The organism is Serratia sp. HNCC26DJ244, from assembly GCF_057180565.1.
This window is the reverse complement of record NZ_JBXUGO010000012.1, coordinates 57,672-115,342: the sequence shown is the minus strand read 5'-3', so window position 1 is coordinate 115,342 and position 57,671 is coordinate 57,672. Positions and strand designations below refer to the sequence as shown.

Genomic DNA, 57,671 nt, shown 5'->3' with positions numbered 1-57,671 from the left:
AAATAAGCGTTAATCTCATGCTTCGCCTAGGAGGCTCCATTCTACGGCTATATCCTGCACCACATATTTGGGGTTCAGCGGCCAAATGCGTGGTCGATAACTTTCTACTCGTGCAATGGGCATCAGCATACCCTGCTTAAAATAGCGATTTTGTTGATTGATCCTGCCATAGGCCGACCAAGCCACCCAGTAACCACTTTTCGGGCAAACGTCACCACTATGGCACAACAACTGCGCACCGGTGTTGTTATCAAAATCCGGGGAGTCTGGCAGGGGGCGACCGGTAAGCGGGTTAAGCTTTTTCGCTCGTGCCAATTCTGCGATCAGTGATTCGGCTGGTTTTGGGGGCGGAATATTGGCTTCGCGCGCTTCTAGCCATTTCAACTTACCGTCCCAGGCAGGCAATGGTGCCGGGGGTAGCGGCACAATCTCGTTAATTTCCGGCACAGTGGGGTGAGCGTAGGAATAGTTACCCAGTATATTACTTATTTGTTCATAACGCTGGGCACGTTCGGGATCTGCTTGTTGGGCAAGATAGTTCCCACTATCGCTAGCGGGAACTCCAGAAAATGTGTTTGCTAATGTATAGGCGGAGGTTTCATCACCAGCAGCTACTCCTAATTGGTAGGCCTCCAGTGCTGCCTGGTATTGTTTGTTGATTTTAAGATCGCTAGCGAGCATTGCGGCCGCATCGATGTTGCCCTGCTCAGCAGCACAACGACGCATTTGCCGCGCAATCTCTGGAGCGATATCAATGGGGGCCAGTTTTCTGCCAACGTAAGCCTGCGCCTGCGGATTGCCCTCATCCGCCGCTTTACGGTAATAGCGCAACGCCATCTCCCGGTCTTGCTTTAAGCCCGCAGCACCTTGTTCCAGATAGACCGCGATAAAATAGTAACCAGAGGCAACCTTGGCATCAATCAACTGCTGGCTAATGCGTAAATACTCGGCACTACGCAGATGAAACTGACCACGCATGCCGCCATTTTGTAGATTAATGCTGGCTTTAACGTGGCCATTGGCAGCCGCAATACGATACAACCGCTCCACCTCTTGATCTACCTTGGGGTCCTGCTTAAGCTGGTTATTCACTTGCAGCCAACGGGCATATTTAAACAGCACATCGACCTCTGCCGTTGGTTCGGGGATCACCTCATGTTTGCAGGTAAACGCCAGCTTGGCTTTAATATCACTAAGTGGGTCTAGCGAGACACCCTTTTTCACCGAGCTAGATGCGCTGCCCGGGTCACAGGCGCCCAACAGAAAACAAACAAGCAATAACAAGCAGCGCATCAGTCCTGTTCCTTCAACATAATCAGTCGATAAAAATAAGCGTTAATCTCATGCTTCGCCTAGGAGGCTCCATTCTACGGCTATATCCTGCACCACATATTTGGGGTTCAGCGGCCAAATACGTGGTCGATAACTTTCTACTCGTGCAATGGGCATCAGCATACCCTGCTTAAAATAGCGATTTTGTTGATTGATCCTGCCATAGGCCGACCAAGCCACCCAGTAACCACTTTTCGGGCAAACGTCACCACTATGGCACAACAACTGCGCACCGGTGTTGTTATCAAAATCCGGTGAATCTGGCAGAGGGCGACCGGTAAGCGGGTTAAGCTTTTTCGCTTGTGCCAATTCTGCGATCAGTGATTCGGCTGGTTTTGGGGGTGGAATATTGGCCTCACGCGCTTCTAGCCATTTCAACTTACCGTCCCAGGCAGGCAATGGTGCCGGGGGTAGCGGTACAATCTCATTGATTTCTGGTACTGAGGGGTTGGCATAAGAGTAGTCACTTAACACCTTCCAGATTTTTTCATAACGCTGGGCTCTCTCGGGATCTTTTTGTAAGGCAAGATAATACATGTTACTGGGGGAAGTAGGCCCATGAAATCCGCTCTCTAAAGCAGAGGCTGCCGTTTCATTCCCCGCAGCCACCCCTAATTGAAATATCTTCAATGCATCTTGATAGTGTCCATCAATTTTAAGATCGATCGCTAAAGCCAAAGCTGCATCTCCATTGCCTTGTTCCGCAGCACAACGACGCATTTGGCGCGCGATATCAGGGGCGATATCAATGGGCTCCAGCTTATCAGCAACATAGGTCTGTGCCAGCGCACTGCCCTCATCCGCCGCCTTGCGGTAATAACGCAACGCCATCTCCGGGTCTTGCTTTAAGCCTGCTGCACCTTGTTCCAGATAGACCGCAATAAAGTAGTATCCCGAGGCAACCTTGGCATCAATCAACTGCTGGCTAATGCGTAAATATTCTGCACTACGTAGATGGAACTGGCCGCGCATGCCGCCATTTTGCAGGTTAATACTGGCTTTAACGTGGCCGTTGGCGGCAGCAATGCGATACAACCGATCCACCTCCTGGTCCACCTTGGGGTCCGGTTTTAGTTGATTATTCACTTGCAGCCAACGGGCGTATTTAAACAACATATCGGCCTCTGCTTTCGGTTCAGGGATCACTTCATGTTTGCAGGTAAACGCCAGCTTGGCTTTAATATCACTAAGTGGGTCCATCGGGGCCTCTTTTTTAATCGAATTGGTTGTGCTACCGGGATCACAAGCGATCAGCAGCAGGCAGGAAAATAGCAGTAATAGGGTGCGCATTAGTCTAGGTCCGCCCAGGTTGCAGAGGGATAAAGAAACTCAATTATTGAAGCTATCGGGGGGAGTTTTTTACTCTGGCGTCGCTTGTTTTCTTTGAGCAAAAAATCCCAAACCCCAAACGCTTTTGCCGGATCATTCCCCCAAGCCTTAGTGATATCCTTCTGCTCACCTTCCCCATCAGAATCATCAGTATTTACAGTGGACTGAGTATGCAATTTCCATAACCGTTGCCTCATGGCTTTAGTCACGAGGTGCGAATCGTGGGCGATATTCATTTCGCTATCCACCTGCATACTGCGGGTGTTGATATTCGCCGAGCCATGGGTGGTAAAGACATCATCAATAATCATCAGTTTGGAGTGGATATAAACCGGCATCCAACTGTTTCCTGGTGAATCTGGCGCCACCAACGAGCAGATATGCATTTTCAGGCCTGGGGGAGTGGGGCCTTGCATAATAGGGGTACTTTTAATCTCCTCAATTTTCGCTTCATACTCTTTTACTTCCTGCTGATATTTATCCATGGCTGCCTTATCAGGGGGATTACTCAAGTCTATATCTATATCAGGTACAGGAATTTTCTTTATCTTACCCAATTTAGTCACTTCGGGGATCATATCCGCACGCCCTAGGCTTGCCATCATACGTTGGGTATTCACCGTTCCAGCACCTATTCCGCCGTCGGTCACATTGGTGGTTACAAACAGATGTATCGCCCCCTGTTTACCCCCGGCTGTCTGAGCCGCCGCTGTTGTTTTGATCGCCTCTGCCAAGGCGGGCCAGCGAAAATACTGGTTTTCAATATAGATAAACTGAGTAGCATTATTCACCGCATTAAGATAAAGCGCTTCTATCTCACGCATTCCTTCCTGCGGTTGGGTGCGCACCAGTTGTGCCGGCAGTTCCGTACCATATTCCGGCCGAGGTTCTAGCCGTTTGGCCACCTCATCAGCCTTGCGGGCAGTAAGCAAATCCTCTCCGGTTTCCCTCTGCCAGGCGGTGGCAAAGTTTTTATGCAGGCCAGCCAGAATCGGGCCAGTTACCTGGCTAGAGATATCTTGGCGCGGCAAGAAACCGGTTGGCCCCTTATTGGGCTCCCGGAGAAAACCGAATACGTTCTCACGATATTCTAATGAATCTGCACCAGGGCGACGCTCTGCGGTGTGGGCATCAGTATCCCAATATTCGTCCAGCATATTATGCCCCATAACAAATCCCACCGCCGATTCGGGTAATTCAAAATCTACCAGCACAGTTTTTTGATGGTGAGAGGGAGCTCCAGCTAGACCACCAATTGTTGATAGACTGAGATCTTTGTCAAAGGCTTTAAAAGAGGCACGATAGGCAATTTCTGCTCGATTGAGTGTACCAAATCCACGGCCGACAAAAAGGGGCCAACGTTCACCCATTATACCTTTCAAATTATCTTCTTTTGGCGCTGGATTAGGCCAAAACTGGGTATTAGGTGACATCCCGCTAGCTTGTGGGTTCGGCCAAGCTTGGGTTGTTTTTGACATTGTATTGGCTGCCGTATTAGGCCAAACTGCGGAATTGCCTGGTAACACTTTCAGATCGTACCATGTATGTTCTAAAAACCATCTTTTATCATATTCATGTTGCTCGTCAGTGGCACTTTGCCCAGCGCGAGGCTTTATACCAGGTTTACCCGGCAAGTTAGCCTCGCCTCCGGCTCCTGCAGCATTGAGTGGCATTTCCCACCCCAAAATACGCACCTGTACTTGCTTTTCCCGCACGAGAGTTCTGAGTAACTCTCCAATACAAGGTGCTTGACCATCACGAAGAAAAAACATAGACGGCTGAAAGCCCCAGCAAATAATATCGACCGTTTTTTGTGCATTGGCAATTGCGTGGTACACCGCTGCAAATGCTTCTTCGCCATTCACCAACGGTTTATACGTCGCCTTGGTAAGACTGCACTCATCCTCTTTGACGACAAACCAGGGAGGAGTAATAGTGGCCTGATTGGTTTCACAAGTCGCGATAGGTACAGTAATCTCTGGCTTACTCATACGCTTTCTTCCTTATTGTTGCGTCCTTCTAACACTTCTGCATACAGGTTACGAGACTTTGTGTTTTCCCCTACATCGCTCGCCTGCCCCGAATAGTTATGCAGCCCCCTGTTAGCCAGCACCCCTTGCTCTGGGTTGCTATATGCACTCACTACCGGGATGTTGTAGCTAACGCCGTTGGCCATTTCCAGTGTGTAATTTTTCGTCACCACTTGGTGTTCAATCTCCACTTGTCCAGTGGCGTCCAACACCCCTTTACTGACGGGGGCCCCATCCGCATACAGGGTGTAAGGCATCCCCACCCAACTCGAACCCGCCGCGTTAGGGGCGAGCAATGAACTGAGCCGTAACGTTTGCTTGATATTGGCCTGCAGTGGCGGATATTCAGGATGGTTGGCTTGCATACTCGCCGGACCATTGTAAGAAAAGTCAGCGGATTTCACGATGAAATCACCGTTGGTACCCAGTTCGATTTTATAAGGATCCAGCGTGAGGTAACTGCCGCCTGCATTGAGTATGATTTTCTTCTTGGCGACAATGTGTATTTCATCTTCGGTACTGACGATCTCCAAGCCAAGACGTGCCAACAATTGCAATTGGTCGTTTTGCGCCTGGATGGTCACAGGCCCTTGATTGGCAATCAGTTTCATCCCCAGCTTACGTACAAACAGGCTAAGGCCCTCACCCACGCCAATAAACAGACGCTTGATGACCCCCATATCCGCATCAGCCCCGGCATTCAACATCAGGTTTTGACTTGCGGTAAGTTGTAAATGCTTACCACTGCTCAGGGCGATCCCTTTCGGGGCGCTGAGTACCGCTACCGCTTCCTTGAGTTGCTCAATTTGCTCACGCATAAAAGCAAGCTGTGCCTCTAGCTGAGCGGGCTCCCCTTGGGCGGTTTTGGCATCATCAGACAGCGATTTCATCTGCTCACTGGCATCTTTCAGCCGATCCAGCGTTGGTTGCATCTCCAGCATGTTACCTTTCGCTGTAGCTTGCATATCTGCGGTGATAAGAATACCTTTACCACCCCGTACCGCTACCCACTTATCGGTACGTAATTCGGCACCTTCACCGCGCAGTTTACGTTCCTGATCAACGTTATGCCCCAGGTTCAGTTGGCTCTTGCCAGCATATTCGGTACTGAGCTTGATATGCTCAGCCCCGCGTTTGTCCTCCATGCGCAGTTTATTGAGGCCTGCGGTACGAATGATATTGCGGGTATTATTCAGTTCGGTGACATGGTCCGGGTGACGTGAGTCATGCAAGGCGTGCGAGATGTAAGGCCTGTCAGGGTCCCCCTCATGGAACGCAATTGCTACTTCCGTGCCCTGGATCAACGGGAAGTGAAAGCCGTAGGTGTCCCCCCCATAAGGCTTGGCCAAACGCACCGGCATGCTTTCATAACCGGGTTTTTTAGCGTCCCGGTCGGCATCAAACTTCACCCAGTACAAGCCGTCTTGATCCTGATGCGCATAGATGTCATTGGCTTTCGGGCTGGTGACGCGTGCCGTCAACGAACCGCTGATCACCGGGCGGTGTTTTAACGGCGGTCGCCAGCACAGGGTTTCACTGAAAGGCACGGCGGCAAAGGTCACCCGCAAGGCATTTTTGCGGCTGGCGGTAAAACCAGTCTGAACCATCAGAATCGGTGCTTGTAGCAATTCCGGCAAGGTTGAGGGTAGCGTGCTGTCCGTAATGGTCAGCAATTGCCCCGGTCTCAGGGTGGGGTCGGTACTGCTACCACTGATTTGTATTTGGCGTGACAGAAAACGCTCATGATCCAACCGGGCATGGAAGTTACCGGTTTCCGCCTCCGGGGTATATTTGTCCCCATCCTCCAGATGGCGGGCCTGATAGTGATAGACATCACCATAAGTGACCCCTTCGCCATCACCCCGCGTCATATCGGCAGTGGTTGATTGCAGACCTTTTTGTGCCTGATGGTGATTGTAATCCTTGGTGGTCACACTGGCTTCCACCACATTTTGTTGGTAGCTCAGCCCCCATACCGACACCGCCCCCGAGTCACTCATCCCTGATGGGCTGTTTAGCGGCAGTTTTTTACCAAACTGGTAAGCGGTTTGCCGGTCAGCAAAGTGGATAACTTCAGTCTGGGTGTCCGGTTGCAGGGTGAAGAAATAGAAGATCCCTACCTCCGCCAGCAAGCGCTCAATAAACTGCAGGTCGCTTTCCTGATACTGGTTGATCTGCGCCCGCCGGGGATAAGTTTGCTTCAGCTTGAATTCGTACTCCCAATCCTTGAACTTGTGTTCTGCCAATATCTCCGCCACCACTTCTGGTACGGTTTTATTGATAAAGAAACGGTGGGTACGGAACTGTTTATCCAGCAACGCGATATAGGGCTCAATGGTGATGCGATACAGCGCCTGGTCGGCTGACCCAGAAATACGGCTGAAATCGGTGATCACCCCGTGTACCACCTTCTGTTGCAGCAAGGTCTGCAGGGGGCCGGTGCCCATGCTTAGTGTGGCGGGCTTGCGCAGTAACTGCTCGGCATCAATCGTCTTGTCAGTACTGGTGAACTGGATGCTGTAGTGGTAAGTCTGGCTTAGCGCCTCCGACCCACTGAAATCCTCAACGTCCAGTGGCGACGAACAGGAAGGAATATTCAGGTGGTAGCGGTTCAGGGTGGTGATTGCCGACAAGGTATTTTGCAGTGTATCAATCAGGCTCATGTTCTTGACTCCGTGATCATATCCGATGTTTTCTAATTATCAGGCTCCCAGTTCCTGCGGGAGAGCTTGAATGAACCTATGTATTTACCCAACAGCGATTGATGCCAAATGTGAAGTAATGGTGGTTTGCCATATCACGGCAACTATGGAAAGAGCAGTAACGCATACCGCTATTGTTTTTCGTATCGATGCTCTCTACCAGGATAATAGCCTGTCGATATAGCGTTTCACTGGCAAATTCTGTGAGGATTAACTTTACTGCTAACACAAGCAGCCAAATATCCGCTAATAGTCCATTAATAGCATCAGCAGTATCGATGTATAGTCCTTTACAGCAGAGTATCACGACTACTTATCTTGAACATTAATATGGTTAATGAGTATATTTCGAACAGCTTACATTATTCAAGTCAAACAGTTAGCAGACTGGGCTTGGGTCACAGTAGTAAACTCTGTACCGCCGCTTCAGCGCTAAATCCCATGATTCGAGTAAGTTGTACGGCTATGAGAGTCTTTGATCTTTTTGCTGCGCTGTCTTCAATACGCTTTGATAGTGTAAGGATACCGAGAGAGGGATTGTGCTGGATGCGGGTGGCCGTTAATTATTTTTGCGGTTGTATGTTGGAACCACTGATCGACGCAGTCCAAGTAAGTTAAATAATGGATTCCTGTTTGCCTATTGCGATTAATTTAGGCCGAACTCCGCCAAAGCGAATGATATAAAACTACGCAAACGCAATGTCATAAGCTGGTCACGGTAATAAAGCAACCACATTGGACGTTCACTCAACCGCCACTCAGGAAAAAGTTGAACAAGTAATCCGTCTCGAACATCAGCAGCAAGAAGTATTTCAGGCTGCATAACTATCCCAAGGCCATTGCGAGCAGCCACTCGAATAGCCTGGCCGCCGTTGACGATAAGCTGGCATGCTGGTGCGATTTCGACGACCTCTTCACCCTTTGATAAGCGCCATAACGACTTTGCGGCAGATGTAAAAAGGATAGCCTCATGAGAAGAAAGCTCTTCAGGATGACGAGGCCAACCATGACGCGCAAGATAATCAGGCGCAGCGCAAATCATCATCCTATAAGGTACTAACGCGCGTGCAATCATACTGCTATCTGAAAGCGAGCCGATGCGAAAAGCTACATCAATACCTTCTCCTACAAGATCGACATTACGATCCGTCAGAACTATATCGAGTCTGACCTCGGGAGCCAGTTCACGATAACGCTTCAGAGCAGGAATCAATGCTTCTGCACCAAATGTCGTCGGTGCGGTTATGCGTAATTTTCCACTGGGTGACTGTTGTAGTGTTTCTGCTTCCATTTCAGCCAGAGCCAGACGCTCCAGAATATCGCGACACTGCTCGAAATAGCTTGATCCGAAATTTGTCAGGTTCTGACGCCGAGTCGTGCGGTTGATAAGGCGGGTATTTAATCGTTCCTCCAGTGCAGCAACATGCTGACCAATCATCGCAGGGGAAAGATCAAGTTGTTTAGCGGCAGCACTCATTGAGCCAGTTTGTACTACCGCCACGAAAGCTTGCATGGCACGAAAGAGATCCATTCGATAGTTTTACTTTAAAGTAATCACACAATTACGCTAATTATCATTTAAACATTAATTAATTACTATCCAGTTGTTGATATTTAACTGGAGAAAAACATGAGACAACAACGATTTACTAAAAAAACCGTTCTGGTCACAGGTGCAGGAACAGGCATGGGGCAGGCTTCAGCATTGCGTTTGGCAAAAGAAGGTGCACAGCTTGCGCTCATTGGACGACGGATTGAACCACTTAAAAAACTGGTATCAGAAATCGAACGTGAGGGAGGGATGGCTATTGCTATCGCCTGTGATATTACTCAGGAAGAACAGATTCAAAGCGCCGCTCGAAAAACCTTTGAACACTTTGGCACAATCGATGCAATCTTTGCCAATGCGGGAGTTTTAGGGGAGTTCAAAGCATTAGCCGATACGGATATTGCAGATTTTAACCTACCGATTGCCACGAATTTACAGGGTACTTTTCTGACGATCAAACATTGTCTGCCATTTATGGCAAGCGGTTCTGTCCTGATTAATGCATCATGGACAATTAATAGTGTTATGCCCGGTGCAGGAGCCTATGCTTCAAGCAAAGGGGCGTTATTGGCAATGATGCGAACTTTTGCAATAGAACTTGGTTCGCGTGCAATTCGGGTGAATGCTATCAGCCCGGGTATCATAATCAGTCCAATGGCTGAAGAAGCACTTTCACCCGATATGGCAGCCCGACTCGCCTCCCATGCTGCGTTGGGTCGAAACGGGACACCGGATGATGTGGTAGGATCCGTTGCCTGGCTTTTATCTGACGATTCATTATTTGTAACCGGTCAGGAAATTGCCGTGGACGGAGGCTTTACCATTGGTGGAGTCAGATTGTGAGTGATTTTACTGCGGCAGCTTGCAAAAGCTAAATGCGGGTCAGTGGAGTTTAACAGGTCTGGTTTTGAGTAGGTTTGCGCTACCACACAGAAGTTATTTAGAAAATTTATATTTTGATTTCAGTGTGTTATGGAACTAACAAAGCAACTACTGGAAGGAGATTTGGAGCGGGAAACGAGACTCGAACTCGCGACCCCGACCTTGGCAAGGTCGTGCTCTACCAACTGAGCTATTCCCGCATTAATCAGAACTAACTGATAGTTTTCAATCTTTCAGCAATTCATCACTGCCGTCCGATGCGATGCATTCTACTTACCTGACGTGATGAGTCAATACAATTATTGAATCATCACGTTCGTTTGCCGATTTTTGCAGCGCTTCTATCATGGAGCGCGCAAATCTTTACGCGCTGCATTCAAATACTGGAACATCGACCAGAATGTCAGCACCGTAGCGATATAGAACAACAACACAAACGACCAATGCAGCATGACGGAACTGGGTCGCCATAATAGCCCCACCAACGCCATCATCTGTGCTGTCGTTTTCACTTTGCCAATCCAGGAAACCGCCACACTACTGCGCTTGCCAATTTCAGCCATCCATTCACGTAGTGAAGAGATAATAATCTCACGCGCGATCATGGTGGCCGCCGGTAAAGTCATCCACCATACATTATAGTGCTCCGTGACCAATACCAGTGCTACCGCGACCATCACTTTGTCTGCCACCGGATCAAGGAAAGCACCAAAGCGTGTTGTCTGCTTCCAGCGTCGGGCTAAAAAGCCGTCGAACCAGTCGGTAACAGCCGCAACCACAAAAATGATAGCGCACAGCATCGGGGCCCAAGCGAATGGCAAATAAAATGCCAAAACGAAGAATGGGATCAGTACTACGCGAAACAGGGTAAGCCAAGTCGGTATATTCAATTGCATAATGCTACTATAGCTATCTGGCAAGAGTGAGATTTAAGAGTATGTTGCTACATTGCCCTCAGTGTTTCAATGCATTGTAGATCTTTTCTGCTAATGCTTGTGAAATACCTGGCACTTTTGCAATTTCCTCAACGCTGGCGTTCAATAATGGTTGCAGACCGCCCATAAATTTTAACAATGCTTGACGCCGTTTTGAACCAACGCCCTCAATCAACTCCAATGAACTGGTATTTTTAACTTTCGCTCGCTTCTGGCGATGCCCGGTGATGGCATGGTGATGCGAGTCATCACGGATATGCTGGATAATATGCAAAGCAGGAGAATCCGGTGGCAACGAAACCCCCTCTCCTTCCGGTTTGAAGAACAACGTTTCCAACCCAGCTTTACGGTCACTCCCCTTTGCAATGCCAATTAACAATGGTTTGTTTTTATCCCAGGGAACACTCAACGAATTAAAAAGATCAACCGCCATGCCCAACTGCCCTTTACCACCATCAATAAAGATCACATCAGGGATTTTTTTCTCTTCTAACGCCTTACCATAACGCCGTTTCAATACTTGCGCCATTGCCGCATAATCATCACCCGGCGTGATGCCAGTAATATTGTAACGGCGATATTCCGCCCGCAGTGGACCATTACTGTCAAACACCACACAAGAGGCTATGGTTTGTTCCCCCATGGTATGGCTGATATCAAAACACTCCATGCGATTAATTTCAGCAAGATTGAGGGTTTTTGCCAACTCAGCTAACCGTTGGTGGATAGTAGATTGCTGAGAGAGCTTGGTCACCAACGCCGTTGAAGCATTGGTTCGCGCCAATTTTAGATAACGCGCACGATCACCACGCGGTTTGCTCTGAATCTGGATCTTGCGGCCGGCCAATTCACTCAATGAAGCCGCCAGCAACTCTTTTTCCGGCAAGGTAAAGTCCAACAAGATCTCCGCCGGTAGAGTCCGCATTTGGCTTCCTTGTAAGTAAAACTGCCCGACAAAGGTTTGTACCACTTCACTTAACTCGGTCCCCCCCGGCACTCTCGGGAAATAGCTGCGGCTGCCAAGCACTTTGCCCTGACGGATGAACAGGACATGTACACAAGCCATACCTGAATCAAAAGCGACACCAATCACATCCAGGTCATCACTATTACCGGAAACAAACTGTTTCTCTGTGACACGATGAACCGCTTGAATTTGATCACGAATACGCGCCGCTTCTTCAAAATTAAGCTGTTTGCTGGCGTTCTCCATGCGTTCAATCAATTGATGCAAGACCTGCTGATCTTTACCGGATAAAAACAGGCGCACATAATCCACCTGTTGCTGATACTCCTCTTCACTCACTAACCCGGTCACACAGGGGGCCAAACAACGCCCTATCTGGTACTGCAGGCATGGGCGTGAGCGATTACGGTAAACACTGTTTTCACATTGGCGGATAGGAAACAGTTTTTGCAATAGCGCCAACGTTTCTCGCACCGCATGGGAATTAGGAAATGGCCCAAAGTATTCACCTTTGGCATGCTTAGCCCCACGGTGTACTGAAAGCCGAGGATGAGTGTCTGCACTCAAAAAGATCAATGGATAAGATTTATCATCACGCAACAGAACATTATACCGTGGCTGGTACAGTTTAATGTAATTATGTTCCAGCAACAGTGCTTCAGTTTCGGTATGTGTAACAGTAACGTCTATTTGAACAATGTTTTTAACTAAGTTTTCAGTTTTACGGCTGTTGACTTGGGTACGAAAATAGCTCGCGAGACGCTTTTTAAGATCTTTGGCTTTACCCACATAGATAACCGTACCAGCCATATCATACATCCGGTAGACGCCTGGCTGGCTGGTGACGGTTTTAAGAAATGCCTGAGCATCAAAACAGCTATTCACTGTTTGACAATCTCTCCGCATTGAATAACCCATGTTTGATGGCTAAATGTGTTAATTCAACGTCTCCACTTATATTTAGCTTACTAAACATACGGTAACGGTAACTATTTACCGTTTTAGGGCTGAGATTCAGTTGTTCTGATATCTCATTCACCTTCTTCCCTTTGGTAATCATCAACATAATTTGTAATTCACGCTCAGATAAGGTGCTGAACGGATTTTCTGCCTGAGGCTCCAACTGGCTTAACGCCATTTTTTGCGCAATATCAGAGGCAATATAACGCTGACCGGCATGTACCGAACGAATAGCATTAATAACCTCTTGCGGCGCGGCCCCTTTACTCAGGTAACCTGCAGCCCCCGCCTGCATCACTTTGGCTGGCAAAGGATTCTCAGTGTGGATGGTCAACATGATAACCTTGATATCAGGCGAATAACGAACAATTTTACGGGTAGCTTCCAGCCCCCCGATCCCCGGCATATTCATATCCATCAAAACGATATCAACGGAGTTGCTGCGGCACCATTTAACGGCGTCTTCACCGCATTGAGCTTCCCCAACTACTTTGATGCCTTTGATATCATCAAGAATGCGTCGTATCCCTGCGCGCACCAATTCGTGGTCATCAACAAGAAGAACGCTAATCAAGGAAAAATCTCCAAATAAGGGAGTAACGTAATCAATCAACCTTTGTCATTATATCCAACAGCACTCAGCTGCTGGAGTATTGGTTGAACCCTCACCCAGTCACATAACCAGCTCTGTCTCAGCAGCTGACTCGTTTGCTGCATTATTCGGCAAAAACTCCGATAACCTTGGATGATTACCTTCGCCACCTTTGGGTCTGGTCAGAGGACACTCCCATTCAGCAACTTGAATGACGACATGTATAAATGAATATTACTTGATTTTCGGCAAATAATGAATACAGATTAACGCGAACTCTCGAGTTACCTTGCAAAATCAGTCGAAAATCTTACCCTTTAACCAGTTAGGGTTCAATTAATTCAACCAATATCATACAGAACCGTTCAAACCACGCACCACCCAGGGCTGTTTAACGGTAAAATTAACCTAGGCATTAAAAGACGCCAACCCAACCACATGAAAAATAAGCAAAAATTAACTCACCACACCAATAATTGCATGAAAATAAGCCAAAAATGAGCGTACCAACCGCAGTAATCATTCCTACTGCTGGTGACTCACTCGCTGGCTTCGCACAAGTACATCAAATTATTTGGTGTATATTAATGACCCGCTTTAACTTTCAGCGAAAATTTCTTCTGTCATCATGAGAATTTGAAATTTGATTAAAAAACCAGCTAAAATATCAATAATTATGAACTGAATATTTATTCAATGACTTAAAAGTAAACCATTAATATTTACACGCAGCCCCACTTATGTTGCTAATAGGTTGCTGATAGATAGCAAGTACGTGCATCACGACAATGAATACTTCGGCCTAGAACCGGACTCAGAAACCACTCTCTTCAACCAGCGGTGACACATTGCTATACTGAGTTGCCTTCTGGCTGCAATTTGAATAAATTTGACTATACCCGTCATACTTCAAATTGCTTGGGTGTTGGCTGTGGTTACTCGTCTCATCCATGAGACTCGCCCTTTACAGGGCCGCCGCCAGCGGCGTTCAAATCCGCTCCATGCGGATTTGTCGTTCACCCAAGTCACATAGTTAGCTATGCCCCTGGGGATTCCATCACTTGCCGCCTACAAGCAAATCGAATTATTTAGGCTATATACGGCTAACTGCTGCCGAAAATCTTAAAATCAGGAGATAAAATGAGCAATATTGATTTCACTACCTCTACCACCCCAGAAGCACTGGCAACAGAAGTTGCCTGCCTTAAAGCCACATTGACACTGATTTTAAAAGCGATTGGTCAAGCCGACGCGGGTAAGGTCATCATCAATCTGGAGCGTTTTGCAGCGCAAATTGAAGATCCCGCTCAAGCTGAAATCTTCCAAAACAGTATTCAACAGATTAAACATGGCTACCGCCAATAATCATCTCTTTTGATGGGCAGACTCGCCGGTCTGCCCCTTGGTGAGCGTTTCTGACGGGAATGGCAATAAAGGTTCTGACTGGCAACAGGCCCGTCAAGCGTCCAGTTACCCTGCGCTATTTCATGATCATCTGACTACCATCACCGATATTTTGGCATGGCGAACAATTGCAGCGGCGTTGGAACCCAGTAAGTAGGTTTTAACACTGGGGCGACGAGAGCCAATAACGATCAGATCCGCGCCTATCTCTTCAGCCAATAACAGCACTTCATCCCGCGGTGAACCAAAGCTGATGGTATAAGCAAGACGATCTTGTGGCAGATCGATCTGCTCCATGATTTTCTTCAGCCCTTCAACTGCTTTCACTTCCGCCTGATTTTCAAACTCTTTTATGCCAAACGAATAAGCAGTAACAAATGCTGATGCATCCGGCAGTGCATGAAAGAAATGCACTTGAGCACCAGATATCTTGGCTAAATACTCGACATTTTTCAGGGCATGCTCTGTTAATACATCTTCCGCAATATCTATCGGTACTAAAATGGTCTTGTACATATCCAATCCCTTCTCAATTTACCGTAATAATCATAGCTTATCGTGGGTAAGGCAGTACAGGTACTCATTTATGCCGCTTTTGTGATCAGCGGCGCGCACGCCGTGACATCAATACGCTGACAACCATGCCTGGATTAATGATTTATATTTTTGTGACTAAGACCGCAAAAACAAATAAAGCAGTAGCACTTAGTGAGCGAGCCACCAACAAAGTTGATTAAACACGGCAATAACTGGTTAAAACTCAATTATTCCCTGTAGGAATGCGCCCGTTCCCCGATACCGAGCACCGGTCAAATAATTCAACGGACTATTTTTTTCGCATTAGTTTTTTTCATGACAAAATAACAAAACCTGACTAATCAATAAGATAATAATACTAAAATCTGTTCATTTATCATGGCAAAGAGTAACCTTTCTCTCGCCGAGTGTCCGATTTGCCTCCCTCGAATAAGAATAATCGGTTGTTATCCCACCTTAAAATGCTGTAAAAATGTTAAGCAAAAGTGAATAAAAAACCACTTCGCTAAGGTGTGCAGTAAAAAATTAAAGGGCCACTACAGAGCTCACTCTTGCTCCACAAGTTAATTCCAGTTGCAAGGAACTCAGCCAATAGCCGATGGCTTGAAGGCAACAGGTATCTCTCTCATGACAGGTAAAACAGGACATCACCAGATGGTAGATCATTCTAAAATAACAACGGACACGCCCAGTGGTACGACAGATCATCTGCGACGGAATCTGACCAACCGACATATTCAGCTAATCGCCATTGGCGGAGCCATTGGTACAGGTTTGTTTATGGGGTCCGGCAAGACCATCAGCCTGGCCGGGCCCTCTATCATTTTCGTCTATATGATCATCGGCTTTATGTTGTTCTTCGTAATGCGTGCGATGGGCGAACTGCTGTTATCTAATTTGCAATACAAGTCCTTTAGCGATTTTGCTGCCGACCTACTAGGGCCCTGGGCCGGTTTTTTTACCGGCTGGACCTATTGGTTTTGTTGGGTGGTAACCGGTATTGCCGACGTAGTGGCCATTACTGCCTATGCACAGTTCTGGTTCCCTGAGCTGTCACAGTGGATTGCCTCTTTGCTGTGCGTGCTGCTACTGCTCAGCCTTAACCTGGCAACGGTGAAAATGTTCGGCGAAATGGAGTTCTGGTTTGCGATGATCAAAATTGTCGCCATCGTCGGTTTGATCGTGATTGGGCTGGTGATGATTGCCATGCAATTCCAGGCTCCCAATGGCAGCGTGGCCTCCTTCTCGCACCTGTGGAATGATGGTGGCATGTTCCCGAAAGGGATCAGCGGCTTCTTTGCTGGCTTTCAGATTGCCGTCTTCGCTTTTGTCGGCATCGAACTGGTGGGCACCACCGCCGCAGAAACCAAAGACCCTGAAAAAGTTCTGCCACGTGCCATCAACTCGATCCCTATTCGCATCATCATGTTTTACGTCTGCTCGCTGATCGTGATCATGGCCGTCACACCGTGGAATTCAGTGGTTGCCGACAAAAGCCCCTTTGTTGAATTGTTCGTGCTGATTGGCTTGCCTGCCGCTGCCAGCGTCATCAATTTTGTGGTACTGACCTCTGCGGCCTCTTCTGCAAACAGTGGCGTATTCTCCACCAGCCGCATGTTGTTCGGACTAGCACAAGAAGGAGATGCGCCAAAATCCTTTGCTACTCTCTCTAAGCGCTCAGTCCCCGCCAACGGCCTGACCTTCTCTTGCATCTGCCTGTTAAGTGGCGTGGTCTTGATCTATCTGATCCCCGATGTGATGACCGTCTTTACGCTGGTGACTACCGTCTCCGCCATCCTGTTTATGTTTGTCTGGACCATTATTCTTTGCTCGTATCTGGTCTATCGCAAACAGCGCCCGGCATTACACCAGAAATCAATCTACAAGATGCCAGCCGGTAAACTGATGTGCTGGGTATGTATGGCCTTCTTCGCCTTCGTCTTGGTGCTGCTATCACTGCGTGACGATACCCGCCAAGCCTTGGTCGTCACCCCGGTGTGGTTTGTTATTTTGGCGATCGGGTATCAATTTTGCCGCCGTAAGAAAATCGTCTGAGTTGATTAGCACCACGCCGCCAGTCTGTGCGGCGTGGTGCTCTCGCTTGCTGTGCCAGCCTCTTTAATTGGCAATCACAACGCATTGTCGTGCTGTCGTCATCTTGCTGTCGGGTTACTGTCGTGGAGAATTGACCAATAACTGCTTAAAATTAATGACATTCACGTCATTCAGGAGAACAGCATGCAACAATATCGGATTAAAGAGCTGCGTGTCGCCAAAGGTTGGTCACAGGAACAATTAGCAACCATTGCTGGGTTGAGTACTCGCACCATTCAACGCATCGAAAATGGTGAGCAGGCAAGTTTGGATACGCTCAATGCCATCGCTTATGCATTGGGGTTACTGGTCAATGAACTGACTTCCTCTCCTCAGTCCATAAGTACTGATGACGAAACACAGCAACAGCTTAAGCAAAAAATTGCTAATGAAACAATACTGTTGCATAAACTGTCGAGTTTTATCCTCCTCAGTTTGTTACTTCTGGCAGTGAATTGGTTCACCTCTCCACAATATTTATGGTCATTGTGGCCCATTGGTGCTATCGGATTAACAAGCGTTTTCCCGGTGCTTCGAACTCTGCTAGTACATACCCCTATCAACCGTTGGCAACAACGGCGGTTAGAAAAAAAACTCAAACTCCCCCATTAGTTTGCACCGTCGAAACATTTAAGGCCCTAAATGATGTTGGTTGCTATTCAAGCGATAAGCCTTGAATAGCAACCGATAAATTAACTGCGTTTTGACTGTGTACTGGTTAGCAAAGACTTGGTCACTTTAACCGCCTTGGCCGGATCACCAGCAACAAATTCGAGTGTGGGTGAATAGTAAAAAGGCAGCCACATGCCGAAATTATTCTCCCACTCCCATTTTACCGGGCATGGCCACAGAATATCTTCATATAGAATGTAATAGATCCAGCGCCCCTGTGGGCGGCGTGGCTTAAGACTTTTCATCGTTTGTTCAATAGCTTTCTCATGCCGATTCCTATGTCTCTTTTAAAGATACAACAAATCACGCAACGCTGACAGCCGCCAAATAGCCAAGGCGTCTCTCTTCAGATGTCCTGAGCGGACCGGCAGATTTGCTACGACATACCTGATTGATCAAACCTCAGGAAATAATCAGCTCGCACTGCCAGGAATAGAGATATTGCTGTCTGCCAATAACCCCATATTGTGATACATGGCACAAGCGGCATCCACAATGTGCATGGCAATAGCCGCACCACTCCCTTCACCCAAGCGCATATCCAAGTATAAATAGGGTGCCAACTGCAGGTGGTTGAGGGCGATGGTCGCACCTTTCTCGGCGGAAAAGTGCGATGGCAGCAGGTAGTGACGAACCTCAGGCGCAATAGCGCAGGCGGCCAATGCCGAAGCATAGGAAAGAAAACCATCCAGTAACACCGGTACTCCTGCTGCTGCTGCACCCAGCATCACCCCTGCCATACCCACCAAATCGTAGCCGCCGAGTTTGGCCAACACCTCTAAAGCATCTGAGCTATCAGGCTGGTTAACCGCAATGGCCTGACGCACAATATTAACCTTATGGTACAGGCGATCACTGGGGAAATTAGCCCCGATACCGACCACATCTTGCGGGTCACTGCCAGTAAACACGCTCACTAGCGCAGCAGCAGAGGTGGTATTGGCCATTCCTAATTCACCCACCCCAAACAACTTCACACCTTGCGCCGCTTGCTCAAGTGTCAACTGGGCACTGGCCAGCAACAAGGCCTCCGCCTGCTGCCGTGTCATGGCGGCTTCACGGGCAATATTGCCACTGCCACGGGCCACCTTCATATTGATTAACCCCGGTAGTGGTTCGCTGTCGATACCGACATCAATCACCTTCACTTCTGCTCCAGCATTAGCCGCCAACACGCAAACGCCGGTATTGCCTTTTAGCATATTCAATGCCTGGATCACGGTAACTTCACGTGGAGAAACCGCGACGCCTTCGGCATAAACGCCGTGGTCAGCCACCATAACCATAATCTGCTTACGCGTGGCAAGCATCTTGTCGAAGCCACGCATCCCAGCCAATTGAATAGCCAACTGCTCAAGGCGACCGAGACTACCAGGAGGTTTAAGTAAACCATCAATTCTTGCCGCCGCTTGTTGCATCGCGCCAGCATCTAGCGGGGTGATCATCTCGATTATCGAAGATAAGGTTTGCATCGTTGTATTCTCTTATATTGCAGGTTGCCAGTGGGTACGGCTGTTAAACACCCGTAGCGTGACAAATCCCTGGTTGATCTCCAGCACGCTATAACTCCCCTGTTCAAAATGGAAATGCCACATCCCGGCGGCAGGCATATTCAATAATCCAGCCATCAGCAAGCTCAGCGAACCTTGATGTGCTACCAGCAGGTAATCACCATCATTACTCTGGCTTAACAACCGTTGCACCTGCTGACTAATACGCTGGGAAAAGAGTGGGAAAGATTCACCCGCAGTGGGGCAAGCTTGCTGCCAATCTGCCAACCAGGCATCCCAAGCCTGGGTATCTTGCTGCTGTAACTCGCGGTGATGGCGCATTTCCCAGTCACCAAAATTCATTTCGTTAAAACCAGGATCGGTTTGCAGCACCAACGGACGTTGCCCAAGCACTGTGGTTGCGGTCTGACGCGCACGCAATAGTTCACTGCTCAACGCCTGGGTAAAGGGCACGGCAGCCAACCATTGCGCCACCTGCTGCGCCTGCAACTCACCTTGTGGGGTCAACGGTACATCCGTTATGCCACAGAACACCCCTTGCTGATTTGCCAAGGTTTGCCCATGTCGAACCAAAAATAAACGCATCAGACTCACTTATAACAGCCACTTATAACAACCACTTATAACAGCGCGATTAAAAAGACCAGCTCAGCCACTTCGACCCCAGCCCCCAAGGTATCGCCAGTCTGCCCACCCAAACGATGATTCAGATAAGCACGCAATAGTAGTTGCACCAGCAACGCACAGCCCAAAGCGAACAACGCCTTGCCATGCCCTAACAGCATGATCAGTATCGCCCCTATAATCAGTGTGGATAAGGTTTGTCCCAGGCTGATCTGGCCAATATAGAGGTTGCCCAAGCCCTCGCCTTCACGGGCATAACGTTGGCGGTACATCTGTAATACCAATACCGTGCGGCTGGCGACCCCTGCGGCGGCCAACATTGACAGCATTGGCAAATCACGCAATGCCAGTTCACTCACCAGCAAGACCTTCGCCAACACAATAAAAATCAGCGCCAACCCACCGTTGGTGCCAAGGCGGCTATCGCGCATGATGAGCAGCATCTTGTCACGGCTGCGAGCAGAGAAAACGCCATCACAGGTATCTGCCAAACCATCCAGATGAAAAGCACCGGTGACCAGCGCCAATGCCAGTACATAACCGAGTGCCGCCAGTGGGACACCACACCAGGGGGCTAATACAGTAAAAACGCCCCCACCAATAGCACCGACAATCAAGCCAATTAACGGAAAAACCACAATACCCCGGTGATACTGATGCAGAGCTACCCCTTGGGTGTAACGCTCAGGCAACGGAATACGCGTCATAAATTGGAGGGTAGCCAGAAACAGGCGCAAACTCATTTAATTTTTACCTCAATACCCGCAACCATTAAAAATACTGACTCAGCCGCCGCTGCCAAACGTTGGTTGACCCGCCCGGCAATATCACGAAAATGCCGCGCCAAACGGTTTTCAGGCACAATCCCCATCCCTAGCTCATTAGTCACCAGATAAATCATCGCTGGGCTGCGAGCACAGGCACCGAGCAATTCAGTCACCTGCTGTTGAATCTCTGTTTCTACTGCGTCGAAGTCGATCGCTTCAATGGCCGTCTCAGCAGTAAGCTCAAACATCAGGTTGGCAATCCAGGTGGTAATACACTCCAGGATCACCGCCTCGCCGGCCACCTGGGCATCAATGACCGGTGCTAAGGGCTGTGTTCCTTCCCAAGTACGCCAATGAGCAGGTCGGGCCTGACGATGCTGCTTAACCCGTTCCGCCATTTCATCATCAGTCACCACTGAGGTCGCGATATACAACACTTGGTTGCTGGCCTCTGCCGCCAATTTTTCTGCCAGAGAGCTCTTGCCACTCCGTGCGCCGCCAGTAATCAGGATCATTGGACAACCTCTTCACGATGCTCATTAATTATCTGATAAAGCCTGGCAATATCGAGATGTGCGCGCAGGGTCTCCGCTAAAATATCAAACTGCTGTTGTTTATAGGCGGCATAATTCAATTCTGGGCCAGCATAATTCGCTAACCCTTTACGCTGGCGTAATCCATTGAGTAGCAGACGGCAAAAGGCGTCATTGTTGAATAAACCGTGGATATAGCTGCCCAACACCTTGCCATCGCGGCTTACCGCCCCTTCTGGGGCGTGCTCTGGCTGGCCATTACGTTGAGTTAACTCAGCAAAAGGCAGGGCTTGATTGCCAAGCTGTGTGGCACCTTGATGAACTTCATAACCCGCCAGGGGCTGTCCAGCACAATCGCGCCATAGACCGGGTAAAACCGCCTGGCTAACGGCTGCCACCTGTGTGGTCACTTTTTGTGGTGCAAACTGAGTTTCCACATCCAGCAACCCCAAACCCGCCATTTGCGCTACGCCAGACTCTATCCCATCGATAATCTGTTTACCCAGCATCTGATAACCCCCGCAGATACCGACAATCGGCACCCCAGCCTGATGCTGCGCCAATAACGCCGTCGCCAATCCGTTTTGCTGCAACCATTGCAAATCCCCCAGGGTATTTTTGCTGCCCGGCAGGATAATCAGATCAGCCCCAGCCAGTTGCGCAGGGTGTGATACATAACGTAGCAGCACATCAGGTTGCGCTGAAAGCGCATTAAAATCGGTAAAGTTGGCAATATGAGGTAATTGGATCACCACGATATTCAGCACTTGCTCAGCCACGGCAGGGGCGTATTGACCATTTTGCAACGCCACGCCATCCTCATCTTCCAGATCAATATTCATCCAAGGGATGACACCCAATACCGGTACCCCCGTCAAGGCTTCAATCTGTTCCAATCCCGACTGCAGTAACCTGATATCACCCCGAAACTTGTTGATGATGACCCCTTTTACCCGGGCTTTTTCTTCAGGCTGCAACAAAGCCAAGGTGCCATAAATAGCTGCGAACACCCCACCACGATCAATATCCGCTACCAACAATACCGGCGCCTGCGCCATCGCTGCCATGGCCATATTAACCATGTCCCGCTCACGCAAGTTGATCTCTGCCGGGCTACCCGCCCCCTCCAGCACCATCAACTCATATTCACTGGCCAGACTGTGGTAGGCCTGACTAATTTTTTGTTGCAGTTGTTGTTTATCTTGGTGATAGGTCGCCGCATCCCTATTGCCAACGACTTTGCCCATCAGCACCATCTGAGTCAGATGGGACCCGGTGGGTTTCAATAATATCGGGTTCATCCGCACATCGGGTTCAATACCTGCGGCCTCCGCCTGAAAAATCTGCGCCCGCCCCATCTCTTCACCACGGGCAGTAATACCAGAATTCAACGCCATATTCTGTGCCTTGAACGGCGCGACACGATAGCCATCCTGGGCAAAAATCCGACATAAACCGGCAACCAAGAGGCTTTTACCCACATCGGAAGCCGTTCCTTGCACCATGACACATCGCTTCATCATCTCTCTCCACTTCGCCCAGGCACCATCTTAACCTATTGTTTCATCTGCTTTTAACTATTGCGCGCTCAATTTGCCGATGGATAAAGACAACAAAAATGGGGCTCTAACCAGGCCCCATTCCCTCTACCCATAACGCGATTACCGCTATTAAAACAAACCGCTCAGCAAGCCAATGCCCAGTAATGATGAACCGCCGCCAATTAAACGGGGCCACAGGATGTGGGTACGCGAAGAGGCCAACAGATAACCGATCGCCAAACCGCACAGATGAAGTAATACCGTGGCAATCACCATACCAGAAAGTGCAGCGGCAGAGTGAGAAAGCTCGGCGCCATGTGCCAAACCATGGAAAACCGCAAAAGCACCAATGATCAGCGCGCCACTGATCGCCGACAATTTCAGTTGCAGGGCTACCATCAGGCCGATACCCAGTAGTGACCCCGCCACGATCAGTTCAGTGCCCGGTAGCGTCACTCCGGCCATCCCCACCACTGCCCCCATCAACAATAAAGCGGCAAAGGCCAGCGGTGCCAGCCACCATTGCCGGGTATTCATGGCACTCCAGACCCCTACCAGGATCATGGCAACCAGATGGTCCATACCGGTCAGTGGGTGGATAAAACCTTCAGTAAAACTCAACACATGATGAGTGCCACCATCATGCCCCACATGAGCCAAAGCCAACATCGGGAATAGCGCCAATAGAGATACAGCCATAGTTTTGACAATAATACGCATTGTGATCACCAAAATAGTTTTACCCTTGCAACCTGAAGTTGATTGGATAGGTTAACGTTAAAATCCATGATTACTGATTGAACTCAGGTATAGACTCCTTCTTATCATCCGATAATGAGTGATAGCCGGCTGCTGTAATAAGCGCCTGCCCTAATGCCACCCCGCCATCGCCCGCAGGCAAACGTGATGGCAGCAAAACCTGTAACCCCGCCAACTGTTGCACTAATAACCGCCGCAACAAGGTGTTATGTAATACCCCACCAGACAAGACGACGGTATCAATACCGTGCTTATCTGCCGCACTCCGTGCCAGTTGCGCAAAACCCTGTGCTAATGCCCAATGAAAAGCGTAAGCACGCTGGGCTGGCGAGGCACGATAACTCAGCCATTGCCGCCAGAAAGTGGCCAAGTCCAACTGGTGACCAAGCAAAGGCAACGTCACCGGTGGGTTAGCATGATGGCCCTGATGTGCCAAGGCCTCGAGTTGGCAGGCGGCTTCCCCTTCCCAGGATATTTGCGTTGGAACAATCCGCAACGCCGCGGCCACTGCATCAAACAAGCGCCCGGTAGAAGAGGCCAAGGGTGAATTGATGCGCCGCTCAATCGCCCGAGCCAAGGTGGTCGCTTGCGGTTGCGGCAGCGCACTGGCTTCCGGCAACTGTTGCCAATCTGGCACAAAGCGTAAAAACTGCGCCAACAAATTGCGCCAGGGTTGATGTGCTGCCAGGTCCCCTCCCGGTAATGCCACCGCTGGCAAGCCGCCAAGATGTTCACAGTGTTGATAGCCCACCAGCAAGCACTCGCCGCCCCACAGTTGACCCGCCATGCCATAACCCAATCCATCCAGAGCCAAGCCAATCACTTTGCCACCATGACGCGGCCAGGCATGTTCCATCAGGCAGGAGACCAAATGCGCATGATGATGAAAGGTTTCCACACAGGGAATCTCCTGCTGCTTAGCCAAGGCTTTCCCCTGTTGATGGCTAAGATAGCCAGGGTGGGCGTCAACCGCCACAACCTGAGGGGTAACGCCATACATCTCACCAAATAGCGCGATCAATTGTTGCTGCTGTTGTTGGGTCGCTTCATCACCTAATGATCCCAAATGCTGGCTTACTACCGCCTGGTCATCCCATAACAAACAGAAGGTGTTTTTGTTATCGGCACCCAAGGCCAAAACAGCTGGCTGAGCAGTAAAGCCAGGGGGCAAGGTGATGGCATCTGGCACATAACCCCGCGCCCGGCGTAGCATCTCGGTGCCCTGCTCAGTGAGCCGCAACAAAGAGTCATCTGCCCGCTGAACGATCTCGCGGTTATGCAGCAACCAGAGGTCGGCAATCCCGGCGAGCTGTGACAACGCTTGTTGATTGGTTAATGCCGGGGGTTTCCCCGCAGGATTGCCAGAGGTCATCACCAATGGGCGAGCAACTTGTTGCAACAATAGGTGTTGCAGGGGGTTGGCAGGCAACATGACGCCAATCTCACCTAACCCGGGGGCGATCTCTGCACACAACGGACTCTGTGGGTGTTCTGGCAGCAAAACTATTGGGGCTGCCGGGCTCTGCAGCACCTGAAGTAACTCGCTGATTTCTGCCACCTGAACACAGGCTTGCAACCAGTTGGTATCAGGTACCATCACCGCCAACGGTTTGGCTGGGCGATGTTTACGCAAACGCAGGCACTGCACCGCTTGCGGGTTGGTGGCATCACAAGCCAGATGAAAACCACCAATCCCTTTCACCGCGACAATCTTCCCCGCCAGCAGCGCTTGTGCCGCCATTTGCACCGCTTGATCTGCGGTTGCCATCACCTCACCTTGCCCGTCACTCAGCCAAAGCTGTGGGCCGCAAACTGGGCAAGCGTTAGGTTGCGCATGAAATCGGCGGTCCGCCGGGTTCTGGTACTCGGCCTGGCATTGCGGGCACAGCGGGAAAGCATGCATGGAAGTATTGGGGCGATCATAGGGCATACGATAAATGATGGTAAAACGTGGGCCACAATGCGTGCAGTTAATAAAGGGATAGTGATAACGCCGGTTACTGGGTGAGTTCAATTCCTGCAAGCAGCAGGCACACGTGGCGGCATCTGCCACAATATGAGTACCCAGTGGCCCGGCCCCACTACTGACAATGGCAAAGTCCTTTGGCTCCTGCTGCCAGCAAAAAGGTTGCGAGATAATGCTGTCAACACGGGCTAACGGGGGGCATTCTAGCGGCAAAATACGTAAAAACTCCGCAATGTCAGGGGATGACCACAAACAGATCACCACACCGGCACCATCATTACTGACTTCACCACGCAGATTAAACCGCTGGGCTAATAACCAGATATAAGGGCGAAACCCCACGCCTTGTACTTTGCCTTTGACTCGCAGGCGCAGGCCGTTATCACCAAGCATGGTATCTTGTTCCAGCGCTTCGCTATGGACCATCCTACCCTTCTTGTCGTCCCCGTTATCATTCAAGCTCAGCAAAATGCCCTAGCCAGCTAAACCAAATAAACCAACTTCGCCAACTATGCCAGCTAAACCAACTAGCAAATTCGCGGTAAAGGTTCATCCAACGGGAGGTCCAGCGTGCGGGTCACCCCAAACAACCCGGTCAGGCAAACCCGCCGCTTTTCTGTGGTATGACCAATCACGGCGGCCTCTCGCCCCAGAGGGTGCTGATGCAAAGCGGCCAGTACTTCGGCCTCGGCTTCCGGTGACACCACCAGCACCAACTTGCCTTCATTGGCAAAGTTAAGTACATCCAACCCCAGTAACTCGCAAATGCCTCTCACTGTCGGTTTTACCGGCAAGGCGCTTTCATTAATTGCCATACCGCAACCGCTGGCTGCCGCAAACTCATGCAATACCGCTGTGACGCCGCCACGGGTGGCATCACGCAACGCACGCACACCGGCAATCGGCAGCAAAGGGGCAATCAGCGGGGCTAACAAGGCACAATCGCTAACCAGATCACTTTCCAGCCCCAACCCCTCGCGCAGATTGAGAATGGTCGCCCCATGGTCGCCCAAGGTACCGCTGACAATAATGCTGTCCCCCTGGCGGATCTGCTCGGTTCCCCAGTGAACATCTGTTGGGATCACACCAAACCCGGTGGTATTGATAAAAATTTTATCTACCGCGCCACGAGGGACCACCTTGGTATCACCGGTAACAATTTCTATACCCGCCTGTTGTGCTGTGCTGGCCATCGATTGGACGATACGTTGCAAGGTGCTATAGGCCAGCCCCTCCTCTAGGATCATGCCACAACTTAAATAACGCGGTTGCGCACCACTGACCGCCACATCATTCGCGGTGCCACACACCGCCAGTTTGCCAATATCACCACCTGGAAAAAAAATCGGGTCAATCACATAGCTGTCGGTGGACACCGCCAGGCGATCACCACTGGCACAGAGCTCACTTAATGCAATACGCGCCTGATCTTCCCGCGCATTCAACGCTGGGTTGGCAAACGCCGATAAAAACAGCTCTTCAATCAGGGACTGCATGGCACGCCCCCCATTGCCATGGGCTAGGGTAATTTCCCGCTCTCTGCTTTCTTGGCGCATTATGCGTTCTCTCTTCGATACTGGTAATAAGCGGAACAGGCCCCTTCGGATGACACCATCAAGGCACCAAAAGCATTCTCTGGTGTGCATTGCTGGCCAAATAGCGGGCACGCATCGGGTTTACAACGGCCAGTCAACACCTCGCCGCAACGGGCTCGGGGATCATCGGCAACACGTTGGGCTTGGGGTTTAAAGCGTAGTTCGGCATCAAAATCCGCATACTCCGCTTTAATTTGCATACCTGAGTGCGGTATCTCACCCAGGCCACGCCATTCACTGTTCTCTTTCGGGCAAAATACCTCGTCTATCGCCCGCCGAGCCAACAGGTTGCCTTGATCCGGCACAATACGCCGGTATTGATTTTCCACCACGCAGCGGCCATCACGGAATTGTTCCAGTAACATCACCAGCCCTTGCAGTATATCCAGCGGTTCAAACCCAGTGACCACTAACGGTTTATGATGATCGGTAGCAATAAACTGATAAGGGGCGATGCCCAATACCATGCTGACATGGCCCGGTGCCAAAAAGCCGTCAATACGCACATCCGGTTGCTCCAGCAGGCAACGCAACGCCGGGATCAAAATAATATGTTGGCAAAACAGGCTGAAATTGCGCAAGTTACGCTGCCGAGCCTGCTGCAAAGCCAAGGCACTGGCTGGCATGGTGGTTTCAAACCCGATACCAAAAAACACCACTTCGCGTTGTGGGTTTTCACTCGCCAGTTGCAGGGCATCCAGTGGAGAATAGACCACGCGGATATCCGCACCATGGCGACGGGCATCCAGTAATGAGCCATTACGGCCGGGAACACGCATCGCATCGCCGTAGGTGCAGAAAATCACCTCTGGATGGGCGGCAATTTCCCGGCAGCTATCAATTCTGCCCATCGGCAATACACACACCGGGCAACCCGGCCCGTGTACAAACTCCAGGTTATCCGGCAGCAACTGATCAAGGCCGAATCTGAAAATCGCATGGGTATGCCCGCCACACACTTCCATGATTTGTAGCGGCAAGTGTTGCCCCGGTGGTAACGACAACATTAATTGCTCGATGCGCCGCAACAGTGAGTGGCATAAGGTCGGATCACGAAACTCATCAATGTAGCGCATCAGTCTCTCCTACATCAGTCTCTCCAGCCTTGGGTTCAAAGCCGACGAGCTGCATCTGCTGCAACGCCGCCAAGGTTTCCTGCGCCTCCTGTTCATCAAGCAGGCTCATGGCACAACCGGCATGAATCAGTACCCACTGGCCGATTAATACCTGCGGAGACCCTTCACAAACCAGCGCAATATTCACGCGCACCGTCACCCCGCACACCTCCACCCAAGCCAATTGGTGAATATCCTCACCCACGGCGGTCACTTTACCGGGTATGCCAATGCACATTACTGTGCCTCCAACCAGTTCAACCAAAGTTCCATCCCTTCACCACTAACGGCTGAAAGCGTGATCACCTGGATGTCTGGATTCACATGACGGGCAAATTCAATACATTTTTCAACAGAAAAATTCACATAAGGCAGGAGATCAATCTTGTTGATGATCATCAAGCTCGAAGCCGCAAACATATGCGGGTACTTGAGTGGTTTGTCTTCCCCTTCGGTGACGGACAGCACAGCAATTTTATGCCGCTCCCCCAAATCGAAGCTGGCAGGGCACACCAGATTGCCGACATTCTCAATAAACAGCAGGCTGTTATCCTGCAACTTGAGGCGATGGGCCGCATCATGCACCATTTGTGCATCAAGATGGCAACCTTTACCGGTATTCACCTGAATCGCCGGGACACCAGTGGCACGAATGCGCTCAGCATCATTGCTGGTTTGCTGATCACCCTCAATCACTGCGCAAGGTACTTTGCTTGCCAAGCGTTGCAGCGTGGCCGTCAGCAAGGTGGTTTTACCGGACCCAGGGCTGGAAACCAGATTCAGCACCAGAATGTGCTGGGCACTGAAATGTTCACGATTATGCGCCGCCAACTGGTTATTTTTACTCAAAACATCCTGCTCAATCTGCACCAGGCGGCGTTGTGTCATACCCGGCGCATGGTTCCCGGCAGCACCCTGTCCATAGTGCAGATCTTGCGTATCGGGCTGAACTTCAGGTGTAAAAGGCTCCGCTGCGGGCACGCCTGAATAATGGTGGTGGACATCACCTTGATGGTAATAATAGTGATGATGATTGATCACCACCGCCGCAGGCCCTTGATGCTGATGTGCTTCGCCATGGTGGTGGCCGTGATGATGGTGACCGTGGTCGTGATGGTGGTGGTCGTGATGATGATCTTCAGGATGATCGTGATGATGATGTTCATCACCCTCGATGCTTTTCTCTCCCAAGCCGCAACCGCAAGTTGTACACATGGTTTGCACTCCTCAAAATGATTCTACTTCTATCTGCTTGAGTCGCAGGCTTTCGCCACTCTCAACACGCAGTGTATGGCCACCACACTGTGGGCAGCCGGCATCATGTTGTTCTATATACACACTGGCGCTGCAATCCCAGCACCAGGCTTGAGCGGGTTGATAACTCAACCGCAGTTGGCACCCCTCCGCCAGCGTATAGCGGCTGGCACTGGCAAAGCTGAAACGCAAAGCCTGTTCCTCAATACAGGAAAGTGCGCCAATTTCCAGCCAGACCGCAGTCACCCGTTTGGCACCGTGCTGTCGGGCTTGTTGCTCTATCAACTCCATGGTGCTCAAGCACAAGCTGATTTCATGCATTAACACCCTTCCCTAATGGTAAACGTAACAACGCCCGGCGCCGCAGATTGCTGGGAATGGTGCTATTTACCACCGGTAACGCCAGTGCCATGCGCGCGGTGTGTTCCGCCAAGGCCACTGCCTGTTGCGCACTCAGATGGGGAGCCAGGGGTGACATTAACGACGAGGCCAGATACTGCCCGCAGCCCTCAATTTGCCCCACGGTAAAATTCACGTTGCCACAAGGCAGGACCAAGGCCAATTTATCCCCTACTGCCCGCTGCTGCCAGGTTTGATCAGGGCCAGGCAGCACCAGTAAGCTAAGCATCCACGGGGTCAACAAGCTACCAATCCATTGTTGTTCAAAGAGCTGAAAACCACAGGCACGCACCGGAATCTGGGGTTGGAAAAAGGGCAACTGAGCTATTTCTCCATCACCAACTTGCTGAAAGGCACATTCCAACTGTGCAGCAGGATTAAGCTGAAAACCACTATTCGCTGATTGCATCAGCCACCTCTCTGGGTTGCACTACCACCCCACTGTGTTGTAGCGCCACCAGAACCTGTGCCAATGCTGGTTCAATTGCCTGGTTGACCACGGTTGTCAGGCCAATACCCGGTTGTAGTGATTCGGGTACCACGCCCACCAGCGTTAACCGCTGGGGGAATTCATCCGTCAGCCGCAATGCCATCAACACGTCAGAAAGCCCCAGTTGATGGGGTGAAACCTTGCGCGTAAACATCGCCGGGATCTCCTCATCATGCAGCACTTCAACACTGCCTGGCGCACTGCCGGTCAGCACCGCATCCGCCACAATCAGGTGATCGCGATCGGCCATCGCCTCCATCAACTCCATTCCCGAGGTGCCACCGTCCAGCACCTCGACATAGGCTGGTAAACAGTAGCGCTGCTCCAATGCTTCAACGATGCGCACCCCCACCGCCTCATCGCTTAACAACAGGTTGCCTATTCCTAACACCAATATTCTCATTACAACACCTTGACTTTCGTCACTTCATTGCCGGTGGTGTCGACAATATGCACAGCACATGACATGCAAGGGTCAAAGGAGTGAATGGTACGGATCACCTCGAGCGGTTTAGCGACATCCGCTACTGGTGTTCCAACCAACGCACGTTCATAAGGACCAGGCTCGTCATTGTAATTACGCGGCCCGGCGTTCCAGGTTGAAGGCACCACCGCTTGGTAGTTGGCAATTTTGCCATCCTTAATCACCACCCAGTGTGAAAGTGCGCCCCGGGGGGCTTCAATAAAGCCGACACCGCGCACTTCACCGGTTAACGGGATCTGCGGCGGGATAAAGGTTTGATGGTCACCACTGCCAATATTACTCACCAGCGCATGCCACTGCTGATTCAAGGTACCATGTAATACACAGGCATGTATTGCTCGTCCGACAATCCGCCCCAGCGTAGAAGGTAATTGCTCTGCGGTTAATGGCTTGCCAGCCAGGGTTTGGTAGGTCCGGCTAACCTGGGCAAAATAGTTCTGCGTCGGTTGATGTTTCGCTTCCAGACTACACAACAACCAGGCTAGAGGCCCCATTTCCACCGCCTTGCCGTAGAAGGTGGGGGATTTCACCCAGGAGTACTTACCATCCTCTTGCCAGCCGGTGTAATTCGGCCGGGTCAGCCCTTCCCACGGCGCTAGTGGTTTATCATCCTGATACCAGGCGTGCTTGCCACTCTCCTCAATCCCTTTAATCAGATAATCATCATACTGGTTAGCTATTGGGCGGAACTGGCCATTTTCCAGATATCCCCCCGGTAACAGAAATTGCTGCCCCTTACGGTCGGTGGGCATTTCCGGTACACACAGATAACAATCTGCCCCTTTGCCAATGGTTAACCAATGGGGGTAATGCGCTGCAATCACCGCGCTATCCACCAGATAAACCTGTTCGATAAAGTCGCCCAGGCGATCAATAAAACTTTTCAGGTACATCAGGCGCTCGAGGTTCAAAACGCTGGGGGCATCGAGATTAATCGGGTTAGCTACCCCGCCTACCGCCAGGTTTTGAATATGCGGGGTTTTGCCGCCCAATAGCGCCACCACGCGGTTAGCATCGCGCTGGCACTCCAAGGCTTGCAGATAGTGGGCCACCGCAATCAGGTTAATCTCTGGTGGTAACACCATCGCCGGATGGCCCCAGTAACCGTTGGCGAAGATACCTAACTGGCCACTGTCTACCAGATCTTTAATCTTCTGCTGCACACGGCTAAATTCGGCCGCACTGTTCAATGACCAGATTGACACGCCATTGAGCAAATCAGCCGCCTTTTGTGGGTCGGCCTGCAACGCAGAGGTGATGTCGACCCAATCCAGGGCCGACAATTGATAGAAGTGCACAATATGGTCATGAATACTGTGGGCAGCCATAATGATATTGCGGATGTACTGGGCATTGACCGGGACTTCCATACCCAGCGCATTCTCTACCGCACGGACCGAAGCCAAGGCATGAATGGTGGTGCAAACACCGCAAATCCGTTGCACGATCATCCAGGCATCCCGCGGGTCATTGCCCTGAACAATCTCTTCCATACCCCGCCACATGGTGCCGGAAGACCAGGCTTTGGTTACCAGGCCATTTTCAATTTCGCAATCAATACGCAGGTGTCCCTCAATGCGGGTGACGGGATCAATGGTGATGCGTTGGCTCATGTTCCACCTCTAACTCTAATGGTTTGTTTTCATGATTGTTTTCATGATTGTTTTTATGCGGGTGTTGGCGTGCAGGTAGCACCGGCAATAGCCGGATCAACAGGATGTACGCACACACTTCAATTGCCACAAAGCCAATGGAGATCAACAGTTCACTGGCGGTCGGGAAGTAGCCATAACCACTGCCGGGGTCATAAGCCAGTAGCGAGTAATTTAACCGCCAGAACGAGGCCCCGCAGACCATACTCAACGCACCAATAAACAGCAGGCGTGAGTCGCTACGATTGTGTTGCCAACGGAACAGCAATAGTGGCAGTAACATCAGTAAAATCTCTAGCCAAAACGAGATGGCGAAGCGATCGAGATGCCACAGATAGCCCGTTTTATTACGCCAAATCAGCTCGCCAAAGCGCAAAACAATAAATAACAGCAGGATGATGTCGATGGTGTAAGTCAAACGGCTAAAGAGTGGGGTTTCATTGGCTCCTTTGCCCCGTAACCCCGCTTGCACCAATGACCCTTCGAAAATCACAATCGAAAAACCGAGAATAGCGGCGGTCAGCAGCGAAAACAGCGGCAACATTTCATAGCTTTGCCACAGTGGATGCACCTTGATACCTGCCGCAATCATCAATGAACCCATTGACGACTGGTGCATAGCTGGCAACAACGCTCCCAGCGCGATAACAAAGAACATCACCTTATTAAGCCACTTGAGCGAAACCTTCCAGCCCAGGCGCTCAAACAGTGCCGGAGCAAACTCCAGTGCTACCACGCCGATGTAGATAGTCATACAGACGGCGGTTTCAAACAGCACCGACGATGTATTGAAATGGCCAGGAATATAGAAGTAAGGCAAGTTCCAATAACGGCCGACATCAATAGTGATGGAGAGCCCCCCGAGCGCATAGCCAAACAAGCTGGCTAACAGCGCAGGCCGCACCAACGGATGGTACTCACCCCGGTTGAAGACATACACCGCCCAGGCTAAAGCCCAACCGCCACAGGCCAACCCGGTCCCCACCAACAGATCAAAGGCGATCCAGATCCCCCAGGGAAAACCGCCATTCAAGTCAGATACCGCTCCCAACCCGAACACCAGACGTTTGAGGATCAACAGCAGGCACAGCACCACAAAAGGTGCCAGCAACATCACCGGCCAACTGACCAACCGCCCGCCAAGGGGCTGCATTTTATGCGTCGTCATGCTCATCCTCCTTCTTCTTCTGAGATTCATGACGCGTATTGCGTTGAACCAGGAAGGTGATCCCTGCCAATGCGGCAAACGGCAGCACCATGCCTTTATATAACGAGTGCTGTACATGCTCAGAACGCGCACCGGTAGCCAGATCATCCAGTAGCGGCAGGCCCAGATTTTCGAAAGGCACCCCGGTCAGTACCAATACTTGGGTGCCTCCCCCTTCGTGTTCGCCATACAGATGCGGCTGGTAATGGGCCAATGGGCGCTCATAGTTGTCACCAGTCTGTAAGGTTTGCCGTGGGAAGCGGTAATTCTCTCCTGGTGTGGCGGCCAGACGCTGCTTGGCCTCAGCCATCAGCTGTTCACGGGTACCAAAAATCACCGCCCCGGTTGGGCAGACCTCAACGCATCCCGGCAGGCCGCCCTTATCCAGCCGTTCCAGCCCTTTCTGGTTGCACAGTTCACACTTGTGGATCTGACCAAACGGATTGTCGTAGTCATACTTCGGCACATTGAATGGACAGCCCACCATGCAGTAACGGCAACCGGTGCAGACATCGGGGTTATAGTGCACAATGCCGGTTTTTGGGTCTTTCCGTAACGCCTGCACCGGGCAGACGGAAACGCAGTTGGGATCGACACAATGCATGCACTGTTTTTTGATATAGGCATAACCATTGTCTACCTGATCTTTATGCTGCCCATCGCCACTGGTCCATACCTGAATAATATTGTTGGTATAGGGGCTGAGTTTATCGTTATTCGACCAGGTTGCCGCGGTACCGGCATAGGCATAGGTTTCACCATGCGGTTCATCGCTATGATTGAGTCGTTGACACTGGCTGACACAAGCCTGGCACCCTACGCATAAGGTTGAGTCATACAACATCCCTAATGCATTGGGGATTGGGGCCTTATTTTCCGCCCCTGCCTGTACGCGAGGCACAACGCCTGCCAGCATCGCACCGCCTGAGGCCAGTTTTAAAAAGTGACGTCGGTTCACTATTTACTCCTTGCGCGGCGGCTCATCGTCTTTACGCTGCGCCTTCTGTTGCCGCCCCAGTTCTCTCACTGTCATCAGGCTCACTCCAGCAGCCAAACCGACGACGCCCCCTAACAACCCAACGGCGGTAGGGCTGACATGCCCGCCCTCTCTGGCCAGTACCGCGGGTTTAGCATTGCGTGGCGTTGGATTTTTCACATTGGCCAACTGCGCAATTCCTTTGGTAAAGCCCACCCCCTGCTCGTTACAGCCATAGCAGGGGTGACCAATGCCGACCGGCCAAATACCGCCGCCAATGTCGCAAAACTCCAGCGTCGAACAGTTACCGTAAGTTTCTGGCCCTTTACAGCCGAGATGGAATAAGCACCAGCCCTGTCGGTGACCCTCATCACCAAATTGTTTGGCAAAGCGCCCAGCATCAAAGTGTGGGCGGCGTTCGCAGTTCTCGTGGATCAAGCGGCCATAGGCAAACTCGGGCCGATTTTTGGCATCCAGCGCCGGAGGTCGTCGAAAGGTAATAATATGTGCCACTGTCGCCAGGAAATTATGCGGGTTAGGTGGGCAGCCGGGGATATTGATCACCGTTTTACCGGGTAATACCTCCTGCAAGCTAACCGCTCCCGTGGGGTTCCCCCCAGTAGAAGGGACGCCTCCCCAAGCCGCGCAGGAACCAATGGCAATAATCGCCGCAGCATGTTCCGCCGCCTGCTTGATATGCTCGACAATCGGTTTGCCGGCCACCATGCAGTAAATTCCCCCGTCCTTAATCGGGATTGAGCCATCAACCACCAGCACATATTTGCCCTGATACTGTTCAATGGCTCGGTGTTTGTTTTCTTCCGCCTGTTCGCCAAACGCTGCTGACAGGACTTCGTGATATTCCATTGAAACAACATCCAGCAACAGGTTTTCAATGGTTGGGTGAGTGGCACGTAATAATGATTCAGTACATCCCGTGCACTCCTGGGCGCCAATCCAGATAACGGGCGGTCGTTGCGGTGAGGATACCGAGTGGGCAATTTCGGCGGCGGCTTTGCTACTTAGCCCCATGGTGGCAGCGAGCGCCGCACACAGTTTCATAAAGTCACGGCGATTCACGCCATTACGGAAAAATGTTTCGTTTTCCCTGGTCATTGTCTATCCCCTGTCAATAACTGCAATACCACAAAAATCCCTATACCCGCCGGTATTCACGCTACCGGGATGTTGGTTGCAACCTGAATCAATCTGGGTATAAGCAGGTGGACAATTTTTGGTCGTTTACTGCCGGGGGCAGGTTGATCTTTATCAACCTTTAGTGCGGTAAAAATTAATATTTCCGTAACATGAGTAAGATCGCTTCAGCAAAAAATATTTAGCTTGCTTATCACTCACTATGCCTATCACCGGATTACCGCTGTTGACCAAACTGATTTCCAGCGCGGAATAACCGGTTTTTTATCTAATGCTCGTTTGGGTCAACAATTTGTCAGTAGCTTCGAGTTAGAGTCTGTTATTAACAAAATCTGTTATTAGAAAAATCTGTTACTAGAAAAATAAGTCCCCTTCAAAAATAAGATAATTACCGCAGGGATAACCAATATGAACGAGAACAAAGTCCCAGACTTGTTACATCACACCGTTACCCGCCGTCAGTTAATTAAAGCAGGCAGTGCCACTGGCTGTTTGCTCGCCGCCACCTCAGGCATGGTGTTACCTTTCCGTAAAACGGTGGCGGCCGAATCCACCGCCAATGCCACGGCTCCGCAAGATAAAGTGGTCTGGAGCTCTTGCACCGTTAACTGCGGTAGCCGCTGCGCACTACGCTTGCATGTACGCGATGATGAAGTCTACTGGGTTGAAAGCGACAACACCGGTAACGATGAATATGGCGATCATCAATTACGTGCCTGCTTGCGTGGGCGCTCTATTCGCCGCCGGATGAACCACCCGGACCGATTGAAATACCCGATGAAACGCGTCGGCAAACGGGGTGAAGGTAAATTTAAACCTATCAGTTGGGATGAAGCGCTGGATACCATCAGCGGCAAACTGAAGCAAACCTTGGCGCAATACGGTAATGAGGCGGTACATGTGTTGTATGGCACCGGGGTCGATGGTGGCAATATCACCAACTCCAATGTGCCCTACCGCCTGATGAATTCCTGTGGTGGCTTCCTCAGCCGTTACGGCAGTTACAGCACCGCGCAAATCACCGCTGCCATGCCTTATTTGTACGGCGCGCAAGAGGGTAATAGCCCGGATGATATCGCCAATAGCAAACTGGTGGTTTTGTTCGGCAATAACCCGGCTGAAACCCGCATGAGTGGTGCTGGCGTAACCTATTATCTGGAACAGGCCCGAGCCATCTCCAACGCCAAGATGATTGTGATCGACCCACGTTATACCGATACCGCCGCTGGCCGTGAAGACCAATGGGTGCCAATCCGCCCGGGTACTGATGCGGCCTTGGTGGCGGGTATGGCCTATGTGCTGATTACCGAAAACCTGGTGGACCAAGCATTTCTGGATAACTATTGCATCGGCTATGATGAAAAAACGCTGCCTGCCAGCGCCCCCAAGAATGGCCACTACAAAGCCTATATTGTTGGCCAAGGTGAAGATGGCACCGCCAAAACCCCCGAATGGGCAGCGCAGATCACCGGTATTCCTGCCACGGACATCATCAAATTGGCCCGTGAAATCGGCATGACCAAACCGGCTTATATCTGCCAGGGTTGGGGACCACAGCGCCACGCCAACGGGGAGCAAACCGCCCGGGCAATTGCTATGCTGCCGATTTTAACCGGTAACATAGGGATTAACGGCGGTAATACTGGCTGCCGTGAAGGCACGTTTGATCTTGGTGTGGAATGGTTCGACATGCTCACCAACCCGGTAAAAACCAAAATCTCTGTCTATACCTGGACCGATGCGATTATTCGTGGCCCGGAGATGACCGCCAAGCGTGATGGTATCCGTGGCAAAGATAAACTGGATGTGCCGATCAAATTTATCTGGTGTTATGCCAGTAATACCCTGATCAATCAGCATGGTGATATCAGCCGCACCCACCAGATCCTGCAGGACGACAGCAAATGCGAGATGATTGTCGGCATTGAGCATTTTATGACCTCTTCCGCCAAGTATTGCGATATTTTGCTACCGGACTTAATGCCTACCGAACAGGAAGACCTGATCTCTCATGAGTCTGCCGGCAATATGGGCTATGTGATCCTGGGTCAGCCCGCCACCTCACCTAAGTTTGAACGCCGCCCTATTTACGAAATTCTTTCCGAAGTGGCTAAACGACTGGGTAAAGAGCCCGAGTCCCTCTTCACCGAAGGGCGCAGCCAGCAACAGTGGATCGAGTATCTGTGTGAGAAAACCCGTGAACGCAATCCAGAAATGCCCACTTATCAAGAGATGAAAACGGTCGGTATCTATAAGCGTAAAGCACCGGAAGGACATATTGTGGCCTTTAAAGAGTTCCGGGAAAATCCACAGGCAAACCCACTGAAAACACCGTCTGGCAAGATTGAGATTTACTCCGAACGGCTGGCGGAAATTGCCGCCACCTGGGAACTGGCGAAAGAGGATGTGATCCATCCCTTGCCGGTATATGCAGCCGGTTTCGAAAGTTGGCAAGACCCTATACGTAGCAAATACCCGCTACAACTCTTTGGCTACCATTACAAGGCCAGAACCCACTCCAGCTATGGCAATATCGATGTATTGCAACAATCCTGCCCGCAAGAAGTCTGGATCAACCCCATTGATGCTAAAGCGCGCGGTATCAAACATGGCGAACGCGTCAGGGTGTTTAATGACCGGGGAGAAACGCAGATACAAGCGAAGGTCACACCCAGGATCATGCCCGGCGTCACCGCCATGGGCCAAGGAGCCTGGCTGACAGCGGATATGTTTGGCGACAAGGTCGATCACGGAGGCAGTGTGAATATCCTGACCAATCAGCGCCCTTCGCCGCTGGCCAAGGGTAATCCACAACATACCAATCTGGTGGAGATAGCCAAACTGTAAGCTAAACCTGAGGACCTAAACCTGATAATAGGGGCCACGCCTTTGGCCCCTGATTCGGTCGCAGGCAGCATAAATCCATAAGATGGAAAACGTAAGGCGACCGAAATTTGCCACTCTATTATTAATTCACCGAGATCCCCCATTTCTTCATACGCGACAACAAGGTCGTGCGCTTAAGCACCAGACGCTGAGCGAAGAGTTTGAAATGGCGGTGATGCAGAAGGCCGACCTCTATACACGCGCTACGTTTACCTTGGTGAATTGCCGTTGCTGCCAATAGCCATTTACCACCAGCAAGTCGGTTGTTGAAGAAGTGATTTTTCTTGGTATTCAACCGGATGTTGTGGCGTTTTATTTTCCAATCACCGAAAAGGTATCGCAAGCAGTCCAACAGGTTTATCGCCAGTTATCCGCGTCGGGTAACGTTGACAGTTTTGAGTTACTTTGAGTGAGTTTTAGCCAAAATTCAGCCCAGAGACCAATCCATATCAAATTATGCAGGTGCTGATTATGCTAAATAAGTGTGAAGATTTTTTTATCACTGGCGGTTTCTCCGCCGTAGTGATGGGTCGGGAAGGCGAATACTGTACTTCCCAATGGCAATAAAAAAGGAGTGCTGTAGATGAAGAAAGTCATCACGGTCTGCCCTTATTGCGCCTCAGGTTGCAAAATCAATCTGGTAGTAGACAACGGCAGAATCATCAAAGCCGAAGGCGCAAATGGTGTGACCAATCAGGGCGAGTTATGCCTAAAAGGATATTACGGCTGGGACTTCGTTCACGATACCAAGATCCTGACTCCGCGCCTGAAAACGCCGATGATCCGTCGGCAACGTGGCGGAAAATTGGAGTCGGTTTCTTGGGAAGAGGCTATTGAGTTCGCCAGTTCACGTTTGCTCGCCGTCAAAGAAAAGTACGGCCCTGATGCCATTATGACCACCGGCTCTTCACGTGGACCAGGTAACGAAGCCAACTACATCATGCAAAAATTTGCGCGCGCTACGGTCGGTACTAACAATATCGACTGTTGCGCGCGTGTCTGACACGGCCCTTCGGTTGCAGGTCTGCAGCGTTCGGTCGGTAACGGCGCCATGAGTAACTCAATCGTTGAGATTGAGGACACACAATGTATTTTTGTCTTCGGCTATAACGCCGCAGACTCTCACCCTATTGTCGCTCGCCGTATTCTTAAGGCGAAAGATAAAGGGGCAAAAATTATTGTTTGCGATCCACGCTATATTGAAACGGCGCGTATTGCAGATATCCATTTGCCGCTGAAAAACGGCTCCAATATTGCCCTGCTCAATGCCCTCGCCTATGTGATCATTGAGGAGAATCTGTACGATCAGTCATTTGTTGAAAATCATACCGAACAGTTTGATGAGTATCGCGCTATCGTCGCCAAGTACCCGCCAGAGTCGGTTGAGAAAACTACCGGGCTTAGCGCCCAGCAGATCCGTGATACTGCGCGGATGTATGCCACCTCACCTACGGCAACCATTTTGTGGGGCATGGGTGTCACGCAGTTCTATCAGGGTGTGGAAACCGTGCGGTCACTTACCAGCCTGGCGATGCTGACGGGTAATCTGGGTAAACCCAATGTGGGGGTCAACCCGGTACGTGGGCAGAATAACGTGCAAGGTGCCTGTGATATGGGGGCATTGCCCAATACCCTGCCGGGTTATGCCCAGGTCACTGATGCACAAGCGCGGGAAAGATTCGCCAAGGCCTGGGGTATCGCCGCCATGCCTGCCGAAATTGGCTATGCCCTGAGTGAAGTGCCACACAATATTGACCATGGCAAACTCAAAGCCCACTACATTATGGGGGAAGACCCACTACAGACCGAGCCTGATCTTGCCACTATCCGCAGAACCTTTGAAAAACTGGAACTGTTGATCGTGCAAGATATCTTTATGACCAAAACCGCATCCATTGCGGATGTTATCTTCCCAGCAACCTCCTGGGGGGAACATGAAGGGGTGTATACCGCTGCAGACCGTGGCTTCCAGCGCTTCTATAAAGCCGTTGAACCCGTAGGTGATGTGAAGACCGACTGGCAGATTATCAGCCTGATGTCTACCGCTATGGGTTACCCCATGCACTACAACGACACGCAGGAAATCTGGGACGAGCTGCGTGAACTGTGCCCAATCTATTACGGTGCCACCTACGAGAAAATGGGGGACTTAGGCTACATTCAATGGCCTTGCCCTACCTTGGAACATCCGGGAACCTCTTACCTGTATCAGGGAGGGAAATTCTCACGCCCCAGTGGCAAAGCCGAGTTCTTTACCTGTGACTGGGCCCCCCCCATCGATCAGGTCAGTGACGAGTACCCATTGGTGCTCTCTACCGTGCGTGAGGTGGGCCATTACTCTTGCCGTTCGATGACCGGTAACTGTAAGGCACTGGTGGCATTGGCTGATGAACCAGGATACGCGCAGATCAACACTGAAGACGCCGCACGCCTGGGGGTTGAAGATCAGGCACTGGTGTGGGTGCGCTCACGTCAAGGTAAGGTCATCACCCGTGCCAATGTCAGTGACCGTCCAAACCGGGGGGCCATTTATATGACCTACCAATGGTGGATTGGTGCCTGTAACGAACTGGTGGCAGAAAACCTGAGCCCGATTACCAAAACACCGGAATATAAATATTGTGCGGTGCAGATCGAAACGATCAAGGATCAGGAGCAAGCGGAATATTTTGTTCAGCAGGAGTACAGCAAAATCAAGCAGCGCCTACGGGAGGCGGCGGCTGGCTAACGAAGTGTCGCGATAACTGAACCTCAGGGATGAGGTTCAGTTGTTTTAAACCTGTGCGCTATCAATCAGTTATTAACAACCGTCTGCACACTTGGCATCGGGGTTAGTAAACAGGATACGCACCAACAAAGCACCAGACTCACGCAGCGGATCATTGCCAATGGCCAATACCTTGCCAGTTTGGGTTGCCGTATATTCACGAAGAATATCGCCAAAAGCATTACGTTGTACCGCAACTTTCTGCCCTTTAACCACGGAATCCCCGACTTTCACCAGAACTTCAGCAAACCCACCCATCTCAGCTTTAATTGAAGTCATCTCATTGCCGATATAGGTTTTTTGCTCTTTCGCGGTTGCCCCTAATTTGCCTAGAGTCATCCCTTGATCAACCATCAGGTTACGCACCCCAGTAAGACTGCGTGCAATAAGCTCTGGCTGATAAAGTTTTGGCTTGCCAATTTCGAGGGTAATAGCAGGAATTTTCTGTTCGACAAACGTGGTTTCTACCGTGCCTTTTTCACCGGGATCGGCTTTAATTTGATCCGCCGGGAACAGCTCAGCCATTTTCTTCACTTGCGGGTTACGGTAATCGGCATAGATAAACAGGGGATATTCGGTACCGGTGCTCTGAGTATGCATATCGACAAATAGATTGGTATTGCCGGCCCACAAATTATTCCACAACAGCCAAGCTTGCTGTTCAGCTGGGTTACCTTTCTCTTTACCCGGCCAGATGCGGTTAAAATCAACCGTATAACCGCCATCCGTTGGTACCTGCCAATTACGATTATTCGCCAGCATACCCGTTGGGTTGGCACCCACCGCCCCAACAACCGTCCCTTTCAGTTCTGCCGGGTTTAACTGTTCAAACACCTGCTGTATGACTCGGATACCATTCAGTTCATCACCATGCACCGCCGCTTGCAGACCCAGTTTAGGACCCGGCTTCGCCCCTTTCGCCACCAAGACTGGCACATACCAATGCTGGCCAATGCCGTTACTCGCTCCTTGGAACATAAAACGATAAACCTTACCTGCCTGTAGGTCATCGACATCCAACTTGCTGATCACCGGATGACCATCAATTTTGTCCCCGGTATAAACCATAGCTGCCTGCGCATTGAGCGCCCCAGCAAGCAATACTGCCAACATCGTCACTTTATACATAACCGTCCTCATTGTTATTAGTAAAAAAGCATTTCCTTGAAAAACTCCCTCAGCGGCATAGAAGAGCGCACTCCACCTGCATATCATTCACTTATCCCTGGTGCTTCGCTTTGCAAAGTATAAGCAGCAGTGCCAGCAATGACTGTTCTCTATAACTTAAAATAGCCAAGGTATCAGCATATTACGCCCAACCATCAACACGGGCTATGGGCCGGATAGCAAAAATTGCGCAAGATCTTTTTTTACTATCCAGCATCTTGCTTTCTACTTATTGAATTGCCAACAATTTCCCATCGACCGTCTGTTTTACTTTTTTGTCACAGTGTTATCATGTCGGTATAGTGCAACAGCTAAACACGCTGACTGATGCTGTGGTGTAAGTCTTCTGAACAGAGGCCGTGAGGCCTGGTTTTAGCCCCACGTTGGATAGCCATCAGGTGGTAAGTGCGGCGAGGCTGCCCGGATAAAGTTGCTCTTAGCTCTCTCTTATTAAAAGATGGCAGAGGCATATTGCCGCTATCGTTGGTTGGAACGCTTTTATGTTTACCTTAACCCACACAGCTAGTTTGAACCTCAGTCACTCAGCGGGTTTTATTACGGCGGAAGTTCAAGGCTACCTAAGTGATCGGCCCAGCGTCAGGTTTCATCAAATCAGATTCGACCCCCGCTATTATCACGATACCTTGTTCAACCAATGGAACATTCCGTTGCCTGAACAATTCCGCCAGGCAATCATCAAGCGTAAGGCGGAATATTTGGCTGGGCGATATTGTGCCCAGCAACAACTGGACGCTCTCGGTATCCACGGCTTTGAGTTACGCCAAGGGGAAGATCGTGCCCCGATCTGGCCAGCTCAGGTTATTGGTTCGATTTCACACCATCACCGTTCAGCGATTGTTGTCACTTCTCAGGCTCAGGATAATGGATTCTTAGGGATTGATACTGAGCTGATTATGAAAGCTGACGTGGCGGCGAATCTGCGAGAAATGATTATTAATGAGCAGGAAAACCAGCTGCTGGCACACAGTGGCATGCCTTTTAGTCTGGCGCTGACACTGATATTTTCGCTGAAAGAGAGCTTGTATAAGGCACTCTATCCGCAAGTGAATAAATTCTTTGATTGCCATGCCGCCAGAATGATCGAATTTGCACCGCTACAAGGGCGTTGTCAGCTACAACTCACTGAATCCCTTAACTCTATTCATACTGCAGGCTCAGTCTATCAAGGCCAGTTTATTTGGGATAGCCAAGAGGTCACCACCTTGGTCACCGGCACAACTGAAACCCCCTGACCTTGGGTGACGCATCTACGCGTGTGGCAAGAGCGTAGCAATACTATTCAATCTACTCACCACAACATTTGTTATTTTCCACTAGCCAAAAATTGGGCCTGCGATGCAGGCCCGTTGCCCGATAATAATTGATTGCCGCTGCTTGCGGTGAGCAACTTACAGCCGCTACGGGTTTCTTACTGGTTAACGATATGGGTACCGGTTTCACCGCGCAGCGCCGCAGGCAGACAGTCCGGCGAAGTGATTATGACGCGTTTCCCACCATGGCGTAAAAAATCCAAACTGGCGATAATTTTCGGCAACATACTCCCCGCAGGAAAGTGCCCTTCTTCCTGATAGCGAGTCATTTCTGCCACACTGACCTTGTTTAGCGCTCGCTGTTCAGGTTTGCCAAAGTGGATACAGACTTTCTCTACCCCCGTGGTAATGACCAACACATCAGCACCGATCTCTTGAGCCAGTAGCGCAGTGGATAAATCTTTATCAATAACTGCGTCAATGCTTTGATAATCACCTTGCTGGTCACGTATCACCGGGATCCCACCGCCACCGGCTGCAATAACCACAAAGCCTTGGTTAATCAATGCATTAATTGCACCGGATTCTAAAATACGCTTTGGTTCAGGAGACGCGACGACTCGGCGATAACCGCGCCCAGAGTCTTCGATAAAATGCCAGGTGGGATGCTGCTGCAATAATCTATCACGCTGCTCCGCACTGAAAAAAGCACCAATCGGCTTGGTTGGATGGGTGAAGCCGGGGTCATTGCGGTCGACTTCAACCTGGGTAATCACGGTCACTGCCTGCTGTTCGCCACGCAATGCCAAGCGGTTATTCAGTGCCTGCTGAATAAGATAACCGATCCCCCCTTGGGTATCTGCCACACAATTGGCCAGAGGGGTCAGCGGTAACCCTTCTTGTTCGTGTGCAATCTCTGAACGACGTAAATCCAACCCAACCTGAGGACCATTGCCATGAGTCAGCACAATATTATAATCCGATGCCAGCATCTCCAGCACCGAGTGAGCGACTGTTTTTACTGCTTCGGTCTGATGTTCAATCGACTGGCTGGCATTGTCTTTAATGATACTGTTGCCACCAATGGCAACCACAACAAGTTCTTTCATTTATTTAATCCATTAAAGGAAACGCGATTAACCACGTTTCGAGTTACGATATTTATTTAAATCCCATTACGGGAATAGGCTATTCACTATTACAATAAATAGTTATTAATGGTTTCTAAACTGAAACCAAGGTGCAAAAAATTAATAATAAAAACGATCAGCTGTTTGCAGCCTGACCCAGAGAACCTTTTTTACTTCTGCTTTGCATGAACAAATAAATCATAACAGCAGAGATAACCCCAAAAAACCAAGATAAGCGAGATAAGGTTTCAAAGTAAGGAACAAACTTACTCCCTAAAGAGATAACAATCGCAATAATTGTTGCATAAAATGCTTTGGAATTAATGCCATTGTTATATTCGCCAGTCTCACCCGGGCTAGAATAAAGGGTGTTTAAATCAATCCTACCCTGCATCACAATAAAATAATGCGCGAGCATAACCCCCACCACCGGGCCTAACATCCCGCCAATAATGTCTAGAAAGAAATAGATGCTATCCTGACTCTCCATTAACTTCCAAGGGCAAATAATGACACTGATAATACTGGCAATCACGATACCATTTTTGTAATTAAGATGCCGAGGCGCTAAGGCGGCTATCTGATAACCCGCTGGAATCAGATTACAGGCCGCATTGATGGAGACTGTGGTCATCAATATAACCAGCCCAGCAAACAGTGTAGCAAACGTGCTATCCCATTTTTGAATGATATCCATCACATTCCAAGTATTGACACCATAATGAATAGTGGCACCGACCAATATTATCACGCTTAAAATAGCGAACAGTGTGTAACCCACAAAATAGCTCGCAGCCTGGCCGATTGCCTGCTGTTTGAAGCTGACCGCATTTTGCGTAAAATCGGCAGCAGTGATTGCCGGTGCGGCCCACACCCCCAAGATAGCATTGATGATCACAAAGAAAAGAAAGATGCTACTACCACTTTGCTCAACATGCTGGGGGGCATAATGAATAATATTATCAATGCCAGCCAGTGAAGCTGCCCACACCGCCATGCTACCAAAAACGATATAAACACAGGGGTTAAGTAGGGTGGTGAATTTTTTTAGCGCATTACCCCCGCCAAAGCCAAGCAACGTATTCAACAGCCAGAAAATAAGGAAGCAGATCAAACCAGGAATCGATATACCTAGCCAAACAGTACCGTTTCCTATCTGCAAAAAGCCAGGCCAGATCTTGGCAATCAAGATAAGTAAGGCTAAAGATCCAGCATAGTTCTGCAAACCAAACCACATAATAGCAGCGATACAGCCACGCAATACTCCAGGTACTAATGCGCCACGTACACCATAACAGGCACGTAACAACATCACGCCAGGGATACCATACTTAGAGCCAGCAGCACCATTCATGATCATGACAAACGCAATAAACAGTGCACTAAAAGAGATAGCCATCATCACTGATACTGTTGATAGCCCTAACATCAAAAAGCCGCCTACCGCAATATAGTTTGGCACATTATGAATTGCCCCCATCCACAAGGCAAAATAGTTAAAGGCCCGCCAATTACGTTGCTTTTCCCCTTTTGGTAACAGGTCATCGCTATATCCACGATCTTTGAAAATGGTCAGTTGCTGCTCCTGCGTACGCTCCATGGTTACTTCCTTGATAAATATACCCGCCCCCATTCAAGCTACCGTTTGATTGACGACGGGTATATAAAAATCAACATCAGAGAATCACCACTGCGCTCATTAAAGAGCCGATCCTCAAATTATACCTTCTACTTTTAAACCAATCTGGGCAAAGACTGCACCTAACAAAAAGGTTCCCAAGAAAACCGCAAAGGATACAACAACGATGCGCCATGACAACTTTTTAAAGAGGTCCAAATCTTTACCTAATGCCAAACCAGCGTAAGCCAGTGTCGGCGGGCCCATTTGTACGAATGAGATCGCACTCGTCGTCCGTGTAATAAACTCATTACCAGGAAAGAACGGTGCAGAAAACAGTACAGCAATGATACAGACCCAAAAAACCACCGGTAACTTATTGAACCCTGGCAAGTGACACACGAACAGGGCAAAAACCGCGATCGCATAAATCACCACAATACCCGCCACCGAAGGACCTATCGCGGCCTTGCCAGCGGTAACATTACCAATAACCGTTAAGATGGCGGTAATGATAAGGACGGCACTCATGGTTGCCAGCTTGTCCCAAGCAAATGATTTCATTTTTCACCTTCTATGCTTTCAGCCATGTCTTCTGCGTTTTTTGATGAGGGTCTAAACTTATCTAAAAACTTGTACATGACGCGGGCCAGAGGAAGCGTGACAAACAGTGCCGCATAGACGTTAAGCACGTTGACCAGAATATTGGATGCACCGGTATACATTTCGATTTGTTTCGAATACTGAGGGTATGTATCCAGAATGACAGACATCATTGCCGCAGACATGCTGATAGAGCCGGTACCCGCCCCTAGTGCCAAAGCGAATGGGTGGAATATATCCATCTTGACAAAGACACTCATGAAGATGCCACAGAACATGGCCCCCAACATGGTTCCGCAGATAAATACCCCCATAACGCCACGCCCTTCTGCGGAGTTCAAGCCATATTTCTCAGCAATAATCGCGACGTGGATTTCCCTGCCTAGCGAATAGCTTCCACCTATAGATTCCCGCCCTAGCCCCAATAACATAGCGACCGGTAAAGCCAGAAGAACGATCCCCAGGAAGTGACCAATAGTTTGGAAAAACAGCGTTCCCCCAGACTCCATCAGCATGGACAAGTTCGGCCCTACCCCAAGCCCAATCTTGACCAAAAGCAGACTTAGCGCGATGGGGAAGATGCTGCTGGCATCATCCATATCCTTTATGGACAGAATTTTAAATTTCGGATAGCTAATAAAGCCACCAATAATAATTGCGTACAAAATTGGCATAAAAACTAAAATGCTAATCTTACGCACACCAATCAGCTCAGCAATAAAAATAATGATTGCGGCAAAAAGGTGTAACTTCCAGTTCAACAACATTCGCATGGTACTCTCCTGACTCACTTATCAGCCGCGAGATAAATGGCCGCTTTGGTGAAGCACTCCATAGGTGCATTAACGATGCCCGCACCTATTTGACCCACACCAGGATCCCGGTGCGATATTCCAGTGGTGATCACTGGCGTCATATTGGCTTCCAGCACTTTAATAATATCAATACCGGTGGGTGTCCCTTTAAAGCCCATTGTTGGGATTTTGAAGTTCTTGTTTTCGGTGGCGGTGATCTCATACATGCTATTGGTGATTTTTACCCCATCATCATAGGTGCCACCAATAAACTGAACCATTGCAGGTGCACAGGCCAAAGCAAAGCCCCCCATACCGAAAGTTTCGGTAATGGCACTATCACCAATATCGGCACAGGCATCAGCACTGCTATAACCGGTGAAATACAGCCCTTCGGGAACGTTGGCGGGGGCAGTAAACCACTGGTTGCCGGTACTACTTAGCCTGATACCAAAATCGATACCATTACGTGCCATCACAGTAACGATCGTGCTCCCCTCGACACCGAGTGCGGCATCACTCATCGCTTTGCACATTGCCATGGTGATATTGACGTTGAACATATCGATCTTTTCAATGTGTTCAAAAACTCTGTGGATCGCCGCTTTATCTGCATCAATTTGCGCAATGTATTTCGCTAATTCACGCACAAACAACGAGGTAGAAGCTTTATGACGATTGTGGTTGTCATCCCCCATTTGTAAGGCTTGGGTAACGATGTTTTTCCAGTCAATCCCAGGAGAGAACTCGATAGCTTGCTTCAGGATCGGGTAAAGCGAGTCTGTCATCCAATGCAAACGTTCAATCACCTCAGGACCATAGGAGCCAAAGCGCAACGCTTTACCTGGGCCTTCGTTAACATTTGAATAAGAATAATTACCAAATGTCCGATTGTGCATAATAAAGACCGGCATGTGGGCGGAGATAATGCCCCCCATCGGCCCTACGGTGTGGTGGTCATGATTCGGTGAATAAATAATATCGCTACTGGCAGCTAATTTTTTCGCCTCATCTTCATTTTTGGCCAGGCCTTCAAACAGCAGAGCGCCGATAATGGCACCTTGCATCGTGCCACACATGCGATTCCATTCAATGGGTGGGCCTGCGTGCAAGATCATATTAGGTGCCATTCCCGGGATCACTTCGCCGGCCAGCCCCATACCTTCGAGGAACACCTCAGAATCCTGCATACGGCGCAGCACTTCAGCATTAGCGGCATTTCGTTGCTCACTGTCTACACCGTAGAGGGTATTTAGCGCGGCCAGAACCGTTTCGTCCCCGTGCGCAGGTGGACTCCATTCAACTTGTAACGCGGTGATGCTCTGCCTTTGCAAATCCGTATAAAATTGCTCGAGACCGACGTTCACAACCTGAAGATCAGTAGTCAAAATATTGTTTTTTAGCATTGGGTTTCCCTCATCCAAAGACGCTTATTGTTATAGAAGTATCGAGTTATAGAGGTATAGACTTATAAAGTTATAAAGTTACCTGGGTCTCGAGCTAAGCAAGAAGTTTCCCTGCAATCAGCGCTGCACAACGGTTGCTTGGCGCAATAATCACCCCCGCATTCTCAAGTGCCGCCTTGGTTTGCTCATAATTTTGTGGGTCTTCATCCGTTCCACAGATAGATGCAACCAATACTTTGTTCGCTAACTTATCTGCATGACGTTTTAGGATATCGACCACATCATTTGCTGGTGCGTCATGTGCTCCGTAGCCCAATACAACATCAAAAAGAATAACGCCGACGTCATCTTGGTTGATTTGTTCTGCCAGCATTTGCGAACGCAAAGTCGGATCAATCATTGGGTGTGCTCGACCCTGAGTAAACACATCATCCCCCAGGTCAATACAGGCATTTCCCGTTAACTTATAGGGATCTTGCAACTTCAATTTTTTATCGAGAGGGCTGTTAGAGTAAACGCCCCCCAGAGGCTCCTCCAATGCGATAATCGCCTCATAGTTAAGCGTGCCACCACAGAACAAGCCACGAAGGTATTTACCGTTAGAACCTATTTTCGACTTTAAGCCAGAGACTAACGAGTCGATTTCATCTGCCGTCATCAGTGGTGAAAGCGTGGTTTTTTTGGCCAACTGCACGGCTTTTAGCGCGGCTTCTTCCAATGTTGCGACATACTCTAAACGACCAGGATGGCTTTCCGCTGGTTTCCCCCCGAGGAAATTGATGACCACAGGTTTACTGACGTTTTTCTGCAAATAAGAGAGAATTTTGTCGACCACTTCGACTGCTGGCGGTTTAGAAACGAGAACGATGATTTCTGTACTCTCATCCTCATTAAGTGCCTGGATCCCCTGCAGCATGGTAATCCCGCCAATCTCTGCAACCAGATCGCGCCCACCGGTGCCTATTGCATGAGAGATACCCGCCCCTTGCTTATGAATCAGGGTGCTGATCTCCTGCATACCGGTACCACTGGCCCCCACAATGCCGATGTTTCCGCGACGAACCTGATTGGCAAAACAGAGTGCAGCACCATTAATGATCGATGTTCCGCAGTCAGGCCCCATCACCAACAGGTTTTTACTTTGCGCCAATTCTTTCAGTTCTTTTTCGTCGGCAAGTGGCATGTTGTCACTGAATAGCATGACATGCAGGCCAGCATTCAGCGCCTTGCGTGCTTCAACTTTGGCAAAATTGCCTGGTGTAGAGATGATGACCAAATTAGATGTGGGTTGAGCAGTGATTGCGCCTACCAAGGTTTTAGGTTTATAGGCCACACTGTCGCCGGATGAGGTACTGGCGTTTAAAAATCCGTCAAGTTTTGCAATGACCGCATCAAATGCATTCTGATCTTCTGCATTGATGGCAATAATCAAATCTGCTGGCGAGCAGGCTCGCGCGGTTTCACTCAGTAAATTCACCCGCGCTAAAATGTCCTTATTAAGATCGGTGCCCATCACCACACCCGCCTCAATGATCCCCGGCATGCTCTTTACCTGCTGGGTAACCAGCATAAGTTTTACCGAGTCGAAGTATGCCCCCTTTCTGATGATAGCTTCTATCATTTTTCCTCCTAGTGAAATTTTAAGAAATGACCACGATAATGTACTCCATCTTAATTATTTTATTTAAATAGAAAAGTTATTTTTAATTCATTAAAATAGCACAGATGTCATTTTCCCACTGTGCGGGATTTCAACTTCCACTGCATGGGAAAATAAGCTGATTATTAAAAAATGATGGGGTTTTACTGTGAAAGAATTATCGGTTAGAGCACTTGAGCGTGGATTGCAAATATTGTCTTTATTTAATCCAACACAACAGATTTTTTCATTAACCGAAATTTGTGACGCAACAGGGCTGAGTGACTCAACCGTATCACGCTTGCTCATGACCCTGGTTGCTCAAGGTTTTCTTTATAAAGACTCAGATAAAAAATATACACTAGGATTCCAAATCAGCAAGTTGATGGAGTTACAAAACTCAAGAAAGGATCTGCGCCAAATCGTTTATCCCTTCTTGGAAAACATGCGAGACATGTTTGATGAGACCGCCAGTCTGTATATTCCTGCTCATAATAATATGCGAGTATGCATTGAAAGTGTGCAGAGCTGGCAAGCTTTACGCCGGACTGTCGAAACAGGAGAGATTCTGCCCATGACGCAGGGGGCCATCGGTTATGTGTTTCTGGCTTGGCAGCCTTATCCCATCAGGCAAGCAATTCTCGCCGAATATACTGAAATTACCGCTGAACAACTCGCCACAATCCGCCAGGACGGTTTGGCAATTAACGATGGTATTCATGAGCATGGGGTGTTGGCGGTTGCTGCACCGATTTTCAATAACCATGGCCAATGTATTGCCGGGATTGCATTATCCGGGCCAAGTGCCCGTATGGGCCGGACGGCTATTACTGAATTAATTCAAGTAGTAAAATCGAATAGTTATGCTATTTCAAAATTATTGGGGTTCAAAGCCTATCCGGTATCTTAACTATTAAGTTGCTTGGGTGATAAACACCCAAGCCAAAAATAGATTTTCAAATGGAAGTTAATGTATGAAAAATAGAATCACTTTGATCACTGGTGGCGATCGCGGTATTGGTCGAGCCACAGCGCTATGCTTAGCCAGTAAGGGTCATAAAGTTTGCATTGGCTACCATACGCGAGAAGCCTGCGCACAAGAGGTTATTGAAAGGATTCGCTATCTCGGTGGGGAAGCCATTGCCGTTCAGGCTGATATTTCCCAAGAAGAACAGGTGGTCGAGCTATTTTTACAAATTGATAAAGCATTTGGCCCCATTTCCGGGTTAGTGAATAATGCCGCAATATTGATGCCCCAGGCATCAATTGAACAATTAGATGCCCAGCGGCTGGCAACACTATTCGCCACGAATGTCACTGGCAGTTTTATCTGCGCACGCGAAGCGGTTAAACGTATGGCGTGGCGTCATGGTGGCCAAGGCGGTGCCATTGTTAACGTATCATCGGCGGCAGCCCGACTAGGCTCCCCCCATGAATATGTCGATTATGCCGCTTCAAAAGGGGCCATTGATACCTTAACCATTGGTTTGTCTTTGGAAGTGGCAGCCCAAGGTATTCGCGTTAATGCCGTTCGCCCCGGTTTCATTTATACCGAAATGCACGCGGATGGCGGTGAAGCAACCAGAGTTGACCGAGTAAAAGAGAGTTTACCGATGAAACGCGGTGGTCAACCTGACGAGGTGGCTCAAGCGATATCATGGTTATTGTCTGATGAGGCATCATACGTAACAGGTAGTTTTATCGACTTGGCTGGGGGGAAATAGGAATACAGAAAATTTAAAGTTTGCCACTCGCCTATTTGGTAGCGAAGAAATTAACGAAGAAAACAGCGTAGCGTGAAATTCAGATGCTCTGCGCACTGCATAATATTGGGGTGATTCTCCTCGACCACATGATCTCAGTCATAGCCAGACGCTGCTATGTGGTGAGTTCGCTCGGCCGACTGTGCTCAAAAAGCGCTATCTTTAAATCTTTAGCCATGGAACTCCATGACACGGTTAATAGCAAGTTGCAGGTTCTTATCGTCAAAAAGTCGCATCTTACGGTTAGCCCAGCGTTCCCCCGCCGGCCACTGGCCCAGCCCCTCTTTAACGGAATTCAGCGTCGGCTGGCACTCTCCTCGGGTAAGCAACCAGTCAACAGTTGCCAACAACTCCAGACCAAACGGGGATTCAAAGCCGTCAATCAACTGGCTGACCTGCTCAAGCGCCGGTAACCATTCTTTGGCCTCGTTGTTTAGCCAGAGGTTGACGTGCTCTTTTTCCCGATCGTTAAACCAGATCACGTCCAGCGGCTGGCTGTCTGGGATGCGTTTCTCGGCTTTCAGATAGGTGCCATCCAGTGCATTAAGTAGGTGGTTTAGGTTGGGAGCAAAGGGGCCATAATAGTGCGCCTCAAACTGCAGTTTTAGTACATCTTCCATCTGGTGCTGTTCAATGGCGCGTTGTAATAACCATGCCAGCTTCTGAATTTCCAGCAGGCTGCACTCCATACCCAATACCCAGTAGCGGCGCACCAATTCAGCGATCATCGCTCTGGCGGGAGTGAGTTTTTTTACACCGATACTCTTGGTGACGTTCTGGTATTTTTCAGTGGGCTCGTATATCAGAATGTCAACACCTTGAAGGTCACCCAACGCAGATTCAATAAGCGCCCGTACATCCAGCCAGTTCAGGCCGCCATTGCCCGCACCCAGTGGGGGAATAGCGATGGACTGCACTTTCTCTTCGAGCAAAAAACGGCGCAGGTCCTGTAAACCGTCTTCAATCCACTCCATGCGGGAGCCGGCGCGCCAGTGCTGTTTGGTAGGGAAGTTAACAATCCAGCGCGGCCCTATGAGATCACCATTTTCGGTAATAAACATTTTGCCAGTCATTACCTGCTGTTGTTTGCAAGCAAGAGCATAGGCTTTCATATTGTCAGGAAAACGCTCTTTGAACATCAGCGCGATTCCTTTACCCATGACACCGACGGTATTAACCGTATTCACCAATGCTTCCACTGGCGCATCCAGTAAATTACCTTGTGTAAATGTGATCATGAGAAGTACCACCCGGCCCGCGCGTGAACAGGCATTGTTAGATTACGTTGCGACAGCCATTGCTCTAATTGTAACCTGACGATGTCGTTGTAACAAATCATCCCCCCCAGCAATGTGATGGGACAGTGTTGCCAGATCAATGCTTCAGCCTGATAGCGTTCAAACTTGGCGGGATCGTCTGGATCGCGACGGAAGTCCCGCCCCTGTAATATCGGCCAGTCGATCTGGTTCAGGTCGTCCAGACTGGTGTAGTAGTTAACCCAGTTATAGTAGGCGTGACTGTCGGTAAACACGAAGGGGACGTTTTGCGCCGCCACGTCCCGCAGACCGCTGACTAGAATGACGATTTCTTCATTGGGGCGTTGCTTAATGCCACCACGCCCACTGTTAATGTTCATCAGCATCGGCGAGAAGGGGGTAAAGTAAAATGGCACATAGTCATGCAGAGTTCCCCTCATCCCGGCAGGCACTGGATGCCCAGCGCGTTTGCCGATAAGCTCCGGGTTGCCGATATTGATCCAGTTTTCTGCCTGCACCGGGCTGTTGCCGCAGTGCAGGCCATTGTCCAGTATCCATGGGATATTGTCCCGATGAACAATGCGCCAGATCAAAGCTTTTCCTGGGTTGAGGCTGGCACTGTAGTCATAAGCCATAGATTTCCCTTTCATATTAGGCGGGTTTTCCCGGTTAACAACGCCTACCTCATCCCCTGTTTAGTGGGTGTGTTTCTTCAGACATGGATGCAATGTATGGATTTTCTTGTCCATATCGGAGAGGATTTTTGCTGAATTCGGTGCCGAGATTCTGGCTCAGACTGGTTACCTTCGCAAAAGGCTTTTGCCGTAATGTGCTCCAGTTCGTCAGCATATGTACAGCAAGCAAGAATAACCAGAACCAATAGCCAACGAAATAGTTAAAACCTATAAAAGCAAAAAACCCCAAGCTCATTAAAAGCTTGGGGTCAGAATATGGCGGAGGAGCAGAGATTCGAACTCTGGAACGGTTTCCCGTCGACGGTTTTCAAGACCGTTGCCTTCAGCCACTCGGCCACCCCTCCGCAACGAAGCGAACTATAAACAGAGCTGATCCACTTGTAAAGCCTGAAACCACTCAAATAGACGAAAAACTCGCTTTTAGTCAGTGATTGCTGGAGAAGTCACCAACCATTGCTGATTACTTACTCTATGATTACTTTAGGGTAAAGATTAGTAAACAATCTATGATCAACGGATAACACTGACTATCATTATGTACAATTTTGTGATGACCTGATAAGAGAGATCATTATGGACCGTATTGTCGTCTCATCCTCCTCGCGCGACTCGCTGCTAAGCACGCATAAAGTTCTGCGTAACACCTATTTCCTACTGTCACTGACCCTGGCTTTTTCAGCGCTGACCGCCACCGCCAGTACCATGCTGGGCTTGCCTGCTCCTGGGCTGATACTCATGCTGGCTGGTTTTTATGGCTTGATGTTCCTGACCCATAAATTGGCCAATAGCCCTGCGGGTATTGTTGCTGCTTTCGCCTTTACTGGTTTTATGGGCTATGCCCTTGGGCCGATTCTGAGTTCGTTCCTCAATGCAGGTGCCGGCGACCTGATTATGGTGGCACTCGGTGGTACAGCACTGGTTTTCTTCTGCTGTTCAGCCTATGTACTGACGACACGTAAAGATATGTCGTTCCTGTCTGGTATGTTGATGGCTGGCTTTGTGGTGTTACTGGTAGCGGTTATCGCTAACCTGTTCCTGCAAATTCCTGCCCTGCAATTGGCAATCAGCGCCCTGTTTATTCTGTTCTCTGCTGGTGCCATGCTGTGGGAAACCAGTAACATTATCCATGGTGGCGAAACCAACTATATTCGCGCAACAGTAAGCCTGTATGTGTCGTTGTATAACATGTTTATCAGCCTGTTGAGCATCCTCGGTTTTGCACGCAGCAACTGATCACCATCAGCGACTTCTCTAAGCCCCTATATGGGGCTTTATTTTTGCCTGCGCAAAAGTTTGCTAAACTGGTGGCCGCGATAAATTATCCCTAGCTGAGGCATTATGTTGGTGTTTGAAGGTCAGGCTATTGAAACTGACGCCCAAGGTTATCTAAAGAATAGCGCTGACTGGCATGAAGGGCTTGCTCCTCTGCTGGCGGCACAGGAAGAGATTGAACTCAGCGAAGCACACTGGGAAGTGGTGTGGTTTGTACGTGATTTCTACCAGCAATTCAATACCTCACCCGCCATTCGTATGTTGGTAAAAGCCATGGCGCAAAAATATGGCGAAGAGAAAGGCAGCAGTCGTTATCTTTATCGCCTGTTCCCAAAGGGGCCAGCCAAACAGGCAACCAAAATTGCCGGGTTGCCTAAACCGGTAAAATGCATCTAAACGCTAATAGCGGATGCCAAACCCCTTATATTCAGTTACCCCTCGCGGCTCCACCAGCACACGTTCTATCCGGGCGCTGCGGGGGCCACCATTTTCTAACCAGGCTATTAGATGATCAACCGCCTCTCTATCACCACAGGCGAGGACTTCTACACTACCATCGTCAAGATTACGCGCGTAACCCGTGAGTCCTAAAGCGGTGGCTTGGTGCTGGGTGTGATAGCGAAATCCCACCCCTTGTACAACCCCGTAGATATAAGCAGCGATACAAACTTGTGGCATGACCGGCTCCTACTCAATGTCTTCTATTTATCGTCTGGCTATTATTTATGCCAGTTAACCCCTTTCCCTACCATGAAAACATTTAGAAAAATGCAGGGCTACTGTGACGTCAAAAATGCTTGCCGCTAGAGGCGGCCCTCTCAGCATAGCCGACTATGTAGCTGACGATTTTTAGATTTTTATGCCCATACTCGAATTATTTAGAGTATGGGCATAATTGCAGTTAAAATAGAAGATAGTAGGCTATCGCAGGATTATTGCTGTTATATGCGCTTAATCCCCAGTTACTTGCTGTATGGCCGCCATCAACCAAAGGGGATTTTATGAAAATCATAGTCTGTGCGGTTTTAGCCATGCTGCTTACGGGGTGTGCCTCGGTGGGGGTATCGGCTTCTGGTGGTAGTGGCGGTAGTTCGGCCACCATTGGTGTCGGTTCCGGTGTCCGTTTTTAGCCCTTCTCATCTTTCGTGCTGTTGACGATATTGATTGACTTTATCATCAGGTTCCGTCAGTGGTAGTTAATCTATCTATTTGAAAAATTTAATTTAAAGAGCAAAAAATTATGCGCCTGTATCTTGCCAAAGGACGTGAAAAATCCTTACTTCGCCACCACCCGTGGATTTTCTCAGGCGCTGTTGAGCGTGTTGAAGGCAAACCGCTTTCTGGTGAAACCATCGACATCTGCGATCACCAAGGAAAGTGGCTGGCTCGGG

The 57,671-nt window shown here is 49.7% G+C and carries 52 protein-coding genes, 2 tRNA genes and 3 pseudogenes (1 of these 57 only partly in view); 16 read left to right on the top strand and 41 right to left on the bottom strand.

Going from position 1 to position 57,671, the window contains the following annotated elements; genetic code table 11:
• Positions 1-15: 15 nt before the first annotated feature.
• The 4 genes from AC2A06_RS11680 to AC2A06_RS11665 are packed head-to-tail and all read right to left on the bottom strand — an operon-like array spanning position 16 to position 7,354.
• Positions 16-1,293: an SEL1-like repeat protein gene (locus AC2A06_RS11680; RefSeq protein ID WP_484380366.1), complete on the bottom strand. Its 1,278-nt coding sequence runs from the start codon at positions 1,291-1,293 to the stop codon at positions 16-18.
• 48 nt (positions 1,294-1,341) lie between these two features.
• Positions 1,342-2,622 carry an SEL1-like repeat protein gene (locus AC2A06_RS11675; RefSeq protein ID WP_484380365.1) on the bottom strand — a complete coding sequence of 427 codons (1,281 nt, stop codon included), beginning with the start codon at positions 2,620-2,622 and terminating at the stop codon, positions 1,342-1,344.
• Positions 2,622-4,652 carry a phospholipase D-like domain-containing protein gene (locus tag AC2A06_RS11670; protein WP_484380364.1) on the bottom strand — a complete coding sequence of 677 codons (2,031 nt, stop codon included), beginning with the start codon at positions 4,650-4,652 and terminating at the stop codon, positions 2,622-2,624. The genes AC2A06_RS11675 and AC2A06_RS11670 overlap by 1 nt, the downstream gene beginning before the upstream one ends.
• Positions 4,649-7,354 carry a type VI secretion system Vgr family protein gene (locus AC2A06_RS11665; protein ID WP_484380363.1) on the bottom strand — a complete coding sequence of 902 codons (2,706 nt, stop codon included), beginning with the start codon at positions 7,352-7,354 and terminating at the stop codon, positions 4,649-4,651. The genes AC2A06_RS11670 and AC2A06_RS11665 overlap by 4 nt, the downstream gene beginning before the upstream one ends.
• 70 nt (positions 7,355-7,424) lie before the next feature.
• Here AC2A06_RS11665 and AC2A06_RS11660 point away from each other — a divergent pair, with 70 nt between their 5' ends.
• Positions 7,425-7,577, top strand: coding sequence for a hypothetical protein (locus tag AC2A06_RS11660; protein ID WP_484380362.1), 153 nt, complete (start codon positions 7,425-7,427; stop codon positions 7,575-7,577).
• A gap of 462 nt (positions 7,578-8,039) precedes the next feature.
• On the opposite strand, the gene AC2A06_RS11655 is transcribed toward AC2A06_RS11660, so the two are convergent.
• Positions 8,040-8,924 carry a LysR family transcriptional regulator gene (locus AC2A06_RS11655; RefSeq protein ID WP_484380361.1) on the bottom strand — a complete coding sequence of 295 codons (885 nt, stop codon included), beginning with the start codon at positions 8,922-8,924 and terminating at the stop codon, positions 8,040-8,042.
• A gap of 99 nt (positions 8,925-9,023) precedes the next feature.
• On the opposite strand from AC2A06_RS11655, the gene AC2A06_RS11650 reads away from it, so the two are divergent.
• Entirely contained in the window at positions 9,024-9,785 is a 762-nt protein-coding gene (locus tag AC2A06_RS11650) for an SDR family NAD(P)-dependent oxidoreductase (protein ID WP_484380360.1), read from the top strand.
• 163 nt (positions 9,786-9,948) lie between these two features.
• Here the strand turns inward: AC2A06_RS11650 and AC2A06_RS11645 are convergent.
• The 4 genes from AC2A06_RS11645 to uvrY form a co-directional block, all read right to left on the bottom strand.
• A tRNA-Gly gene (locus tag AC2A06_RS11645) sits at positions 9,949-10,024 on the bottom strand.
• Positions 10,025-10,168: 144 nt separating this feature from the next.
• Positions 10,169-10,720 carry a CDP-diacylglycerol--glycerol-3-phosphate 3-phosphatidyltransferase gene (gene pgsA / locus AC2A06_RS11640; protein ID WP_023490411.1) on the bottom strand — a complete coding sequence of 184 codons (552 nt, stop codon included), beginning with the start codon at positions 10,718-10,720 and terminating at the stop codon, positions 10,169-10,171.
• A 58-nt stretch (positions 10,721-10,778) separates the two neighbouring features.
• On the bottom strand, positions 10,779-12,611 hold the full coding sequence (uvrC, locus tag AC2A06_RS11635; RefSeq protein WP_473197995.1) for an excinuclease ABC subunit UvrC: 1,833 nt from the start codon (positions 12,609-12,611) through the stop codon (positions 10,779-10,781).
• The gene (gene uvrY, locus AC2A06_RS11630; RefSeq protein WP_473197514.1) at positions 12,604-13,260 is read right to left on the bottom strand and encodes a UvrY/SirA/GacA family response regulator transcription factor; all 657 of its coding nucleotides are present in this window, start codon (positions 13,258-13,260) and stop codon (positions 12,604-12,606) included. Before uvrY ends, uvrC begins: the two co-directional genes overlap by 8 nt.
• A gap of 1,158 nt (positions 13,261-14,418) precedes the next feature.
• On the opposite strand from uvrY, the gene AC2A06_RS11625 reads away from it, so the two are divergent.
• A complete protein-coding gene (locus AC2A06_RS11625; RefSeq protein ID WP_473197513.1) occupies positions 14,419-14,643 on the top strand; it encodes a DUF2594 family protein in 225 nt (74 codons plus the stop codon).
• A gap of 126 nt (positions 14,644-14,769) precedes the next feature.
• Here AC2A06_RS11625 and AC2A06_RS11620 read toward each other — a convergent pair whose 3' ends face one another.
• Positions 14,770-15,198 carry a universal stress protein gene (locus tag AC2A06_RS11620; RefSeq protein WP_484380359.1) on the bottom strand — a complete coding sequence of 143 codons (429 nt, stop codon included), beginning with the start codon at positions 15,196-15,198 and terminating at the stop codon, positions 14,770-14,772.
• Between the two features lie 675 nt (positions 15,199-15,873).
• Here AC2A06_RS11620 and cycA point away from each other — a divergent pair.
• Positions 15,874-17,274, top strand: a complete 1,401-nt coding sequence (cycA, locus tag AC2A06_RS11615) for a D-serine/D-alanine/glycine transporter (RefSeq protein ID WP_473197512.1) — start codon at positions 15,874-15,876, stop codon at positions 17,272-17,274.
• Between the two features lie 183 nt (positions 17,275-17,457).
• Entirely contained in the window at positions 17,458-17,925 is a 468-nt protein-coding gene (locus AC2A06_RS11610; protein WP_484380358.1) for a helix-turn-helix domain-containing protein, read from the top strand.
• A gap of 80 nt (positions 17,926-18,005) precedes the next feature.
• Here the strand turns inward: AC2A06_RS11610 and AC2A06_RS11605 are convergent, their stop codons facing one another.
• The 19 genes from AC2A06_RS11605 to hybO all read right to left on the bottom strand — a co-directional run bounded on the left by AC2A06_RS11605 (position 18,006) and on the right by hybO (position 35,974).
• Complete coding sequence (locus tag AC2A06_RS11605) at positions 18,006-18,230, bottom strand: hypothetical protein (protein ID WP_023490419.1); 225 nt, start codon at positions 18,228-18,230, stop codon at positions 18,006-18,008.
• Between the two features lie 168 nt (positions 18,231-18,398).
• The gene (cobT, locus tag AC2A06_RS11600) at positions 18,399-19,457 is read right to left on the bottom strand and encodes a nicotinate-nucleotide--dimethylbenzimidazole phosphoribosyltransferase (RefSeq protein WP_484380357.1); all 1,059 of its coding nucleotides are present in this window, start codon (positions 19,455-19,457) and stop codon (positions 18,399-18,401) included.
• A 12-nt stretch (positions 19,458-19,469) separates the two neighbouring features.
• Positions 19,470-20,081, bottom strand: a complete 612-nt coding sequence (locus AC2A06_RS11595) for an adenosylcobalamin/alpha-ribazole phosphatase (RefSeq protein WP_484380356.1) — start codon at positions 20,079-20,081, stop codon at positions 19,470-19,472.
• Between the two features lie 35 nt (positions 20,082-20,116).
• Positions 20,117-20,863, bottom strand: a complete 747-nt coding sequence (cobS, locus tag AC2A06_RS11590) for an adenosylcobinamide-GDP ribazoletransferase (RefSeq protein WP_484380355.1) — start codon at positions 20,861-20,863, stop codon at positions 20,117-20,119.
• The gene (gene cobU, locus AC2A06_RS11585) at positions 20,860-21,402 is read right to left on the bottom strand and encodes a bifunctional adenosylcobinamide kinase/adenosylcobinamide-phosphate guanylyltransferase (protein WP_484380354.1); all 543 of its coding nucleotides are present in this window, start codon (positions 21,400-21,402) and stop codon (positions 20,860-20,862) included. The genes cobS and cobU overlap by 4 nt, the downstream gene beginning before the upstream one ends.
• The gene (locus tag AC2A06_RS11580; protein WP_484380386.1) at positions 21,399-22,940 is read right to left on the bottom strand and encodes a cobyric acid synthase; all 1,542 of its coding nucleotides are present in this window, start codon (positions 22,938-22,940) and stop codon (positions 21,399-21,401) included. Before AC2A06_RS11580 ends, cobU begins: the two co-directional genes overlap by 4 nt.
• Before the next feature lie 150 nt (positions 22,941-23,090).
• A complete protein-coding gene (locus AC2A06_RS11575) occupies positions 23,091-23,681 on the bottom strand; it encodes a HupE/UreJ family protein (RefSeq protein ID WP_484380353.1) in 591 nt (196 codons plus the stop codon).
• Positions 23,682-23,751: 70 nt separating this feature from the next.
• Positions 23,752-26,112 (bottom strand): carbamoyltransferase HypF, encoded by a 2,361-nt coding sequence (hypF, locus tag AC2A06_RS11570; RefSeq protein ID WP_484380352.1) that lies wholly within the window; start codon positions 26,110-26,112, stop codon positions 23,752-23,754.
• A gap of 101 nt (positions 26,113-26,213) precedes the next feature.
• On the bottom strand, positions 26,214-27,242 hold the full coding sequence (gene hypE, locus AC2A06_RS11565) for a hydrogenase expression/formation protein HypE (RefSeq protein WP_484380351.1): 1,029 nt from the start codon (positions 27,240-27,242) through the stop codon (positions 26,214-26,216).
• The gene (hypD, locus tag AC2A06_RS11560; protein WP_473197505.1) at positions 27,242-28,357 is read right to left on the bottom strand and encodes a hydrogenase formation protein HypD; all 1,116 of its coding nucleotides are present in this window, start codon (positions 28,355-28,357) and stop codon (positions 27,242-27,244) included. The genes hypE and hypD overlap by 1 nt, the downstream gene beginning before the upstream one ends.
• Positions 28,344-28,634 carry a hydrogenase maturation factor HybG gene (gene hybG, locus AC2A06_RS11555; RefSeq protein ID WP_484380350.1) on the bottom strand — a complete coding sequence of 97 codons (291 nt, stop codon included), beginning with the start codon at positions 28,632-28,634 and terminating at the stop codon, positions 28,344-28,346. Before hybG ends, hypD begins: the two co-directional genes overlap by 14 nt.
• A complete protein-coding gene (gene hypB / locus AC2A06_RS11550) occupies positions 28,634-29,611 on the bottom strand; it encodes a hydrogenase nickel incorporation protein HypB (RefSeq protein WP_484380349.1) in 978 nt (325 codons plus the stop codon). The genes hybG and hypB overlap by 1 nt, the downstream gene beginning before the upstream one ends.
• A gap of 12 nt (positions 29,612-29,623) precedes the next feature.
• On the bottom strand, positions 29,624-29,971 hold the full coding sequence (hypA, locus tag AC2A06_RS11545) for a hydrogenase maturation nickel metallochaperone HypA (protein ID WP_484380348.1): 348 nt from the start codon (positions 29,969-29,971) through the stop codon (positions 29,624-29,626).
• The gene (gene hybE / locus AC2A06_RS11540) at positions 29,964-30,458 is read right to left on the bottom strand and encodes a hydrogenase-2 assembly chaperone (protein WP_484380347.1); all 495 of its coding nucleotides are present in this window, start codon (positions 30,456-30,458) and stop codon (positions 29,964-29,966) included. Before hybE ends, hypA begins: the two co-directional genes overlap by 8 nt.
• Positions 30,442-30,942: a HyaD/HybD family hydrogenase maturation endopeptidase gene (locus AC2A06_RS11535; RefSeq protein WP_484380346.1), complete on the bottom strand. Its 501-nt coding sequence runs from the start codon at positions 30,940-30,942 to the stop codon at positions 30,442-30,444. Before AC2A06_RS11535 ends, hybE begins: the two co-directional genes overlap by 17 nt.
• Complete coding sequence (hybC, locus tag AC2A06_RS11530) at positions 30,942-32,636, bottom strand: hydrogenase 2 large subunit (protein ID WP_484380345.1); 1,695 nt, start codon at positions 32,634-32,636, stop codon at positions 30,942-30,944. Before hybC ends, AC2A06_RS11535 begins: the two co-directional genes overlap by 1 nt.
• On the bottom strand, positions 32,614-33,843 hold the full coding sequence (gene hybB / locus AC2A06_RS11525; RefSeq protein ID WP_484380344.1) for a Ni/Fe-hydrogenase cytochrome b subunit: 1,230 nt from the start codon (positions 33,841-33,843) through the stop codon (positions 32,614-32,616). The genes hybC and hybB overlap by 23 nt, the downstream gene beginning before the upstream one ends.
• Complete coding sequence (gene hybA, locus AC2A06_RS11520) at positions 33,830-34,840, bottom strand: hydrogenase 2 operon protein HybA (protein ID WP_484380343.1); 1,011 nt, start codon at positions 34,838-34,840, stop codon at positions 33,830-33,832. The genes hybB and hybA overlap by 14 nt, the downstream gene beginning before the upstream one ends.
• Before the next feature lie 3 nt (positions 34,841-34,843).
• The gene (hybO, locus tag AC2A06_RS11515; RefSeq protein ID WP_484380342.1) at positions 34,844-35,974 is read right to left on the bottom strand and encodes a hydrogenase 2 small subunit; all 1,131 of its coding nucleotides are present in this window, start codon (positions 35,972-35,974) and stop codon (positions 34,844-34,846) included.
• Between the two features lie 447 nt (positions 35,975-36,421).
• Here hybO and ynfF point away from each other — a divergent pair, with 447 nt between their 5' ends.
• The 4 genes and pseudogenes from ynfF (at position 36,422) to fdhF (ending at position 41,627) form a co-directional block, all read left to right on the top strand.
• On the top strand, positions 36,422-38,860 hold the full coding sequence (gene ynfF / locus AC2A06_RS11510) for a selenate/tellurate reductase subunit YnfF (protein ID WP_484380341.1): 2,439 nt from the start codon (positions 36,422-36,424) through the stop codon (positions 38,858-38,860).
• A gap of 187 nt (positions 38,861-39,047) precedes the next feature.
• Positions 39,048-39,137, top strand: a pseudogene (locus AC2A06_RS11505) (formate hydrogenlyase complex iron-sulfur subunit); the annotation flags it as partial.
• Between the two features lie 18 nt (positions 39,138-39,155).
• Positions 39,156-39,308 (top strand): annotated as a pseudogene (hycI, locus tag AC2A06_RS11500) (hydrogenase maturation peptidase HycI); the annotation flags it as partial.
• 174 nt (positions 39,309-39,482) lie between these two features.
• Positions 39,483-41,627 (top strand): formate dehydrogenase subunit alpha, encoded by a 2,145-nt coding sequence (gene fdhF / locus AC2A06_RS11495; RefSeq protein ID WP_484380340.1) that lies wholly within the window; start codon positions 39,483-39,485, stop codon positions 41,625-41,627.
• A gap of 72 nt (positions 41,628-41,699) precedes the next feature.
• On the opposite strand, the gene AC2A06_RS11490 is transcribed toward fdhF, so the two are convergent.
• On the bottom strand, positions 41,700-42,794 hold the full coding sequence (locus AC2A06_RS11490) for a succinylglutamate desuccinylase/aspartoacylase family protein (protein WP_484380339.1): 1,095 nt from the start codon (positions 42,792-42,794) through the stop codon (positions 41,700-41,702).
• 539 nt (positions 42,795-43,333) lie between these two features.
• Between AC2A06_RS11490 and AC2A06_RS11485 the strand changes: the two genes are divergently transcribed.
• The gene (locus tag AC2A06_RS11485; protein ID WP_484380338.1) at positions 43,334-44,086 is read left to right on the top strand and encodes a 4'-phosphopantetheinyl transferase family protein; all 753 of its coding nucleotides are present in this window, start codon (positions 43,334-43,336) and stop codon (positions 44,084-44,086) included.
• A 176-nt stretch (positions 44,087-44,262) separates the two neighbouring features.
• Here AC2A06_RS11485 and AC2A06_RS11480 read toward each other — a convergent pair whose 3' ends face one another.
• The 6 genes from AC2A06_RS11480 to fdrA all read right to left on the bottom strand — a co-directional run bounded on the left by AC2A06_RS11480 (position 44,263) and on the right by fdrA (position 51,276).
• Entirely contained in the window at positions 44,263-45,213 is a 951-nt protein-coding gene (locus AC2A06_RS11480) for a carbamate kinase family protein (protein ID WP_023490444.1), read from the bottom strand.
• A gap of 157 nt (positions 45,214-45,370) precedes the next feature.
• Positions 45,371-46,834, bottom strand: a complete 1,464-nt coding sequence (locus AC2A06_RS11475) for an allantoin transporter (protein WP_484380337.1) — start codon at positions 46,832-46,834, stop codon at positions 45,371-45,373.
• Positions 46,835-46,948: 114 nt separating this feature from the next.
• Complete coding sequence (locus AC2A06_RS11470) at positions 46,949-47,416, bottom strand: hypothetical protein (RefSeq protein ID WP_023490446.1); 468 nt, start codon at positions 47,414-47,416, stop codon at positions 46,949-46,951.
• Positions 47,413-48,222 (bottom strand): DUF3100 domain-containing protein, encoded by an 810-nt coding sequence (locus tag AC2A06_RS11465; RefSeq protein ID WP_484380336.1) that lies wholly within the window; start codon positions 48,220-48,222, stop codon positions 47,413-47,415. The genes AC2A06_RS11470 and AC2A06_RS11465 overlap by 4 nt, the downstream gene beginning before the upstream one ends.
• Positions 48,223-48,242: 20 nt before the next feature.
• Positions 48,243-49,655 carry a YlbE family protein gene (locus AC2A06_RS11460; protein WP_484380335.1) on the bottom strand — a complete coding sequence of 471 codons (1,413 nt, stop codon included), beginning with the start codon at positions 49,653-49,655 and terminating at the stop codon, positions 48,243-48,245.
• Between the two features lie 94 nt (positions 49,656-49,749).
• Entirely contained in the window at positions 49,750-51,276 is a 1,527-nt protein-coding gene (gene fdrA / locus AC2A06_RS11455; protein ID WP_484380334.1) for an acyl-CoA synthetase FdrA, read from the bottom strand.
• A 187-nt stretch (positions 51,277-51,463) separates the two neighbouring features.
• Here fdrA and AC2A06_RS11450 point away from each other — a divergent pair, with 187 nt between their 5' ends.
• Both AC2A06_RS11450 and AC2A06_RS11445 read left to right on the top strand, forming a co-directional pair.
• Positions 51,464-52,204 (top strand): IclR family transcriptional regulator, encoded by a 741-nt coding sequence (locus tag AC2A06_RS11450; protein ID WP_484380333.1) that lies wholly within the window; start codon positions 51,464-51,466, stop codon positions 52,202-52,204.
• Between the two features lie 64 nt (positions 52,205-52,268).
• A complete protein-coding gene (locus AC2A06_RS11445; RefSeq protein ID WP_484380332.1) occupies positions 52,269-53,018 on the top strand; it encodes an SDR family oxidoreductase in 750 nt (249 codons plus the stop codon).
• 209 nt (positions 53,019-53,227) lie between these two features.
• Here AC2A06_RS11445 and darG read toward each other — a convergent pair whose 3' ends face one another.
• From darG to AC2A06_RS11425, 4 genes and pseudogenes are all read right to left on the bottom strand, one after another.
• On the bottom strand, positions 53,228-54,295 hold the full coding sequence (gene darG / locus AC2A06_RS11440; RefSeq protein WP_484380331.1) for a type II toxin-antitoxin system antitoxin DNA ADP-ribosyl glycohydrolase DarG: 1,068 nt from the start codon (positions 54,293-54,295) through the stop codon (positions 53,228-53,230).
• Positions 54,292-54,948 (bottom strand): type II toxin-antitoxin system toxin DNA ADP-ribosyl transferase DarT, encoded by a 657-nt coding sequence (gene darT / locus AC2A06_RS11435; RefSeq protein ID WP_484380385.1) that lies wholly within the window; start codon positions 54,946-54,948, stop codon positions 54,292-54,294. The genes darG and darT overlap by 4 nt, the downstream gene beginning before the upstream one ends.
• A 49-nt stretch (positions 54,949-54,997) precedes the next feature.
• Positions 54,998-55,163: pseudogene (locus AC2A06_RS11430) on the bottom strand (HTH-like domain-containing protein); the annotation flags it as partial.
• Between the two features lie 101 nt (positions 55,164-55,264).
• A tRNA-Ser gene (locus tag AC2A06_RS11425) sits at positions 55,265-55,352 on the bottom strand.
• Between the two features lie 229 nt (positions 55,353-55,581).
• On the opposite strand from AC2A06_RS11425, the gene yccA reads away from it, so the two are divergent.
• Together yccA and tusE are read left to right on the top strand one after the other, a co-directional pair.
• Positions 55,582-56,241 (top strand): FtsH protease modulator YccA, encoded by a 660-nt coding sequence (gene yccA / locus AC2A06_RS11420; RefSeq protein WP_023490456.1) that lies wholly within the window; start codon positions 55,582-55,584, stop codon positions 56,239-56,241.
• Between the two features lie 105 nt (positions 56,242-56,346).
• Positions 56,347-56,676, top strand: a complete 330-nt coding sequence (gene tusE / locus AC2A06_RS11415) for a sulfurtransferase TusE (protein WP_023490457.1) — start codon at positions 56,347-56,349, stop codon at positions 56,674-56,676.
• Positions 56,677-56,679: 3 nt separating this feature from the next.
• Here tusE and yccX read toward each other — a convergent pair whose 3' ends face one another.
• On the bottom strand, positions 56,680-56,958 hold the full coding sequence (gene yccX / locus AC2A06_RS11410; RefSeq protein ID WP_023490458.1) for an acylphosphatase: 279 nt from the start codon (positions 56,956-56,958) through the stop codon (positions 56,680-56,682).
• 323 nt (positions 56,959-57,281) lie between these two features.
• Here yccX and AC2A06_RS11405 point away from each other — a divergent pair, with 323 nt between their 5' ends.
• Positions 57,282-57,410 (top strand): hypothetical protein, encoded by a 129-nt coding sequence (locus tag AC2A06_RS11405; protein WP_255351358.1) that lies wholly within the window; start codon positions 57,282-57,284, stop codon positions 57,408-57,410.
• A gap of 110 nt (positions 57,411-57,520) precedes the next feature.
• Positions 57,521-57,671, top strand: the start of a protein-coding gene (rlmI, locus tag AC2A06_RS11400; RefSeq protein WP_484380330.1) for a 23S rRNA (cytosine(1962)-C(5))-methyltransferase RlmI. It continues 1,034 nt past the right edge of the window; 151 of the gene's 1,185 nt are visible here — the first part of the coding sequence; its start codon is at positions 57,521-57,523; the stop codon falls past the right edge of the window.

Excerpts from the sequence above, each read along its gene's own strand:
- AC2A06_RS11680 (WP_484380366.1), bottom strand. The coding sequence starts at position 1,293 with ATGCGCTGCTTGTTATTGCTTGTTTGTTTTCTGTTGGGCGCCTGTGAC.
- AC2A06_RS11675 (WP_484380365.1), bottom strand. The coding sequence starts at position 2,622 with ATGCGCACCCTATTACTGCTATTTTCCTGCCTGCTGCTGATCGCTTGT.
- AC2A06_RS11670 (WP_484380364.1), bottom strand. The coding sequence starts at position 4,652 with ATGAGTAAGCCAGAGATTACTGTACCTATCGCGACTTGTGAAACCAAT.
- AC2A06_RS11665 (WP_484380363.1), bottom strand. The coding sequence starts at position 7,354 with ATGAGCCTGATTGATACACTGCAAAATACCTTGTCGGCAATCACCACC.
- AC2A06_RS11660 (WP_484380362.1), top strand. The coding sequence starts at position 7,425 with ATGAACCTATGTATTTACCCAACAGCGATTGATGCCAAATGTGAAGTA.
- AC2A06_RS11655 (WP_484380361.1), bottom strand. The coding sequence starts at position 8,924 with ATGGATCTCTTTCGTGCCATGCAAGCTTTCGTGGCGGTAGTACAAACT.
- AC2A06_RS11650 (WP_484380360.1), top strand. The coding sequence starts at position 9,024 with ATGAGACAACAACGATTTACTAAAAAAACCGTTCTGGTCACAGGTGCA.
- pgsA (WP_023490411.1), bottom strand. The coding sequence starts at position 10,720 with ATGCAATTGAATATACCGACTTGGCTTACCCTGTTTCGCGTAGTACTG.
- AC2A06_RS11625 (WP_473197513.1), top strand. The coding sequence starts at position 14,419 with ATGAGCAATATTGATTTCACTACCTCTACCACCCCAGAAGCACTGGCA.
- AC2A06_RS11620 (WP_484380359.1), bottom strand. The coding sequence starts at position 15,198 with ATGTACAAGACCATTTTAGTACCGATAGATATTGCGGAAGATGTATTA.
- cycA (WP_473197512.1), top strand. The coding sequence starts at position 15,874 with ATGGTAGATCATTCTAAAATAACAACGGACACGCCCAGTGGTACGACA.
- AC2A06_RS11610 (WP_484380358.1), top strand. The coding sequence starts at position 17,458 with ATGCAACAATATCGGATTAAAGAGCTGCGTGTCGCCAAAGGTTGGTCA.
- AC2A06_RS11605 (WP_023490419.1), bottom strand. The coding sequence starts at position 18,230 with ATGAAAAGTCTTAAGCCACGCCGCCCACAGGGGCGCTGGATCTATTAC.
- cobT (WP_484380357.1), bottom strand. The coding sequence starts at position 19,457 with ATGCAAACCTTATCTTCGATAATCGAGATGATCACCCCGCTAGATGCT.
- AC2A06_RS11595 (WP_484380356.1), bottom strand. The coding sequence starts at position 20,081 with ATGCGTTTATTTTTGGTTCGACATGGGCAAACCTTGGCAAATCAGCAA.
- cobS (WP_484380355.1), bottom strand. The coding sequence starts at position 20,863 with ATGAGTTTGCGCCTGTTTCTGGCTACCCTCCAATTTATGACGCGTATT.
- cobU (WP_484380354.1), bottom strand. The coding sequence starts at position 21,402 with ATGATCCTGATTACTGGCGGCGCACGGAGTGGCAAGAGCTCTCTGGCA.
- AC2A06_RS11580 (WP_484380386.1), bottom strand. The coding sequence starts at position 22,940 with ATGAAGCGATGTGTCATGGTGCAAGGAACGGCTTCCGATGTGGGTAAA.
- AC2A06_RS11575 (WP_484380353.1), bottom strand. The coding sequence starts at position 23,681 with ATGCGTATTATTGTCAAAACTATGGCTGTATCTCTATTGGCGCTATTC.
- hypF (WP_484380352.1), bottom strand. The coding sequence starts at position 26,112 with ATGGTCCATAGCGAAGCGCTGGAACAAGATACCATGCTTGGTGATAAC.
- hypE (WP_484380351.1), bottom strand. The coding sequence starts at position 27,242 with ATGCGCCAAGAAAGCAGAGAGCGGGAAATTACCCTAGCCCATGGCAAT.
- hypD (WP_473197505.1), bottom strand. The coding sequence starts at position 28,357 with ATGCGCTACATTGATGAGTTTCGTGATCCGACCTTATGCCACTCACTG.
- hybG (WP_484380350.1), bottom strand. The coding sequence starts at position 28,634 with ATGTGCATTGGCATACCCGGTAAAGTGACCGCCGTGGGTGAGGATATT.
- hypB (WP_484380349.1), bottom strand. The coding sequence starts at position 29,611 with ATGTGTACAACTTGCGGTTGCGGCTTGGGAGAGAAAAGCATCGAGGGT.
- hypA (WP_484380348.1), bottom strand. The coding sequence starts at position 29,971 with ATGCATGAAATCAGCTTGTGCTTGAGCACCATGGAGTTGATAGAGCAA.
- hybE (WP_484380347.1), bottom strand. The coding sequence starts at position 30,458 with ATGCAATCAGCGAATAGTGGTTTTCAGCTTAATCCTGCTGCACAGTTG.
- AC2A06_RS11535 (WP_484380346.1), bottom strand. The coding sequence starts at position 30,942 with ATGAGAATATTGGTGTTAGGAATAGGCAACCTGTTGTTAAGCGATGAG.
- hybC (WP_484380345.1), bottom strand. The coding sequence starts at position 32,636 with ATGAGCCAACGCATCACCATTGATCCCGTCACCCGCATTGAGGGACAC.
- hybB (WP_484380344.1), bottom strand. The coding sequence starts at position 33,843 with ATGACGACGCATAAAATGCAGCCCCTTGGCGGGCGGTTGGTCAGTTGG.
- hybO (WP_484380342.1), bottom strand. The coding sequence starts at position 35,974 with ATGACCAGGGAAAACGAAACATTTTTCCGTAATGGCGTGAATCGCCGT.
- ynfF (WP_484380341.1), top strand. The coding sequence starts at position 36,422 with ATGAACGAGAACAAAGTCCCAGACTTGTTACATCACACCGTTACCCGC.
- AC2A06_RS11490 (WP_484380339.1), bottom strand. The coding sequence starts at position 42,794 with ATGTATAAAGTGACGATGTTGGCAGTATTGCTTGCTGGGGCGCTCAAT.
- AC2A06_RS11485 (WP_484380338.1), top strand. The coding sequence starts at position 43,334 with ATGTTTACCTTAACCCACACAGCTAGTTTGAACCTCAGTCACTCAGCG.
- AC2A06_RS11480 (WP_023490444.1), bottom strand. The coding sequence starts at position 45,213 with ATGAAAGAACTTGTTGTGGTTGCCATTGGTGGCAACAGTATCATTAAA.
- AC2A06_RS11475 (WP_484380337.1), bottom strand. The coding sequence starts at position 46,834 with ATGGAGCGTACGCAGGAGCAGCAACTGACCATTTTCAAAGATCGTGGA.
- AC2A06_RS11470 (WP_023490446.1), bottom strand. The coding sequence starts at position 47,416 with ATGAAATCATTTGCTTGGGACAAGCTGGCAACCATGAGTGCCGTCCTT.
- AC2A06_RS11465 (WP_484380336.1), bottom strand. The coding sequence starts at position 48,222 with ATGTTGTTGAACTGGAAGTTACACCTTTTTGCCGCAATCATTATTTTT.
- AC2A06_RS11460 (WP_484380335.1), bottom strand. The coding sequence starts at position 49,655 with ATGCTAAAAAACAATATTTTGACTACTGATCTTCAGGTTGTGAACGTC.
- fdrA (WP_484380334.1), bottom strand. The coding sequence starts at position 51,276 with ATGATAGAAGCTATCATCAGAAAGGGGGCATACTTCGACTCGGTAAAA.
- AC2A06_RS11445 (WP_484380332.1), top strand. The coding sequence starts at position 52,269 with ATGAAAAATAGAATCACTTTGATCACTGGTGGCGATCGCGGTATTGGT.
- darG (WP_484380331.1), bottom strand. The coding sequence starts at position 54,295 with ATGATCACATTTACACAAGGTAATTTACTGGATGCGCCAGTGGAAGCA.
- darT (WP_484380385.1), bottom strand. The coding sequence starts at position 54,948 with ATGGCTTATGACTACAGTGCCAGCCTCAACCCAGGAAAAGCTTTGATC.
- yccA (WP_023490456.1), top strand. The coding sequence starts at position 55,582 with ATGGACCGTATTGTCGTCTCATCCTCCTCGCGCGACTCGCTGCTAAGC.
- tusE (WP_023490457.1), top strand. The coding sequence starts at position 56,347 with ATGTTGGTGTTTGAAGGTCAGGCTATTGAAACTGACGCCCAAGGTTAT.
- yccX (WP_023490458.1), bottom strand. The coding sequence starts at position 56,958 with ATGCCACAAGTTTGTATCGCTGCTTATATCTACGGGGTTGTACAAGGG.
- AC2A06_RS11405 (WP_255351358.1), top strand. The coding sequence starts at position 57,282 with ATGAAAATCATAGTCTGTGCGGTTTTAGCCATGCTGCTTACGGGGTGT.